The sequence below is a fragment of the Pseudomonas grimontii genome, from assembly GCF_007858185.1.
GTDB lineage: Bacteria > Pseudomonadota > Gammaproteobacteria > Pseudomonadales > Pseudomonadaceae > Aquipseudomonas > Aquipseudomonas grimontii.
Genome location: NZ_VFES01000029.1, coordinates 1 through 55,100, shown reverse-complemented (window position 1 = coordinate 55,100; position 55,100 = coordinate 1). Strand labels below are relative to the sequence as shown.

Below are 55,100 nucleotides of genomic sequence, written 5' to 3'. Positions count from 1 at the left end.
AGAAGGTATCGCCGTAGCTGGCGTCGCCCAGGCCGATCACTGCGCCGGGCAGGCCGCGCCAGGCGGCGGGCAGTTGGTCGCGAATGGTTGAATACAGGGGTTGCAGGTTGTCGGGCAATTCGCCCATGCCGGTGGTGGAGGTCACCGCCAGAAAGGCTTGCGGACTGAAGGCTTGTACATCCGCCAACGTCGCACAGGGATTGTGCCAGGCCTCGAAGCCGGCCTTGTTGAGGAGGTCGGCGGCGTGGCGGGCAACTTCTTCAGCCGTGCCGTACACCGAGCCGGAAAGGATGGCGACTTTCATCAATCTGATCCTGTAGTTGAGCGAAAGCCTGGGATATTAGCAGCTGGCGCAAATATTTCGGCGCCCGCCGTGCAAGATTCAAGGCATGTCTTAAACTGCCAGCTCCAACCAAACGCCATGGACCGCTCAATGATTAACGCCAAGCTGATGCAAATGGTGATCAACGCTTCCAACGACGGTATCGTCGTCGCTGAAAGAGAAGGCAAGGACAAGCCGCTGATCTACGTGAACCCTGCATTCGAACGGCTGACCGGCTACACCCTCGACGAAATCCTCTATCAGGATTGCCGCTTCCTGCAGTCAGGCGACCGCGACCAGCCGGCCCTGATCGCTATCCGTGAAGCGTTGGAGAACGACGGCGCCTGCCGGGAAATCCTGCGTAATTACCGCAAGGACGGCAGCCACTTCTGGAACGAACTGTCGCTTTCAACGGTTTATAACGCGGCGGACAAGCAGACGTATTTCGTCGGTGTACAAAAGGACGTCACGCTCCAGGTCAAGGCCCAGCAGCGTGTGGCGCAATTGGAGGGCGAACTGGCGCAGGTCAAGGCCGAGCTGGCAGCGCTCAAAGCGACAAGCGGATTAAACAAAATTTAGAAAGTGCGGCCATAAGAGCGGATAATGGCACTTTAACACCCCCTCTATTGAGCACGTACGATGCAACGCAATGCGCTTCTGACCCAGGATGAGCTGGATTTCATTCAGAGCATGCAGCACAACCCGCAACTCAACCTGCGGGATGCTTCGTCGAGCCTGACCGTCAACGGCGGTGCACAGATTCGCGACTTGCTCACCCGCCTGGCCGCCCATGACCATCTCACCATCCAGGCGCAGTTCGACAACCAGCAACTGACCTTCCCCCTGCATCTGGTGGAGGATGAGTTCAATGCCGTGCATCTGCGTTTGGGCGTGCCAAGTATTTTCGAAGACGGCCCGATGATACGCCCGTGGCGCCTGGCGCTTGAAACGCCGGTGGCCCTGGAGAACATCCGGGGCGCTGCCGGCGCCCTGTGGGTGCATGAAGTGTCATTCAAGGGCGTGCTGGTGGAGATTCGAGGCCGGATCAAGCCGCCAAAAACCTTTTCCCTGTGGTTCAGCCCTTCCGGTTATGAGCGCATTGCGCTGCGCGGTGTGTTCGAGCGGGAAACCGCGCGGGGTTTGTTTGCCTATCGCATCAGCCAGAATGGTGCGGATGAAACCGAGCGCCTGCGCCAGTTCATCCTGCATCAACACCGCTTGGTACACCCGCAGATGCACGCCTGAAATCAGGTATCCAGGTTGCCGCTGAGAAACTGCTGCAAGCGGCGTTGCATCTGGCGCCCTTCGCTGCCCAAGCAACCGATGGAGGAACCTGCCAACGCGTCCTGCGCCAGGTCCGACGCGGCACCGGCAAGAAATAATGGGCAATCCAGGGTCAACGCCAACCGATTGAGGCGTCCAGCCAGATCAAGGTTATGGGCGTGGTTGGAGAAAATGATCAACGCCTGGGGGCGGGTCTTTTCACACACCAACGTCAACTCATCGAACGGCTGGCCCATGCCCAGCACCTTCACAGCCAGGTCATCTCGACTTATCAACAGCGCCGCCACCAGCAACTCCAGCTTGCGGCACTCGCCGGGCATGGCCGCCAGCAATACCCGAGGCGCAGGTGACAGCGTCGCAGCTTGCAGGCGCTGAAAGGTATGGATGCGCAGGAAGGCGTCGAAAAACAGCCATTCACTGGCCTGGCCGAAACGCCCCTGGTGGCGCAACAGCTCGTTCCAAAGAGGCATCAGGATGTCCTGGAACGCCACGTTAAGGGGGTAGGTGGCGAAAATCTGGCCATACAGGCTTTCCAGTTGACGATCATCAAAGGCGTTGACCACCTGCAACAGCCGCGCCCGCCATTGTGACCATTCACCCTCTTCAACGGTGTCCCGCTCATCGCGAATCGCTTCAGCCTGCTGAGCATCGTGCGCAAGAATCTTGCCCACTTTGCTGACCGCCACCCCACGCTCGATCCAGTCGAGGATACGGTTGACGGTCTCGATATCGGCTTTGGAGTAGAGGCGATGCCCACTTTCGGTGCGGGTTGGTTGGATCAGGCCGTAACGACGCTCCCAGGCGCGCAAGGTGACCGGGTTCACGCCTGTCAATCTCGAGACTTCACGAATCGGAAACAACTCATCGGAATCAGTCGAATCAAGATGCGGCACACTATCAAGCGGAGCAGTAATCACAGGCATTTTGACCAAAAAACCAACGGTAACCGGGAGGCCATTTAACGCCTTTACACCTGTCCTTTTCAAGTTCCCGGCTTTTCGGACCAATGTCGCTGGCGTATTTCAGCAAAACAGGAATAATCCTTGCCTGTTTTTTACACGTCGCTGCAACACCCCGCAGCTTCGTCTGTGCGCCACCTACCCGGTTCAGCGCACCCGTACATTTGGAGATACACAATGTCTACCTCTCCCGTCACCTTGATGGTTGCGCGCCGCGTCGCCAAAGGGCGCTACGAAGAACTGATGGCCTGGCTGCGCGAAGGCGAGCAATTGGCCACCGACTTCCCCGGCTACCTGGGCTCGGGCGTGCTGGCCCCACCGCCCAATGACGATGAATTCCAGATCATTTTCCGCTTTGCCGATGAGAAAACCCTGCACGCCTGGGAATTTTCCGCCTCACGCGGCGCGTGGTTGAGCCGCGGCAGCGATCTGTTCGCCGACCCGTCCGAGCACCGTGTACGGGGCATCGATGGCTGGTTTGGCGCAGCGGGCGCCCGTCCGCCACGCTGGAAGCAGGCGGTGGCGATCTGGCTGGCGTTTTTCCCGGTGTCGCTGCTGTTCAACTTCGTCCTGGGACCGCTGCTCAGTGAACTCGAGTTGGGGCCACGCGTATTGGTCAGCACACTGGCACTCACGCCCTTGATGGTGTACTGGTTTATTCCACTGTCGACCCACCTGTTGGCCAACTGGCTGCATCCAGCCCCTGCCCCCCGCAAGGCCTCCGAAGCGGCGGCGTGAGTACAGGGGCGGCCCGTCGCTGGTATGATTTGCGCCTGCCAGCGACGCGAGCCTCCCATGACTGCAACGAACGCCCCGATCCTGATCACCGGCGCCGGCCAGCGTGTCGGCCTGCATTGCGCCGAGCGCCTGCTGGACGAAGGCCAGCCGGTGATTTTCAGCTACCGCAGCGAACGCCCCGGCGTGCAGGCCCTGCGCGAGCGTGGCGCGGTCGGCGTGTTTGCCGACTTCTCCACTGAAGCCGGGATTCTCGCGTTTATCGCTGAACTGAACACCCACACCCAAAGCCTGCGCGCAATCATTCACAACGCTTCGGCGTGGGTCGCAGAAACCCCGGGTGACGAGAGCCGTGCCTTTACCGACATGTTCAGCGTGCACATGCTTGCGCCGTACCTGATCAACCTGCATTGTTCACCGTTGTTGCAACGCTCGACACCTGCCGACATCGTGCATATCAGCGATGACGTAGTGCGCAAGGGCAGCCGCCAGCACATCGCCTACTGCGCCACCAAGGCCGGGCTCGACAGCCTGACGCTGTCGTTTGCCGCGCAGTTCGCACCGCTGATCAAGGTCAACGGCATCGCCCCGGCGATGGTGATGTTCAATGAAGGCGACGACGCGGCCTATCGCACCAAGGTGCTGGCCAAGTCGGCCCTGGGTATCGAGCCTGGCCCCGAGGTGATCTACCAGAGTGTGCGTTACCTGCTGGACAACCCCTATGTCACCGGTACCACCCTGACCGTCAACGGCGGGCGGCATATCAAGTAAGCCGTTTGTGAGGATGTTGTATGACCTTATCCCTGCCCCACCATTACCGCGAGATCCTCAAGAGCCTGGGCGAAGACCCGGAACGCGAAGGCTTGCTCGACACGCCCAAGCGAGCCGCCAAGGCCATGCAGTACCTGTGTCATGGCTATGAGCAGAACCTGGAAACCATCGTCAACGGTGCGCTGTTCGCCTCCGACAATGACGAGATGGTGATCCTCAAGGACATCGAGCTGTACTCGCTGTGTGAGCATCACCTGCTGCCCTTTATCGGCAAGGCCCATGTGGCCTATATTCCGACCGGCAAGGTGCTGGGCCTGTCCAAGCTGGCGCGCATCGTCGACATGTTCGCCCGGCGCCTGCAGATCCAGGAAAACCTCACCCGGCAAATCGCCGACGCCATCCAGGAAGTGACCCAGGCCGCCGGTGTGGCCGTGGTGATCGAAGCCAAGCACATGTGCATGATGATGCGCGGCGTGGAAAAACAGAATTCAACCATGAACACCTCGGTGATGCTCGGCGCGTTCCGCGAGTCGAACACCACGCGCATGGAGTTCCTGCAACTGATTGGACGGAGCAAGTAGCAATGCCACAACTTCAACCAGGCATGGCGCGCATCCGGGTCAAGGACCTGTGCCTGCGCACCTTCATCGGTATCAATGAGGATGAAATCCTCAACAAGCAGGATGTGCTGATCAACCTGACCATCCTGTATGCCGCCCAGGAAGCCGTGCGCGACAACGACATCGACCACGCGCTGAACTACCGCACCATCACCAAGGCCATCATCGCCCACGTGGAAGGCAACCGCTTTGCCTTGCTGGAGCGCCTGACCCAGGAACTGCTGGACCTGGTGATGAGCAACGAATCGGTGCTGTACGCCGAAGTCGAAGTGGACAAGCCCCACGCGCTGCGCTTTGCCGAGTCGGTGTCGATAACGTTAGCTGCAAGCCGCTAGCTACAAGCTGCAAGCTAAAGGCCAACCCCATTCCAACTTGCAGCTTGAAGCTCACCCGCTTGAAGCTGTCTCGAAGAGCCCCCCTATGACCGATCAACAACGCCTGGAACTCGAAGCCGCCGCCTTCCGCCGACTGGTGGCGCACCTGGACAGCCGCAAGGATGTGCAGAACATCGACCTGATGAACCTCGCCGGTTTCTGCCGTAATTGCCTGTCCAAGTGGTACAAGGCCGAGGCCGACGAGCGCCATATCGACCTGAGCCTCGATGACGCCCGTGAAGTGGTGTACGGCATGCCGTACGCCGAGTGGAAAGCCCAATACCAGCAAGAAGCCAGCGCCGAGCAACAGGCGGCGTTTGCCAAAGGAAAAACCCATGACTGATTTGAATACCCTGCGCGCCAGCCTCAACAGCGGCGCACACGTTTTTGCCGACACCCTGGCGTTTGTCGCCGCCGGTTACGATTACCAGCCGCAAGCCTTCACCAATGGCGATGTGGAAAACGCTGCCGGTCAGAACGAAGGTTCGTGCAAGACCTTGGGTTTGGCGCTGCTGGAAGGCTTGAGCGACCAGGAGGCGCTACTGGCGTTTGGTGAGCATTACCGCTCGGTGGTGGCGACACCTGAGGGCAGTGACCATGGCAATATTCGGGCGTTGATTGCCCATGGGTTGGCAGGTGTGAAGTTCGCCGCTCAGCCACTGACCCGCAAATCCTGAGTCAGCCCCTTCCCAGATTTAAAGTGCTCCCACAAAAAAACCGGCCTCGCAGCCGGTTTTTTTATTTCAACAATTTAGAAGGAAGCGTCCTTCAAACCGTCGAGGTAACGCTCGGCGTCCAAGGCCGCCATGCAACCGGCGCCGGCCGAGGTGATGGCCTGACGGTACACGTGGTCGGCCACGTCGCCGGCAGCGAAGATGCCTTCGATGTTGGTCGCGGTAGCGTTGCCTTCACGGCCGCCTTGTACCACCAGGTAACCGTCTTTGGCTTCCAGCACGCCTTCGAACAACGACGTGTTCGGGGTGTGGCCGATGGCGATAAACACACCGTCGACTTTCAGCTCGTCGAAGCTGCCGTCGTTGTTTTTCAGGCGAGCACCGGTCACACCCATGTTGTCGCCCAGGACTTCGTCCAGGGTCGCGTTGAGCTTGAGGATGATCTTGCCTTCGGCGACACGGGCGTGGAGCTTGTCGATCAGGATCTTCTCGGCGCGGAAAGTCTCGCGACGGTGAACCAGGGTCACGGTGCTGGCGATGTTGGCCAGGTACAGTGCCTCTTCCACGGCAGTGTTGCCGCCACCGACCACGGCGACCGGCTTGTTGCGGTAGAAGAAACCATCACAGGTCGCACAAGCGGAAACGCCTTTGCCCATGAACGCTTCTTCCGATGGCAGGCCCAGGTAACGAGCGCTGGCGCCGGTGGCGATGATCAGTGCGTCGCAGGTGTAGACGCCGCTGTCACCGGTCAGGCTGTAAGGCTTCTTGGAGAAGTCGACCTTGTTGATGTGATCAAACACGATCTCGGTCTCAAAGCGCTCAGCGTGCTCTTTCATACGCTCCATCAGCACCGGGCCGGTCAGGCCGTGGACATCGCCCGGCCAGTTATCGACTTCCGTGGTGGTGGTCAACTGACCGCCCGCCTGCATGCCGGTGATCAGCAGCGGCTTGAGGTTGGCCCGGGCAGCGTAGACAGCAGCGCTGTAACCGGCAGGGCCGGAACCGAGAATAATCACTCGCGAATGACGGGTATCAGACATGAATCACTCCTATCGACCGCCCGGACTACAAGACGGCTGGAATAAAAAAGGGACCACGAAGCACTTGGGGAAGGCTTGAACTCGCAGGCCCTGAAAAATAATGGGTGCAGCGTATCGAGGGGGGCAAGATTAAGGAAATACGGAATAACAATCCAGCTCATAGGTGGTCTCTATGCAGTCAGGCCGATTAATCGACGCCTTTGTTACCGTTGATGTCGTCACGCCGACCATGCTTTCGCCTTGAATGCAAAGCCGGTAAGGTCGGCGCGTTCGTCACCCTGCTCGGAGTTCTCCATGCCTGCCCCTGTTCTTTCCGGCCCGCAATACCTGCGTGAAGGCCTCAAACTGGTGCTGAGCCCCGGCCTGCGCCTGTTTGTGCTGCTGCCGCTGGCGATCAACCTGGTGCTGTTCGTCGGGCTGATCTACTTTGCCGGCCATCAGTTCAGCCTGTGGGTCGACCACCTGATGCCGACCCTGCCCGGCTGGCTGAGCTTTCTGAATTACCTGCTATGGCCGCTGTTTGTGGTACTGGTCGTGCTGATGGTGTTTTTCACCTTCACCATGCTGGCCAACATCATCGCGGCACCGTTCAACGGCTTTCTCTCCGAGAAAGTGGAAGTGGTGGTCCGTGGCACCGATGACTTCCCGGCATTCAGCTGGGGCGAGCTGATTGAAATGGTCCCGCGTACCCTGGCCCGGGAAATGCGCAAGCTGGGCTACTTCCTGCCACGGGCGATCGGCTTGTTTATCCTGTCGTTCATTCCGGTGGTCAACCTGATCGCCGCGCCGCTGTGGCTGCTGTTCGGCGTGTGGATGATGGCGATCCAATACATCGACTACCCGGCCGACAACCACAAACTCGGCTGGAACGAAATGCTCGCCTGGCTGCGCCAGAAACGCTGGCAGAGCATGAGCTTCGGCGGCATCGTCTACCTGGTGTTGCTGGTGCCGGTGGTCAACCTGCTGATGATGCCGGCAGCGGTGGCCGGGGCCACGTTGTTCTGGGTGCGCGAACAGGGCGCCGAGGCCATGGCGACGTCGAAAGTGGTCAAGTCATAAATCCATCATCTGCATGACACAATGGCGACATGGCCCACGGCGACACTGTGGGTCATGACGACAGCTTCGCTCCACATCACTCTCATCACCGAAACCTTCCCGCCAGAGATCAACGGGGTGGCCAATACCCTTGGCCGCCTGTGCGAAGGTTTGCGCGCGCGCGGCCATCAAGTCGAGCTGGTGCGCCCGCGCCAGGGCGCCGACGCTAGCCGGCCCAGCGATGATGGCTTGTTGCTCTGTCGTGGCTGGCCGCTGCCGGGGTACCCAGGGCTGCAATGGGGCCAGTCGTCGATGCACAAGTTGCTGCGCCGCTGGACACGCCAGCGCCCCGATGTGCTCTACATCGCCACCGAAGGCCCATTGGGGCTGTCGGCGCTGCGGGCGGCGCGACGCCTGGGAATCAGTGTGGTCAGCGGTTTTCACACCAATTTCCAGCAGTACTCCAACCAGTACGGCTTGAGCCTGTTAAGCCGCATGGTCACGCACTACCTGCGTTGGTTTCATAACCGTTCGACCTTGACTCTGGTGCCCAGCGCCAGCCAACGCCTGGAACTGGAGCGACGGCATTTCGAGCGCCTGGGGATGCTGGCGCGCGGGGTAGACAGCAAACTATTCCACCCGGCCAAGCGCAACAATGCGTTACGCGAAAGCTGGGGCCTGGAAAACGAGGATATAGCCGTGCTGCACGTGGGGCGCCTGGCCCAGGAGAAAAACCTCGGGCTGCTCAAGCGATGCTTTGATGCGCTGCAGGCGACGTATCCACAGCGGCGGCTGAAGCTGATCATCGTCGGCGATGGCCCGCAACGCCCGATGCTCGAGCGCGACCTGCCCGATGCGGCGTTCTGCGGCACCCAGCGCGGCGAAGAACTGGCGCGGCATTACGCGTCCGGGGATTTGTTCCTGTTCCCCAGCCTGACCGAAACCTTCGGCAATGTGGTGCTGGAAGCGATGGCGTCCGGCCTGGGAGTCGTAGCGTACGACCAGGCCGCCGCCACCCAGCATATTCGCCATGGCTACAACGGCGTGCTGGCGATGCCGGGAGATGAAAACGCATTTTGCGATGCGGCCATCTGGCTGCTGGAAGAACGCGAGACCTTGCGCAGGGCCCGGCTGAATGCCCGCCAACATGCCAGTCGCCAGGGCTGGCCGGCGATTATCGAGCAGTTCGAACGCCAGTTGCGCGGTGTGTGCGAGGACGGGCACCCGGTGCCCGTCCTGCCGCCGCTTATGCCAAAGTCGTCAACGCCTCACGACTGAACGGCAGGATGTCGGCCTCACGACCTTCACGTACCTTCACCGCCCAATCCGGATCTACCAGCAGCGCACGGCCCACGGCAACCAGGTCGAACTCGTCGTTGTTCAAGCGCTCCAGCAGTTTTTCCAGGCTGGCCGGTTGCGCAACCTTGTCGGTGTTGACCATGAACTGCAGGAATTCGCCATCCAGGCCGACGCTGCCGACGGTGATGGTCGGCTTGCCGGTGAGTTGGCGGGTCCAACCGGCGAGGTTGAGGGCGGAGCCTTCGAACTCCGGCTCCCAGAAACGACGGGTAGAGCAGTGGAAAATATCCACACCGGCGTCAGACAACGGTTTGAGGAACTCACCCAATGCCTCGGGGGTTTGCACCAGGCGTGCGGTGTAGTCCTGCTGCTTCCACTGGGAGAAACGCAAGATGATCGGGAAGTCCGGGCCGACGGCAGCGCGGGTGGCCTGGATCAGCTCGATGGCAAAGCGCGAACGGTTGGCCAGGCTGCCGCCGTAGTCGTCGGTGCGCTGGTTGCTACCTTCCCAGAAGAACTGGTCGACCAGATAACCGTGGGCGCCATGGATTTCCACGCCGTCCATACCGATGCTCTGGGCATCCTTGGCGGCTTGGGCGAACGCGGCGATCACCGCCTTGATGTCCTGAGTGGTCATGCCGTGGACGACCACGTTGCCATCCTTGAGTTTTTCCATCGGGCCGTAGGCCGGCACACTGGCGTCAGGCTCAGTGCCGATGCGGCGCACACTGCCCACGTGCCACAGCTGCGGGACAATCTTGCCACCTTCGGCGTGCACGGCATCGACGACCTTCTTCCAACCCGCCAACGCCGCCTCGCCGTAGAAATGCGGGACATTCGGGTAGCCGTTGGAGGCCGGGTGACCGACCACGGTGCCTTCGGTAATGATCAGGCCCACGCCGGCTGCGGCACGACGGCGGTAGTACTCGATGACCTTGGAATTAGGCACGCCACCCGGGGAAAACGAACGGGTCATCGGCGCCATGACCACACGGGTCGACAGCGTCAGTGCACCGAGCTGGAACGGTTTGAACAAGGCTTGGACAGGCATGGGAGCACTCCACGGAAGACGAGGTTTATGATGTGGATAATATGGGCCGTGCGCAGTGCCGGGTAGCACTATTGATTTGGGTGATTAAGGGGTATGAAAGCAGCGGCCAGCTGCAAGCTTAAAGCTGCAAGAGCCGCGCATGTGCTTCTACTTGCAGCTTCAAGCTTACAACTTGAAGCTGCACCGGCAGGTGTTCAACTCAGGGCTTTTTCGATGGCCTGCACGACCGTCGGATCATCCGGTGCGGTACGTGGCGAGAAGCGCGCGAGGACCCGGCCGTCTTTCCCCAGCAGGAATTTCTCGAAATTCCAGGTGATATCCCCAGGAAACTCGGCGCCCTCACCCGCCAGCAAGCGGTACAACTGGTGACGCTCAGGACCGTTCACATCGAGTTTGCTGCCCAAGGGGAAGGTCACGCCGTAGTTCAGGCTGCAGAACTCGCGGATTTCTTCCTCGGTGCCCGGTTCCTGCCCTGCAAACTGGTTGCACGGCAGGCCAAGCACGGTAAACCCCTGGCCCTTGTACTGCTGATAGAGGTTTTCCAACGCCGCGTATTGCGGGGTCAAGCCACATTTGGAGGCTACGTTGACCACCAGCACAACGTGCCCCTTGAAGGGCGCCAGCGGCAGCTCTTGTCCGTCCAAAGCTTTGAGTTTCAGGTCGTGGAAAGCACTCATGACGAACTCCAGATTTCCCATGTTCTTAGCAAAGCGACGCTTCGAGATTACAACCCGCAAGCCTGCAATCATAGACGCCGATTACAAAACTCGCCTGCGGATTACTGAGCGGTCGGCCACGGCAGAATAGGAATCGCCGTCACCGCGTTCTGCGGGCTGCCTTCGATCAAACGGTCGCTGTAGACCAGGTACACCAGGGTATTGCGCTTCTTGTCGAGGAAGCGCACCACCTGCATGGTCTTGAACACCAATGAGGTGCGCTCCTTGAACACTTCGTCGCCGTCCTTGAGCTCGCCCTTGAAGCGGATCGGGCCGACCTGACGGCAGGCGATCGATGCTTCGGCACGGTCTTCGGCCAGGCCGAGGCCGCCTTTCACGCCGCCGGTCTTGGCGCGCGACAAATAGCAGGTCACGCCGTCGACCTTGGGGTCATCAAACGCTTCGACCACGATCCGGTCGTTGGGGCCGACAAACTTGAACACCGTCGACACCTGGCCAATCTCTTCGGCCGAGGCCAGCAGTGGCATGGCCAGCAGCAGGCCGAGCAATCCCTTCATCACGCGCATCGTGTATTCCCTTTGTTTAGACCAGGATCAGGTTATCGCGGTGAACCAGTTCCGGTTCCGCCATGTATCCCAATAGTCCGACAATCGCTTCAGACGATTGTCCAATGATTTTCTGCGCTTCCAAGGCGCTGTAGTTGGCCAGGCCGCGGGCGATCTCACGACCGTCGGGCGCCACGCATACCACCATCTCGCCACGGCGGAAGCTGCCCTGCACCAGCTTGACGCCCACCGGCAGCAGGCTTTTGTTGCCTTGGGACAACGCCGACACTGCGCCATCGTCGAGCACCAGGGTGCCACGGGTTTGCAGGTGACCGGCCAGCCACTGCTTGCGCGCCGCCAGCATGCCGCGCTCGGGCGACAGCAACGTACCGATGCGCTCGCCCGCCTTGAGGCGATCCAGCACACGCTCGAGGCGCCCACCGACAATGATGGTGTGAGCCCCGGAACGCGCGGCCAAACGTGCCGCGCGCAGCTTGGTCTGCATGCCGCCACGGCCCAGGGCACCACCGACGCTGCCGGCCACGGCGTCAAGCGCCGGGTCATCGGCGCGCGCTTCGTAGATCAGTTGGGCATCGGGGTTGTTGCGTGGGTCGGCGTCGAACATGCCGTCGCGGTCGGTGAGGATCACCAGCAGGTCAGCCTCCACCAGGTTGGCCACCAGCGCGGCCAGGGTGTCGTTGTCGCCGAAACGAATCTCGTCGGTGACCACGGTGTCGTTCTCGTTGATCACCGGGATGACCTTGAGCTCCACCAGTGCACGCAAGGTGCTGCGGGCGTTGAGGTAGCGCTTGCGGTCGGACAGGTCGTCGTGGGTCAGCAGGATCTGCGCCGTATGGCGGCCGTGCTCGGCAAAGCTGGATTCCCAGGCTTGCACCAGGCCCATCTGGCCGATGGCGGCGGCGGCTTGCAGTTCGTGCATCGCGCTGGGTCGCGCGGTCCAGCCGAGGCGGCTCATCCCGGCAGCAACCGCCCCGGACGACACCAGCACCAACTCGACACCTGCTTCATGCAAGGCCACCATCTGCTCGACCCAGACGCTCATGGCTGCGCGATCCAGACCTTTGCCATCTGCTGTCAGCAGCGCACTTCCGATCTTTACGACCCAGCGCTGCGCACCTGTCACTTTGCTCCGCATCATCTTCAACCTTAGATTGAGGGCCGCGCGACCCAGCGCCGCCCATAACGTTATACCCGGATACCAAAACGCCGCTCCAGGGAGCGGCGTTCAAGTTTATCGCAACGGATCAGTCGCGCACGTAAATGATTTCCGGACCGTCTTCATCATCCACGTCTTCTTCGTCCCAATCATCGTCGCCGATGTCATGGACCGACTTCACGCCGCTGCGGCGCAGGGCACGCTGGTCGTCCAGGGCTTGCAGCTGGGCACGCGCCTCGTCTTCGATCTGCTGATCGAGTTCGGCGAGTTCGGCCTTGAACACCGGGTCGGCCGCCAGGCGGTCGGCGCGGTCTTCCAGGTAGCGCATGATGTCGCGGGTCAGGCGCTCGGTGCCTTCTTTGGCGATAGCCGAGATCACGTAGACCGGACCTGTCCATTCCAGGCGATCGACGATTTCCTTGACGCGCTCCTCGTGCTCTTCCTCGAGGATCTGGTCGCACTTGTTCAGCACCAACCAGCGATCACGCTCGGCCAAGGCCGGGCTGAACTTGGTCAGCTCGCTGACGATCACTTCGGCGGCATCCGGTGCACTGGTGTCATCCAATGGCGCCATGTCGACGAGGTGCAGCAGCAAACGGGTGCGGGACAAATGCTTGAGGAAACGAATCCCCAGGCCTGCGCCGTCGGAGGCGCCTTCGATCAGGCCAGGAATATCGGCGATCACGAAGCTTTTCCAGCGGTCGACGCTGACCACGCCCAGGTTTGGCACCAGGGTGGTGAACGGGTAGTCGGCGACTTTCGGCTTGGCGGCCGATACCGAGCGGATGAAGGTACTTTTGCCGGCGTTCGGCAGGCCCAGCAGGCCCACATCCGCCAGTACCTTCATTTCCAGCTTCAGGTCGCGCTGCTCGCCCGGCTTGCCCGGCGTGGTCTGGCGCGGTGCACGGTTGGTACTGGACTTGAATCGGGTGTTACCCAGACCGTGCCAGCCGCCCTGCACCACCATCAGCTTCTGGCCGGCCTTGGTCAGGTCGCCAATCACTTCCTGGGTGGCGGAGTCGATGATCGTGGTGCCGACCGGCACACGCAGTACCAGGTCTTCGCCTTTTTTACCGGTGCAGTCGGTGCTGCCGCCGTTGGAGCCACGCTCGGCATCGAAGTGCCGGGTGTAACGGTAGTCGACCAGGGTGTTGAGGTTTTCGTCGGCCATCATGTAGATGGAACCGCCGTCACCGCCATCACCGCCGTTAGGGCCACCGTTTTCGATGAATTTTTCGCGACGGAAACTCATGCAACCGTTACCGCCGTCGCCTGCTTTTACTCGGATGGAAACTTCATCAACGAACTTCATAACAAAACGCCTCTCGCCGCATGGACGAGCTTAAGAAACCAAGACATAAGACTCTTGCAAAAATGAGCGCAGGGACCTCAATCAACAGCCGCAAATCCAGCTGCTTGAGCCCATTACAAACAGCTTTGCAAGAGACTCACTCCACAAACGAAAAAGCCCCGTCGCAAGACAGGGCTTTTCCAGCGATCGCGCAATTAAGCGGCGACAACGCTCACGTAACGGCGGTTGAACGCGCCTTTTACTTCAAACTTGATCACGCCTTCGATTTTCGCGAAGAGGGTGTGATCTTTACCCATGCCAACACCGTAACCGGCGTGGAATTGGGTGCCGCGCTGACGCACGATGATGTTGCCCGGAATGATTTTCTGGCCGCCATACATCTTAACGCCAAGGCGTTTGGCTTCTGAGTCGCGACCGTTACGGGTACTACCACCAGCTTTTTTGTGTGCCATGAGTCAATTCTCCTAGTGAGGAATTAGGCTGAAATTAAGCCTGAATACCGGTGATTTTGATCTCGGTGTACCACTGGCGGTGGCCCATACGCTTCATGTGGTGCTTACGACGACGGAACTTGATGATGCGGACTTTATCGTGACGACCTTGGGAGATCACTTCAGCCACAACGGTAGCGCCAGCAACAACTGGAGCGCCGATGTTCACGTCATCGCCATTGGCGACCAACAGAACGCGATCAAAGGTAACGGATTCGCCGGTAGCGATTTCCAGTTTTTCGATCTTCAGGTATTCACCTGGGGCGACCTTGTATTGCTTGCCACCAGTAACAATTACTGCGTACGACATGGTATTTCTCCGATAATCCTGCTCACCCAGCGCTTTATAAGAAGAGGTATTGGCTGGCATGGCTGCATGGGATGGACGTCCCGAATGCAATTGCGTAAGGCAGGTGCTGCCCAGGAAGTTCAGGGTGCGCGATTGTACGCAAGGTAAATGGGTGTTGCAAGAGGCCGCCAGTCGCCGTGAAAGCGTAGCGAGCGAAGGGAAGACAAGGAAAAAACAGGCGAGGAAGCGGAGTTTACTGGTTGTAAATGAGCATTCCGAGCCTGTTTTTGACGCAGGATTACCGAGCGCAGTAGCTTTCACGGTGACTGGCCGCGCCTTGACACTACGGGGTCAGGGTCCTAGCATGCCGCGCAACCCTTCTGGAGCGACTGTCGCTGATGCAACCCCAAGCTTTCTACCGCGCGGTCGCGGACGATTTTAGCGCCGTCGACGGCATCATCAAGCAGCAGCTGACGTCTAAAGTGCCGCTGGTCTCCAAAATTGGCGACTACATTACGTCGGCGGGCGGTAAACGCCTGCGTCCTTTATTAGTGTTGCTGTGTGGCAAGGCCCTGGGCCGCGAAGGCGATGACCTGCGCCTGCTGGCCGCCACCATCGAATTCCTGCACACCGCGACCCTGCTGCATGACGATGTGGTCGACATGTCCGGCATGCGCCGTGGCCGCGAGACCGCCAATGCGATGTGGGGCAATGCCCCGAGCGTGCTGGTGGGTGACTTCCTGTACTCGCGCTCGTTCGAAATGATGGTCGAGCTGGGCTCGATGCCGGTGATGAAGATTCTTTCCCAGGCCACGCGCATCATTGCTGAAGGCGAAGTGTTGCAGCTGTCCAAGGTCCGCGACGCCAGCACCACCGAAGAAACCTATATGGAAGTGATTCGCGGCAAGACCGCGATGCTCTTCGAAGCCTCCACACACAGTGCCGCCGCGCTCTGTGGCGCGACCGCCGAACAGGCCGAAGCCCTGCGTACCTTCGGTGACCATCTGGGCGTAGCGTTCCAACTGGTGGACGACCTGCTCGACTACCGCGGCGATGCCGAAACCCTGGGCAAGAACGTTGGTGACGACCTGGCTGAAGGTAAACCGACCTTGCCGCTGATCTACACCATGCGCGAAGGCACGCCGGAACAGGCGGCGCTGGTGCGCAAGGCGATCCAGAAAGGCGGGATCGAAGACCTGGAAAGCATCCGTGAGGCTGTGGAAGCCTCTGGCTCCCTGGACTACACCGCACAACTGGCTCGTGACTACGTCGCGCGTGCGATCAAGTGCCTGGAAGCCCTTCCAGCCAGCGAATACCGGGATGCCCTGGTTGAGCTGAGCGAGTTTGCGGTCGCACGTACGCACTAAAATACTTGCAGTCGCGGACTAATGTGGGAGGGGACAATCCCCCTCCCACATTTAGTTTGTATTACCCATCCAAGACCGCGCCCTGCCTTGGTCCAATTCCCTATATAATGTGCGACTTTTAGCCATCCTGACCGTTAAGGAGCTTTAGTGAGCACGTTGCCACCCTGCCCAAAATGCAATTCCGAATACACCTACGAAGACGGCGCACAGCTGATCTGCCCGGAATGCGCCCATGAGTGGTCCGCCAACGGCGAGGCCGAAGTGGCCGGCGATGAAACCGTGAAGAAAGACTCTGTGGGCAATGTCCTGCAGGACGGCGACACCATCACCGTGATCAAAGACCTCAAGGTCAAGGGCACGTCCCTGGTCGTGAAGGTCGGCACCAAGGTCAAGAACATCCGCCTGTGCGACGGCGACCACGATATCGATTGCAAGATCGACGGTATCGGCCCGATGAAACTCAAGTCCGAGTTCGTGCGCAAAGTCTGAACCTGCTGCATCCATCCCGCGCCCGCGCGGGATGGCGTTTTGCCCTGCCCGTTGACCCCTCTCAATATCCACACAGAAAAACCAGGAAACTGCCAATAGGCACTTGCTATTCTACGAATAAGAATTATTCTCATTGAACCCCATCAAGGAGATGTAACCATGACTTATTTGATAGATGCCTGGCTCGACCGCCCACATCCTTACCTGCGCATCCTCCATCGGGAAACCGGCGAAGTCTGTGCTGTGCTGGAAGAAGAAGCGCTGAATGAATTGCAGGATCAGGGCGATCTGGACGTCAACGGCCTGAGTTCGAGTGAACCTGGAGTACTGAAGGAAGTGGTGCGCAATCTGTTTCTATTCTGCTATGCCCGAGCGTTGCGCCCGGCGACGGAGCTCAATGGCAAATTCCATCCATGAGCACCCCGGCAAAACACTGTGGGAACGAACGGACGCGCTCCCACAGGTAACCAGCAGGTCTTACAGAACGTCGAGCAGTTCGACGTCGAATACCAGAACGCTGTGCGGCGGAATGCTGCCAACGCCTTGAGCGCCGTAAGCCAATTCGCTCGGCACGTACAGGCGCCATTTGCTGCCGGCATTCATCAGTTGCAGGGCTTCGGTCCAGCCGGCAATCACGCCGCCGACCGGGAATTCTGCCGGCTGGCCACGCTCGTAGGAACTGTCGAACACAGTGCCGTCGATCAGGGTGCCGTGGTAGTGGGTGCGCACCTGGTCTTCACGGGTCGGCTTGGCGCCGTCACCGGCGGTCAGCACTTCAAATTGCAGGCCGGAAGCCAGGGTGGTGATGCCATCACGCTTGGCGTTTTCAGCCAGGAAAGCCAGGCCAGCGCCTGCGGCCGCTTCAGCCTTGGCAGCCGCTTCGGCTTGCATGATTTCGCGGATGACCTTGAAGCTGGCAGCCATTTGCTCTTGGTCAACACGGCTTGGTTTGCCGGCGAATGCGTCGGTCAAGCCAGCCAGGATCGCGTCCAGGCTCACACCCGGCGGTGGGTTGTCGCGCAGTTGGTCGCCCAACTGACGGCCGATACCGTAGCTGACGCGGGTTTCGTCGGTGGACAGATTAACTTCGGACATGAAGAGGCTCCGCTGTAGGGCAGCACTGGAAACAGTGTTTGGCGCGCCGCCCTGAACTAAAAGGGCCAGCAGACTAGCACACAAGACCTGCTCATGATGAGCCCTCCACGGTAGCGCGGCACCGGGATCGCGACCCTTCGTCGCACGCGCAATAAAAGCACTTCAGATTCACCCCTCGTCGCCGATACAGCGCTACACACTTTGGCTGGCTCCAATAACAACACCGTCCAGCAGACAGATATCACCTTTGCGGAGCATTAGATGAACAGCTGGTTCGGTAACATCAGCGTCAACCTCAAACTGGGCCTGGGCTTCGGCCTGGTACTGGTCCTCACCTCGATCCTGGCCCTCACCGGCTGGACCAGCCTGGGCGGCCTGATCGACCGCAGCAACTGGATGAGCGACATCACCCAGCTCAACGCATCACTGACCAAACTGCGCATCGTGCGTCTGCAATACATGTTGGCCAACGGCGATGAAGCCGTGGCGCAGAACGTGCAGACCAGCCTGGATGCCTTCACTGCCCAGCAACAGAAACTCCTGGATAGCTTCAAGAGCCCGGAAAACGTCAAGCTGCTCAACGAGCAGAAAGCCATCATCACGGCTTATCAGCAATCCCTGAACAAAATGCGTGAGGCTTACCGTAACGGTAATGCCTCTCGCCAGGTGATGGGCGACAAGGCCGACATCGCCAACGCCCAAATCGACGCACTGGAAACCAGCGTGAAGCAAATGCCTGACAGCTCGGAGCACCTTGCCCAGTTCCAGGCCGTGGCCGACGCCAAGATGCAGTTCCAGTTGGCCCGCTACGAAGTGCGCGGCTACACCGGCAACGTCAACCCGGATACCGAAGCCCGCGCTGCCGCACAAATCGAAAAAGCTATCAGCGGCTTGAAAGGCCTCAGCGCCGCCTTCGGCGCCAGCCAGCAAAGCGCCCTGAGCTCGTTGGAAACCGCCCTTGGCGCCTATCGCAGCGCCGTACAGAACTACAAGGCCGCCAACGCCAACATCGTGGCTGCCCGTGCCGAAATGACCACCCAAGGTGCCGACATTGTCACGATCAGTGACAAGCTGTACGACATCCAGCTGAACCGTCGCGACGCCGAAAGCGCCCAGGCCCGCAGCCTGCAGTTAATCAGCACGTTGCTGGCACTGCTGGTCGGTATCGTCGCGGCACTGGTGATCACCCGCCAGATCACGCGTCCACTGCAGGAAACCCTGGCCGTGGTTGAACGCATCGCTTCCGGCGACCTGAGCCACAACATCCAGGTCACCCGTCGCGATGAGCTGGGCGTACTGCAACAAGGTATTCAGCGCATGGGCACGACCCTGCGTGAATTGATCAGCGGTATTCGCGACGGCGTGACCCAGATCGCCAGCGCCGCCGAAGAGTTGTCGGCCGTCACCGAGCAGACCAGCGCCGGTGTGAACAGCCAGAAGATCGAGACCGATCAGGTCGCCACGGCGATGCACGAAATGACCGCCACCGTGCAGGAAGTCGCCCGCAACGCCGAGCAAGCCTCCCTGGCCGCCGCCGATGCCGATGGCCAAGCCCGTGCAGGCGACAAAGTGGTAGCCGAGGCCATCGCCCAGATCGAACGCCTGGCCGCCGAAGTGGCGCGTTCCACCGACGCCATGGCGCACCTGCAACAAGAGAGCAACAAGATCGGCAGCGTGATGGACGTGATCAAGGCTGTGGCCGAGCAAACCAACTTGCTGGCCCTCAACGCGGCGATTGAAGCGGCGCGTGCCGGTGAAGCCGGTCGTGGGTTTGCCGTAGTCGCCGACGAAGTGCGTGGCCTGGCCCAGCGCACGCAGAAATCCACCGAGGAAATCGAAGGCCTGGTCGCCGGTTTGCAGAATGGTACCCAGCAAGTTGCCAACGTGATGAACAACAGCCGCAGCCTCACCGACAGCAGTGTCGAACTGACGCGCAAGGCCGGTGTGTCACTGGAAAACATCACCCGCACGGTGTCGAACATCCAGTCGATGAACCAGCAGATCGCCGCCGCCGCCGAACAACAAAGCGCCGTGGCCGAAGAGATCAGCCGCAGTATCGTGAATGTGCGTGATGTGTCCGAGCAGACCGCCACCGCGAGCGATGAAACGGCGAAATCGAGCGTGGAACTGGCGCGCTTGGGTAGCCAGTTGCAGCAGATGGTCAGCCACTTCCGGGTTTAAGACACCGCTCTCACTGTGGCGAGGACGCTTGCTCCCTCGCCCAGCAACCCCAGCCGCAAACTGGGATTGCAAAAAACCGCCTGACAAGGCGGTTTTTTATTGCCTGCGATTTGCCTCTCAGCCCTCGCCTTCCTCAACAAACACCACACGATTCCCAAACGGATCCTTGATGCTCATCTCCCGCGATCCCCAAGGCGTTTCCTCAACCCCAGGCTTGGCGTAACGGTAATCCTTGCCCAGCAATTGCTGCTGGTACGCGTCCACCCCTTGCGCCTGGATCCGCACCGCCGCGCCCGGCGAAGCATCGCCATGGTGCTCGCTCAAATGCAGTACACACTCTCCCAACGACACCTGCAGGTACAGCGGGAAATTCGCCTCGAAGCGATGCTGCCAATCGACCTTGAAACCCAGGAAGTCGACGTAGAATTCCAGCGCCTTGGCCTCATCGAAAATCCGCAGGATGGGGGTGACTTTTCCTAAGTTCATATGACTCTCCACGGGCGAAGCACTCGCTGTTGGCAAGCGATCACCCTAGCCCAATAAGTATCCAAAGTGAACACCATCAACCGTGGGAAATTCGGGTGATCATTGCGCTCGACAGTCGATCATTATCCACATGCACTTCATCGAACTTGTAGGCATTGTCCGCAAACTCCGCCAGGCGTCCCTCGTTGCGCAGACGCTCAATGGTACCTGGCGCCACACACTGACGAGCTTCCACAAACTGCGGGTTTGCCTCGATGTTTTCATTAAACGAGACGACCGGAATACCTTTACTCTCGATTTCGTAAAGGTGGTATTGGCCATTAAATTCGGTGTCGCCAAATTGCATTGCCGCCGCCTTGGAGCGGGAGGCCACCACGACATTGCCATCCATCATCTTTTCGGGACCGGAAAAGAAATTCGAGTCCCGAAAACCATAATTCTGCGGATCGCCTCGACGCTCTACGCGGTCGGCCTTTTCGACGCGATACAACTTCGCTACATCGGTGCGTTCGATCATGCCACGACCGTTGAAATACCCACCGACAGGCAGGTTGACATTGGCCTTGAACGGGTTGGTCTTGAGGACGCTGTCATCGTCATACGGCTCATAATTCCCGGATGACGTGGCATCCGATGCAACGGAAGAGGGCGAACCCTCATCTGCCGACTGCTCACTTTCCGGCGCGTCAACTCTTGGCCTTTTGGGCGTGGGCGGTGGCGCCTCCACGACCTCGTAGCGTAACTGTTCCAGCGGACGCTTGGCTCCCGGCCGCAGGTATATTTCCATGGACGAATCCCATAGAGGGTTCACCGCCCCCTCCGGCGCTTCGGGTAATCGAGTTGGTTGAGTCGGACTCATCAGCACGCCGATCTTCCCGTTCACCCGTCGATAATTGAAAAAGGGTTTACCGGCGGCGTCGCCCGCGGTCGACTGCGCGGCCGTTTCGGCGGCGGGGTCGCCGGTGGAGGGGCCGGCCTTGCCCAGCGCATGGAAAAACGCCATGGTCGCTACGTCCATCGCGGCGGCATGCAAGCCGCTTTCGCGCTCAGCCTGGGTGTCGCCTTCAACGGCCTGGTCAATTTCCATCCCCACCTGCGCCCCGTATGAGGTAGCGCCTACGGCGATACCGATCGGCCCAAGCAATGCCATGGGGATGGAGAATATTGCGTTTCCGGCTTGCAACAAACCCAGTGCATCAGCTTTGTACACCTCGGCATTGGACTTCATTTCGGTGTCGGCATCGTTGTTGATGCGCTGGCGTGTCTGGCTGGCCATGAAGGAAAACACGTCTGCGCCGATAGGGAAATCCAGGGTATTGATATGGCTCGCATTGGCCACCATGACGCCGGCACCGATTTTTTTCAGGGTACCGTCCACACCATTGACACTCAGGGCACCAAATACACCCTGTTGGCGATCGCGAAGTGCGAAATGCTCCGCCAATGCCGTGGCCTTGGCAGGCTCCTTGCTCTGTTCAAGCACCCATTGTTCCACCGCAGCACGGTTCTTGAACGTCAGCAGGGCGGGTTTTCCACCGGGGACATACAAGGTTTCAGTGTCGTCTTTGGACACGAACCGCAATATATCGTTGGATTTATAGCCATTTATGTCGAAGCAAAACACTTTGGTATCCGGATCCGGCGTCGCCTCTGCCTGCAATTGTGTCTTCGATACCGGCCCCTCAAGTGGCACATTGGGTACCGCCGCCCTCATCAGATGGGTATAGGCTTGCAGGCTCAGGCCCTGGTCGGGGTCCTTTTGGTTGAGGGCCCGCGCGGCGCGCGCCTCCAGCACAAATTGGTTTTTCGCCAGCATCCGCCACTCGCTGCCGTGCTGTGTCCAGAAATCGTCCAGCTTGGCGATCACCTTTTTCTGCAAATCACCCTCACGCACAAGGCTCAGCAGTTCACTGGGTTTCATACGCAGTTGGTTGTCTGCGTCATATGTCCCCTTGCGCGGGCCGTCCAGATAAAGGCCATAGACTGAATCCAGATCACGCCATGTCTCCTTGGCGCTAGGCACGTCATCATGAATCTTCGAATAGAGGTAGCCAGGCCCCGTTCGATCAAGAATTAATCGGCCCAGCCGGCCGAAAAAGTCCGGAACGCTTTCGCTGTGAAACAACGAAAACGGGCTGGTGTTCGAAGACAGGAAATGCGCCACCGCCTGAGCCTTGCCGGCAGTACCGTAGCGTTCCGCCGAGAAAAAATCACTGGCGACAGCTTCGGTGAGCGTCATGGATGACAGAGGTGCCCCGTGATGTTCCCACCCCGTCACAGCGCTGCCGGCATGGGTACTGTCAGCGGGCGAGAATTGATGCAGGTAAACCTTGTCGGGGTCGATCCATTGATTGGTCAAGTTCCAGACTTTTTCCTGGATCCAGCCTTTGATCGTGTCACGGGGAAAAGGAAACGCCGCGACAGCATTGATGCTTGGAACAACGCTTGCGCTACGAGTGACGCCGGCGAGTGGAGTGAGAAGACTGCCAACATGACTGGAACCAGCAGATTGAGTGGTCATACGGACTCTCCAGTAAACGGGGGGCCCATCTTAGAGAGCGACTACACAATCTCAATTCGCTTTTTGTAAGCGCTAATTGGCCATATTCTGAAACGCTATTCGACTTGGCAGCACCCCGTCAGGTGCCCGACTCCCACTTGAAACCCTGCCGCAAATCGCCACTGCGCGCCAGGAAACGCCCTGCTCGCTGAGTGTTCGCCTGCCCATTGCTGTAGCTCTGCACGCCATTGACCCACACGCTCTCAATCCCTTCTGCCGCACATTGCGGCGCCTTGAAATCCGCCACATCACGCACCCGCAACGGGTCGAACAACACTAGGTCGGCCCAATGCCCTTCACGAATTTCACCACGCTCGGATAACCCAAAACGCGCCGCCGACAAACCGGTCATCTTGTGCACCCCCGTATGCAGCGGGAACAACCCGACATCCCGGCTGAAATGTCCCAACACCCGTGGGAACGCGCCCCACAAACGTGGGTGTGGAAACGGATCCTCAGGCAAGCCATCCGACCCCACCATCGACAGCGGATGCGCGAGGATGCGTCGCACATCCGCCTCATCCATCCCGTAGTACACCGCCCCCGCAGGCTGCAGACGACGGGCGGCGTCCATCAGGGAGACGTCCCATTCGCCGGCAATGTCCTGCAAGTCGCGCCCACCCACTTCCGGGTGCGGCGTCGACCAGGTAATCGTGATGCGAAACGCGTCGGTCACCTGCTTCAGATCAAGGGTCGAAGAACTGGCCGCGTAGGGGTAACAATCACACCCCACCGGGTGGGTTTTCGCCGCCGATTCCAACGCTGCCAACAGCTGCGGACTACGCCCCCAGTTCCCCGCTCCCGCACATTTGAGGTGGGAAATGATCACCGGTACCTGTGCGTGCCGACCGATCAGAAAAGCCTCGTCCATCGCCTCCAGCACCGGTTCGAATTCGCTGCGCAAATGCGTGGTGTACACCGCACCGAAGGCCGTCAGCTCTTCACTCAGTTGCAGCACCTCATCGGTCTCGGCATTAAACGCGCTGGCGTAGGCCAGGCCTGTGGATAAACCGAGGGCGCCGGCCTCAAGGCTCTCGTGCAACTGCACGCGCATGGCGGCGATTTCAGCCGCAGTGGCGGTGCGATGCAGGTCGTCCATATGGTTACTGCGCAGCGCCGTGTGGCCGATCAATGCCGCGACGTTGACCGCTGGATGAGCGCTTTCAACGGCGCTGCGATAGTCGCTGAAACGGGGATAAACAAACGCCGCAGCGCTGCCTAACAAGTTCATCGGGTCCGGCGGATCGCTGCGCAAGCTCACCGGTGAGGCGCTGATGCCACAGTTGCCGACAATCACCGTGGTCACGCCCTGGCTGAGCTTGGGCAGCATCTGCGGCTGGCGGATGACCACCGTGTCGTCGTGGGTGTGTACGTCGATAAAGCCTGGCGCCAGCACACGGCCAGTCGCATCGATTTCATGCACGGCCGCCGCCGTCGACAAGTCGCCGATCGTCTCGATGCGCCCGTCACGCAGCCCCACATCGGCGACATAACCCTCGGTGTTGCTGCCATCGATGATCAGCGCTTGGCGAATCAGCGTGTCGTACGTCATATCAATCTCCAAGCGGCAGGCTGTCAGGACCGCCGCGATAATCGTCGAGGGCCAGCTTGATCCGGCGCAGGCGCTCCTGGTTGTCGTCGGGCAGGGCCAGCGCCAGCTCGGTGGCGAGCAGGTCGATGGCCAGCAGCATGCCGTAGCGCGCCGCCGTGGGTTTGTAGATAAAGCTGGTTTCGGCCGGTTGCAGTGGCAGCAGCACATCCGCCAACTGCGCCAAGGGTGAGTCGGCCAGGGTGATGGCGACGATGCGCGCGTCGTAGTTGCGGGCCAGGGCGACCACATCGAGCAATTCGGGAGTGAGGCCGGTGAGCGAGCAGACGATCAGCGCATGTTCCGGCCCCAGGGTTGCAGCCGTGACGCGCATCATCACTGGGTCGTGGCTGGCGGCAATTGGATAGCCCAGGCGTACCAGGCGCACCTGCAATTCATCGCTGCACAGGCTCGACGGCCCGCCCATGCCGAACGCGTGGATCATTCGCGCCTTGCCCAGCAGGTTCACCGCATCGACAAAACTCGCCTGGCTGAAACCCGACAAGTGCTGGCGCAACGTCGCCTCGATATCGCCGAGAATCTGCCGGTGAAACGCCGACTGTTCAGGCAACCCCGCCGGGTCCAGGAAGCGGCTGCCGACGCCGCTGGCCTGGGCCAGTTGCAGGCGCAGGTCGCGCAAATCCCGGCAACCGACACTGCGGGCAAAACGCGACAAGGTCGCGGTACTGACCTCGGCCCGTTGGGACAGCTCTTCCAGGCTGGCCGAGGCGGCAAAGCCCACATCCTCCAGCATCAGCCTGGCGATACGCCCTTCGCCGGCGCTGAAGGAATCCTGGCGGGCGCGGATCTGGTAAAGGATGTCCATGGGGTCTCCGGTTTACAGGATGCAGGACAGACCATAAGTGAGACCGAAGGCGACCACCGAAATCAAAGTCTCCAGCACGGTCCAGGTCTTGAAAGTCTGGATTACCGTCATATTGAAGTATTCCTTGATCAGCCAGAAGCCGCCGTCGTTAACGTGGGAAAAGATCACCGAACCCGCGCCAGTGGCCAACACCAGCAATTCCGGGTGTGGATAACCCAGGCCTAGGGCGACCGGGGCTACGACGCCGGAAGCCGTGGTCATGGCCACCGTGGCTGAGCCCGTCGCAATCCGCATCAACGCAGCAAACAACCAGCCCATCACCAGCGGCGACAGGTGGAAGGCATGCGCCAGGCCTAGAATTTCGTTGGTAACGCCAGCGTCCACCAATATCCGGTTCAAACCGCCACCCGCGCCCACCAGCAAGGTGATGCTCGCGGTCGGCGCCAGGCATTCATTGGTGAACCTGAGGATCGACTCGCGGTTGAAGCCCTGCGCCAGGCCCAGGGTCCAGAAACTCACCAGGGTCGCCACCAGCAGCGCGATCACCGAGTTGCCGATAAACAGCAGGAACTGATTGAAGCCGGTGCCCGGGGTGGAAATCACGTTGGCCCAGCCACCGATCATCATCAGTACCACCGGCAACAGGATAGTGCCCATGGTCAGTGCAAAGCTCGGCAAACGCTCGCGAGGTTCACGCTCGATAAACTGGCGTTCCAGCGGGTTTTGCGCCGGCAGGTGAATGTGCGGCACGATGAATTTGGCGTACAGCGGGCCGGCAATGATCGCCGTCGGGATACCGATGAGGATCGCATAGAGCACGGTCTGCCCCACCGACGCGTTATACGCCAGCACGGCCATCATCGCCGCCGGGTGTGGCGGCACCAACGCATGCACCACCGACAGGCCGGCGACCATCGGCAGGCCGACCATCAGGATCGACACCCCCACGCGCCGCGCCACGGTAAAGGCGATTGGCACCAGCAGCACAAAGCCCACTTCGAAAAACAGCGGCAGCCCCACCAGGAACGCGATGCACACCATGGCCCAATGGGCATTACGTTCGCCGAAACGGTTGATCAGCGTGCGCGCCACCTGCTCGGCGCCACCGGACTCGGCCATCATCTTGCCGAGCATCGTGCCCAGCGCCACGACCAGGGCGATATGCCCCAGGGTTTTGCCGACGCCCGCCTCGTAGGAACCCATGATGGTGTCTGCCGGCATCCCGGCCATCAGCGCCAGGCCAATGGACACCAGGGTAATGACGATAAACGGGTTGAGCCGGTAACGTGCGATCAGCACGATCAACGCAATGATGGCGATGGCAGCGTATGCCAACAGCCCGAAGCCCGGTGATGCGGCCATGCGGTACTCCTCGGAAAGGGTCACGTCGAGTTGGTTGTGAAACTCATAAATCATTACCGAGGCGTATTTTCAAACGTTATGAAAGTAACTTTCGCCCACGGATAAGCGCTGTCGCGTTGGGGTATGCCCAAGGGCCGCGCATGAAAATTCGGGGGGTGTTCTTACATGAAGATCAGAGAAGGCTGGAAACTCAACGAACACGCTTGAGTCATAGAATGCACATCCACTGATGCCAGGAAAATCGAGCATGATTCGCACCACTCTCGCCGCCGGCGCCCTGCTTCTCACCGTGTGCGGTACTGCTGCCGCCGACAACGCGGCGCTGAAGAAATGCATGGACGGCGCCAACACTACCGCCGACATGGTCGGTTGCAACGTCAAGGAAACCAAGGTGCAGGACGCGCGCCTGAACCGGGCCTACAAGACCGCCCTCGCCGCCCAGGAAGGCACACGTAAACAGCAACTGCAGGACCTGCAGCGCCTGTGGATCAAATACCGTGATGCCAATTGCGCCTTCGCCGGCTCCGCCACCGGTGGCACCATCGACCAGGTCAACGGCACCGGCTGCGTGTTGGGCATGACCCAGACCCGCGCCCAGGAATTGGAAGACCTAGTCGGGCCATGAAAAATCAGTCGTGATGCACCCGTGCCCGCTTGAGCAACTTCTTGCAGCGCTCAGACAAATGCAGCACGCGCAGATGCTTGCCGGCTTTGCTGTAGCGCTCGCGCAGGGTCATCAGCGCGGCAATCGCCGAGTAGTCGACAAAGCTCAGGTGACGGCAATCCAGGGTCACGTGGGCCGGGTCGTTGGCTGGGTCGAACTGGTTCAGGAAAGGCGTAGTCGAGGCAAAGAACAACGTGCCATGCAGGCGATAAAGCTTGCTGCCGTCCGCCTCCAGATGCTCATCGGCATACAGTTCACGGGCCTGTTGCCAGGCAAAGTTCAGCGCCGCGATCACGATGCCGCACAGTACGGCGGTGGCCAGGTCGGTGAACACCGTGATCACCGTCACCGCGATAATCACCAACACATCATTGAGCGGCACCTTGTTGATCACCCGCAGGGAGGCCCAGGCGAAGGTCTGCTGGGACACCACAAACATCACCCCCACCAGCGCCGCCAGCGGAATCCGCTCGATCAGCGGTGACAGAAACAAAATAAACAGCAGGATCATCACCCCGGCGAACACCCCGGAGAAACGCCCGCGCCCGCCGGAGCTGAGGTTGATCACGGTTTGCCCGATCATTGCGCAACCGCCCATGCCGCCGAACAGGCCCGAGAGCATATTCGCCGCGCCCAAGGCCACGCTTTCGCGGTCGGGGTAGCCACGGGTCTCGGTGATTTCGTCGGTGAGGTTCAGGGTCAGCAGGGTTTCCAGCAGGCCGACCATGGCCATCAGGAACGCATAAGGGGCGATGATGCCGAGGGTTTCCAGGGTCCAGGGGATCTGCGGCAGCGCAAAGGTCGGCAGGCCGCCGGCGATGTGGGCCATGTCACCGAGGGTACGGGTCGGCAGGCCGAGCAGGTACACGGCCAGGCCCACGCCAAGGATCGCCACCAGGGCCGGCGGCACCGCGCGGGTGATGCGTGGCAGCAGGTAGACGATGGCCATGGTCACCAGCACCAGGCCCGTCATCACGTACAACGGCATACCGCTGAGCCAGCTTTCACCGTTCTTGAAATGTTCCAACTGGGCCAGGGCAATGATGATCGCCAGGCCGTTGACGAACCCCAGCATCACCGGGTGCGGCACCATGCGCACCAGCTTGCCCAGGCGTAACAGGCCGAACGCGACCATGATCAGCCCGCCCAGCAGCACCGTGGCCAGCAGGTATTCCACGCCGTGCTGCACCACCAGCGCGACGATCACCACCGCCATCGAGCCTGCCGCCCCGGACACCATGCCGGGCCGGCCGCCGAACAAGGCGGTCAGGGTGCAAATGATAAAGGCGCCGTAGAGCCCCATCAGCGGGTTGAGGTGAGCCACCAGGGCAAAGGCGATGCATTCGGGCAGCAGCGCAAAGGACGTGGTGAGGCCGGCCAGGGCATCGGCGCGCAGACGGGTGAGGTTCATGAGGTACCAGGGCATTGCGGGGGATAAGGCGGGGAATGGTACGGAATTGAGCCCGGTGGGGCCAGATTTTTAAGGCCAGCCCGCTCGCCACAGGGACAGTGTTGCTCCTTGACTGACCGGCATTGGGGCTTGCCACACGTAAAAGACAGAAAACTTAGACCATCTCGTCGCGAATCCACTCCACCACCGACGTGCGCTTCGGCGCCCAGCCCAGCAACTCGCGGGCATGCTTGCCGCGCACGCGGCTGTTGGAGCCCAGGCCATAGTTGGCCATTTCATAGCCCCACTCGGCTTCAGCCTCGGCCAGTGGCCAATCCTGTGGCTGGCCCAGGTCCAGGGCGTGGGCGATAGCCGTGGTCATGTCGATAAATGAGGCCTCGCCGCTTTCCACAAAGTAGAACGTCCCCGGCACGTTCCTGGTCAGTGCCAGCAGGTACAGCGCCACCACGTCTTCAATGTGCACGTTGGACCAGATGTTCTGCCCGGTACCGACATGGCGCACCACACCGCTCTTGCGTGCCTGCTTGAGCAAGCGCGGCAGTTGCACGCTGTCGCGCTTCACGCCCAGGCTGTGGCCGTAGATCAGGGTGTTGCAGATCACCGCTGAGTTCACGCCGTCTTTTGCCGCCGCCAGAATCAGCTGGTCGATGGCCACGCGCGCGGCCTTGTCGACGGTCGGTTCCGGCAGGCTGTCTTCGAAGTAGATGACATCACTGGCCTTACCGCCCGACGCATCGCCGACGATGCTCGAACCGCTGGTGTGCAGGAATGGCTTGTTCGAGCCTTTCAGCGCGGCCAGCAGGGTTTCCACCGCGGCACGATGGTCGCTGCTCGCGGCATTGATCACTGCATCGGTTTTCTGCGCTTGCTCGGTCAACACAGCAGCATCGTCGAGGGTGCCGATCACCGGGTTGATGCCCAGGGCGGTCATTTCAGCGGCTTGCTCGGCGTTGCGTACCAGGCCGGTAACGCTGTGACCGGCCTTGACCAGGCCAGTGGCGATGGAACCGCCGATAAAGCCGGCTGCGCCGGTAATGAATACGTGCATGGAGAGTGCTCCTGACGGGGTAAGTGATGGGTCCATTGTTACGGACTCATCCCTGACGAATAAGCCCGCACCGCCCAATTCACTCTTGCGCGACGGTCACGAATCAGCAGGCATACCGCGCCAGCTTGGCCTGGATAAAGTCCAGGAAGCACTGGATGCGCAGCGCCAATTGCGAGTTGCGGTAGAACACCGCGTGGATCGGTTGGCGATACCCACTGTTGAACACCTCCAGCACCGGCACCAGGCGTCCGGCATTGATGTCTTCGGAGGTCATGAAGTTCGACAGACAGCAAATGCCCTGCCCTTCCAACGCCAACTGGCGCAGGGTTTCACCACTGGACGCGGCCACGCTGGGCTGGATCAGCCAGCGGTCACCCTCCACATGGCGCAGCGGCCAGTGGTTGAGGGTTTCGGTCTGGGTAAAGCCCAGCAAGGTGTGATCGGCCAACTCGGCGACCGTCGTCGGCGTGCCGTACTGCTTGAGGTAGTCGGGGCTGGCGAGGATATGCAGCGGCGTACAACCCAGGGATCGCGCATGCAGGGTGGAGTCGGCCAGGGCACCGATGCGAATCGCAATATCGGTGCTCTGTTCCAGCAGGTCGATGATCAGGTCATCGCTGTTCAACTCCAGCTGGATCTCTGGATACAAACGCCGGAATTCGGCGATGTAGGGCACGATCCCATGCAGCATGAAGGGCACGGCGGCATTGATGCGCAGGCGCCCGGCGGGGTTTTTCTGGCGTGACGACAGGCGCTCTTCCAGCTCGTCCATCTGCGCCAGGATCAGCTTGGCCTGCTCGAAGAAGTACTTGCCCTCCTCGGTCAGGTCCATGCGCCGCGTGGTGCGGTTGATCAGCGTGGTCTCAAGCTTGGCTTCCAGGCGCGACAGCGTGCGGCTGACCGCCGACGGCGTCTGCCCGACCTGCTCCGCCGCCGCGGAAATCGAGCCGCACTCAATCACGCTGACGAAGATCTGCAGCTCATCGGATCGGGCTTTCACAGGCGGTCCTCGTTATCGGTTCACAGCAGCTTACACCGAGAGGTTGAACACCTGCGCCAGATGCTGCTCGTAGCGCGCCACATCGGCTTCGATGGCCGGGCGCTTCATCACGTCCACGCACAGGAAGGTCGGCAGGCCGGTCATGCCGAGGAACTCATTGGCTTTGTGGAACGGAAAGTACACCGCGTCCACGCCCTTGGCTTCGAAGAAGTCAGTCGGGTCGTCGAAGGCTTGCTGCGGCGCATTCCAGGTCAGCGACAGCATGTATTGCTTGCCCTGGACCAGGCCGCCGCTGCCGTATTTCTGCGAGGCGTCGGAACGGGTGCGGCCATCGCTGGCGTACAGGCTGCCGTGGCCTTCGGTGAAGACTTCGTCGATGTACTTCTTGACGATCCATGGCGCGCCCATCCACCAGCCGGGCATCTGGTAGATGATCACGTCGGCCCAGAGGAATTTGGCGACCTCTTCGGCCACGTCGTAGCCTTCGTCGATATGGGTGACTTTGACGTCGATACCGCCTCGGTCCAATACCGCCAAGGCGGTGTCATGCAGGGTGGTGTTGTAGCGGCCATCGGAGTGGGCGAACTTTTTGCCGCCGTTGAGCAGGAGTACTTTTTTCATGGGAGGCATCCAGAAGGTTGAAAATATCTGGACGCAGACTATCGACCTCGGCCCTTCGGAATAAGCGGCCACCGGGCAAAATACCTTTGACCCAAAAGCACGAATACATCGGGAATTGTTAACCAGCGATCAGCAGATGCCCACCCAGCAGTGCCATACCGATAAAAAACACCCGTTTGAACAACACTGCACTGATGCGTCGGCGCACCATCTGGCCCAGCCACATGCCCAGCAGCGCCGGCACCAGCGCCAGCAACGATGCATTGATTTCACCGCCGCCCAACGCACCGCGCCAGGCTAAACCGGCGGCCAGCGCCAGGGTCGATACCGTGAACGACAGACCCAACGCCTGCACCAGTTGATCGCGATTTAAACCCAGCGCCTGCAGGTACGGCACGGCCGGAATCACAAACACACCGGTGGCCGAGGTGATGATGCCGGTGATCAACCCACACAACGGGCCCAGCCAGCGCTCGGTTTTGGCGTTGACCTTGAACGTGGGCAGGAACAGTCCGCTCAGTGCATACGCCAGCAACGCCGCCCCCAGCGCGCGCACCACCCATTGCCCGCCGCCCATCCCCAGCCACAACGTGCCCAGTCCGGTGCCGAGGAAAATCAGCAGCAACATCGGCCACAGGCGCTTGAGCAAAGCACTCAGGTGCCCGCCGAATGCCAATTGCCACAGGTTGGTAACCGTCGACGGAATGATCAGCAACGCCGCAGCCTGCGCCGGCAAAATAGCCAGGCCGAGCATGCCCATGGCTACGGTAGGCAGGCCGAGGCCGATGACGCCCTTGACGGTACCGGCCAGCAGGAAGGTGCCGATCACCAGCAAAGTAAGAGCGGGGCCGAGGTTTTGGTAGAACGCGAGGAAGGTATTCATGGGCAAAGTGTGCGACTTTTCGATGCGCTCGGAAATTCGCCATATACTGAGACAGCCTCTTGTTTTGCGTGAGGCTGATGTCGCCAGTCCAGTCCCCCGAGCAATCCGCCATGCACTTTGACCTGATCGACCTGCGCCTCTACCTGCACACCCTCGACACCGGCAATATCACCGCCGGCGCGGCCCGCAGTCATTTATCCCTGGCCGCCGCCAGTGCACGCATCCGGGCGATGGAGGCCTCATTGGGCATCGAGTTTCTCGACCGTGGGCGTCGCGGCGTCACCCCCACACCGGCGGGAAAGGCCTTGGCCCGTCACGCCCGGCTGCTGTTGCAACAGGCCGAGCACCTGCAACAGGACCTCGCGGAATACGCCAACGGCGTCAAAGGCCAGGTGCGCCTGCTGTGCAACACCACCGCGCTCAGCGAATACCTGCCGGAACTGCTTGCGGACTTTCTGCGCGAACACCCCAACCTCGATATCGACCTGCAGGAATTGCCCAGCCTGCGCATTACCCAGGCCTTGCGCCAGGGCACGGCGGAGCTGGGGATCATCTCCGATGCGGTGGACACCCACGGCTTGCAGACCTTGCCGTTTCGCGACGACCCACTGGTGCTGATCATGCCGCGCGACCATCCCCTGGCAAACGGCAAGGTGAGCTTTGTCGACAGTCTGCAATACGATTACGTGGGCCTGGGCGCCGCCAGCGCACTCTCGGTGTACCTGGAAGAACAGGCACTGCATGCAGGCTTTCGTGTGCAGACGCGCATCCGCGCCGAGGGTTTTGACGGGCTGATTCGCATGGTCGCCCGCGGCGCCGGCCTGGGCATCGTGCCCCAGGCGGCGTTGGCGCGCTGGCCAGCGCCACACCCCTTCACTGCCCAACCGTTGCAGGAAGAGTGGGCTCGCCGAACGCTGCTGTTATGCGCGCGCTCGTTCGAACAACTGCCGGGTTACGCCAGGGCCTTGTTCGACGCCTTGGCCCTGCCCTTGCGGAAAAACCCGTAATACACCGCCGACAGGATCAGCAGGAACGGCACGCCAAACACCCGGGTCATCTTGAACGCCTCGGTGAAGTACGTGGTGATCATCACCGCCCCCATCAGCACCAGGCCCAGTTCGCGGGGGGGTGATCTCGGCAAAGCCGTTGTCTGGCATGGTCACGTGGTGTGCCCCTTTATTATTGGGGTTGCACTGTCTAACTGTTGTCACAGATCCCCTCCCACATTTTCTCCGACGTTTATTCAGGTAACGCTATGGCGGACCTTGAATTGGGGTTGGTCCCAAGTGTTGTTATCGAGAATCTCACCGAGGATTTCCACGGCGTCCCACACCTCGCTGAAGCTGGTGTACAGCGGCGTAAACCCAAAGCGCATGATGCGCGGCTCGCGGTAATCACCGATCACGCCGCGGGCGATCAAGGCTTGGATCACCGCATAGCCTTCAGGGTGTTCGAAGCTCACATGACTGCCACGCCGGGCGTGTTCACGCGGAGTAATCAACACGAGGTCATGGGCGGCGCAGCGGCTTTCGACCAGCTCGATAAACAGGTCGGTCAATGCCAGGGATTTGCTGCGCAGGCTGCCCATGTCGGTCTGTTCAAAAATCTCCAGCCCGCATTCCACCATCGCCAGCGAAGTGATCGGCTGGGTACCGCACAGGTAGCGGGCGATGCCGGCGCTCGGCGCGTAGCTGGATTCCATGGCGAACTGCCGGGTATGCCCGAACCAGCCCGACAGCGGTTGGTGCACCAGGTCCACCAACGCTGGGCTGACCCACACGAACGCCTGGGAGCCTGGGCCGCCGTTGAGGTATTTGTAGGTGCAGCCAATCGCATAGTCAGCACCGGCCCCGTGCAGGTCGATCGGCACCGCGCCTGCCGAATGCGCCAGGTCCCAGATGCTCAGCGCGCCGCATTCATGGCTTAAGGCGGTGAGCGTCGGCATGTCGTACATGTAGCCGGTCTTGTAGTTGACGTGGGTAAGCATCACGACCGCCACATCCCCGTCGATGGCCTCGGGCAGCTCATCCGGGCTGTTGACCAGACGCAGGGAATAGCCCTGCTGCAGCAACTCGGCGAGGCCCTGGGCGATGTACAAATCGGTGGGGAAGTTGCTCGCTTCGCTGACGATCACCTTGCGCGCAGGCGCGCGTTGGCGCTGCACGCTCAAGGCGGCGCTGAGCACCTTGAACAGGTTGATCGAGGTGGTATCGGTGATCACCACCTCACCGTCGCGCGCACCGATCAGCGGTGCCAGGCGGTTGCCCAGGCGCTGGGACAAGTCAGCCCAACCGGCGCTGTTCCAACTGCGGATCAAGCCATTGCCCCATTCCTCGGCAATCACCTGTTGTGCCCTTGCCAGTGATGCCACCGGACGCGCGCCGAGGGAATTGCCGTCGAGATAGATCACGCCCGCAGGCAATGCGAACTGATGGCGCAGGGGCGCCAGCGGGTCTCTGGCGTCGAGGGTTTGGCAGCGGCTTCGGGAGGTCATGGGCGGTCCTGATTTTTATCGTGAAGACGGACCAAATAATGAACGAAGATTTGGAGAATTTTCGTGCAAAGTGGTGGGTAACAGGCTAATTAAGCTGTAGGAAATTCGAATTTAACCCCTGAACACACGGATTTATTCTAATCATGATCCTTGACGCCACCGACCTGCGCCTCCTGCATTTCCTGCAACAGGATGGCCGTATCAGCAACCAGGAACTGGCGGAAAAAGTCGCGTTGTCGCCCTCTGCCTGCCTGCGCCGTTTACGCCTGCTGGAAAGCGAAGGGATTATCAGCGGCTACCGCGCGGTGTTGAATGCCGAGCAGTTGGGGATTGAACTGGAGGCTATCGTCCACCTGTCATTGCGCCAGGATGTGGAGGATTGGCATGAGACGTTTATCAAGAAGGTGCAAGGCTGGCCGGAAGTGGCCAGCGCCTACGTGATCACCGGCGCCAGCAACTATGTGCTGCGCGTGCAGGCGCGCAACCTCAAGCACTTTTCCGACTTCATCGTGAACCACCTGAACCGCACGGCGGGGGTGATGGATATCCGTTCGGAGATTGTGTTGCAGAAGATCAAGGATCGGGATGAGGTGCTTGATCTGGTCGTTCGCAAATAGGAGCAGCACCATCGGTCAAATGTGGGAGAGGGCGTGGACCCGCTGCATGCGTTTTTGCTCTACCGGCGCGTCAGTCACCTGCAACTCAACGTCAAAATCAATCTGCGCAAACCGCCCTTCCACGCCAAACTCCCGCGCCATTTGCTGATCGTCGCTGAAGCGAATCTCGGCGATCAATTCGTCCCGCGTCGCGTAGGCAAAATCATCATGCAGGTACGGGTCATCCGACAGGTTGATCTGCGTGGTCAGGTGCCGATCCCCCGGTGCCGAGATGAAGAAGTGGATATGTACGTGTGCGGCCCCCCGCCGAGGGTCGAATCCATCCAACAATGGCTGGCGGATCAGGCACTTGATGGCGTTCAGCTGTATTACGAAAAGTTTACGCAGAGTAATATCTGACTCCTCAGCACTTCTGAGGGGCGGATGCGGCGTGCAATCAACCCCGAGAAAAACAAGTAGAAGGGAACGTTAATGGCGGATGACATGGTTAACCCGGTAGGCCTCAAGCGTGGCCTGAAGAACCGGCATATTCAGTTGATCGCCTTGGGAGGGGCGATTGGCACGGGGCTGTTCCTCGGTTCGGCCGGGGTACTCAAGTCGGCAGGGCCGTCGATGATCCTGGGCTACGCGATCGCTGGTTTCATCGCGTTCCTGATCATGCGCCAACTCGGCGAGATGATCGTCGAAGAACCGGTGGCCGGCTCGTTCAGCCATTTCGCGCACAAATACTGGGGCGGTTACGCGGGCTTCCTGGCCGGCTGGAACTACTGGGTACTCTACGTGCTGGTGGGCATGGCCGAGCTGACCGCGGTGGGCAAGTACATCCAGTTCTGGTGGCCGGAGATCCCGACCTGGGTCAGCGCACTGGTGTTCTTTGTCGCGGTGAACCTGATCAACACCCTGAACGTTAAGTTCTTCGGTGAGGCCGAGTTCTGGTTTGCGATCATCAAGGTGGTGGCGATTGTCGGCATGATCGTGCTCGGTTGCTACCTGCTGTTCAGCGGCACCGGCGGCCCGCAAGCCTCCATCAGTAACCTGTGGAGCCACGGCGGGTTCTTCCCGAATGGCGGCATGGGGCTGTTGATGTCCATGGCCTTCATCATGTTCTCGTTCGGCGGCCTGGAGCTGGTGGGTATCACCGCCGCCGAGGCCAGCGAGCCACGCAAGGTGATCCCGAAAGCGATCAACCAGGTGGTGTACCGGATCCTGATTTTCTACGTCGGTGCATTGGCCGTGCTGCTGTCGCTGTACCCCTGGGACCAACTGCTGCAAACCCTCGGCGCGTCGGGCGATGCCTACAGCGGCAGCCCGTTTGTGCAGATCTTCTCGCTGATCGGCAACGACACCGCCGCCCATATCCTCAACTTCGTGGTGCTGACCGCGGCGCTGTCGGTGTACAACAGCGGCGTGTACTGCAACAGCCGCATGCTGTTCGGCCTGGCCGAGCAAGGTGATGCGCCAAAAGCGCTGATGAAGCTCAACAAGCAAGGCGTGCCGCTGCGGGCCCTGGCGATCTCGGCGTTGGTGACGATGCTGTGCGTGGTGGTCAACTACGTGGCGCCGAAGAGTGCGCTGGAGTTGCTGTTTGCGCTGGTGGTTGCCTCGCTGATGATCAACTGGGCGCTGATCAGCATCACCCATATCAAGTTCCGCAAAGCCATGGGCGAGCAAGGCGTGACGCCGTCGTTCAAGACCTTCTGGTTCCCGTTCAGCAACTACCTGTGCCTGGCGTTCATGCTGATGATCATCAGCGTGATGCTGGCGATCCCGGGTATTCGCGAGTCGGTGTATGCGATGCCGGTTTGGGTGGGGATTATCTATGTGGCCTACCGGTTGCGAGTGAGTAAGACGAAAGCGGTAGCCGCTGCGCAGTAATATCCATGTGGGAGAGGGCTTGCCCCCTCCCACATTTGATTGCGTTTACAGCGTGGAACGCACTCGCCACAGCTCGGGGAACAGCACCGTGTCGAGCATCTTGCGCAGGTAACCCACGCCCTCGGTGCCGCCGGTGCCGGGCTGGAAGCCGATAATCCGCTCCACCGTGGTCACATGCCGGAAGCGCCATTGGCGGAAAGAATCTTCCAGGTCGATAAACTTCTCGGCCAACTGATACAAGTCCCAATACCGGCTCGGGTCGCGATACACCTCGCGCCACGCCGCCTCCACCGACTCATCGTGAACCGTCGCCGCCGTCGGGTCGCGTTCGGCACGTTTCGGATCAATCGCCAGGCCGGCCTTGATCATCAGGTTGATCGCCTCGTCATACAGCGACGGTGTGGCAATCGCTACCTGCAACTCTTGCAACAACTCAGGCCGATGGGCATGGGGCCGCAGCAACGCCGGGCTCTTGTTGCCGAGGATAAATTCGATCTCGCGGTACTGGAACGACTGGAACCCGGACGACTGCCCAAGGAACGGGCGAATCGCCTTGTATTCCGATGGCGTCATGGTCGCCAGCACAGCCCAGGCGTGCACCAGTTGATCGAAGATCCGCGACACCCGCGCCAGCATCTTGAACGCCGGCGGCAACTCGCCCAGGCGCACGTGTTCGCGGGCGGCCTTGAGTTCGTGGAGCATCAGTTTCATCCACAGCTCGGAGGTCTGGTGCTGGATGATGAAGAGCATTTCGTTGTGGTCCGGCGACAGCGGGTGCTGGGCACTGAGCACTTTGCCCAGGTCCAGGTAGTCGCCATAGCTCATGGACTCGGAAAAATTCAGTTCGGCGTTATGCCATTCTTCCGGTGGCTGGTAGTCGGCAGAGAAAGGACATTGGCTCATCGCGTGGGCTCCTTGGGCGGTCGGAGAATGGCACGGACGGGGCTCGCGTCCAGGTTGGCGAAACGCAGCGGCAGGGCGATCAGTTCGTAGTCGCCCTCCGGTACGTCATCGAGCACGATGCCTTCGAGAATCGCCATGCCATGCCGCGCCACGGTGTTGTGGGCATCCATGGTCTTGGACTGTTGCGGGTCCAGCGAGGGCGTGTCGATACCAATCAGGCGCACACCGAGGCTGGCCAGCAGCTCAATGGTTTGTGGGGCGATGGCGGTGAAGTTCGAATCCCATTCGGTCAGCGGTGCTTGTGGATAAGTACGCAACAGCACGCGCTCCGGCAGGTTATCCACACGCCCTTCCAATTGATGCGGCTGTACCAGCGCGCCGCTGTCCAGGCAATGCAGTACCCGGCACGGGCCCATGTAGACATCCAGCGACACCTCGCCAATCGGCGCACCGTCCGCGCTGTAATGCAGCGGCGCATCCACATGGGCGCCGGTGTGCGGCGACAAGGTAATGCGCCCGACATTCACCGGGCACTCCGGGCCGAACTGCCACACACGCTCTTCCTGGAACGGCGTATCGCCCGGCCAGGTCGGGGTCGCCGTGCTCAAGGGCGGGCTGATGTCCCACCACGTTTTTATTGGGTTCATTTAAAGGCTCTCGGCGGTTACTGGGATGAATGATACGAGGGCCAGCTGCGAATTTTCTTGCGAATTCCTGCGCCAAGCGGGAAATCTTTCGCACTTACTGCGAGGAAATGCTGGATTTACGCTCAGAAGTGTCGCCAGGCCACAGTGGAGCTGCCACATTGACTGCACATGGCCTGAGGAGTCGCATTCACCTGCGCTTCTGGGCATCCCGATGTCGAGTTCAGACCACTGGCGCAACGCCCAAGGCCTTAGGGTGCATCTTTCCATTCCCTGCCTCGGAGTCATCATGTCCAAGCCCATCACCGTACTGCGCGACACTCACCCCCTGCCGGTCCTGGATGCCTGCAAATGGGAAAAGCTCGAAGGCGACCCGCACACCGTCAACCTCAACGCCTACACCAGCGAAGACGGCAGCAAAATCATGGGTACCTGGATCTGTACCCCGGGCAAGTGGTACGTGGAATACGTGAAGTGGGAATACTGCCATTTCCAGGAAGGCTACTGCGTGATCACGCCTGAGGGGATGGAACCGATCCATCTGCGCGCTGGGGATATTTTCGTGGTGGAGCCGGGGATGAAGGGGACGTGGGAAGTGGTCGAGACGGTGCGTAAGTATTTTGTGTTTGCTTGAGCCACTTCCAAAGCGGGCAACTTTGACGTTGTTGTGGCGAGCGGGCTTGCCCCGCGTTGGGCTGCGCAGCAGCCCTGATCCAGGCGCTGCGATCTTCCAGGAAGATCGCGGCGTTTTCCTTTAGGGCTGCTTCGCAGCCCAACGCGGGGCAAGCCCGCTCGCCACAGTAGGTCCCCTTACAAGATTATTCGGGTTTGCGGTAGCTGTTGATAATCGCCGAGAAGTCCTTGCCCCCTTCCCCACGCTGACTCATCGATTGGTACAACTGCTGGGCCACGGCGCCGAGGATCACCGGTTGCTTGGCCTGGCGAGCGGCTTCGGTGGCCAGGCCCAGGTCCTTGAGCATCAAATCGGCGCCGAACCCGCCGGTATAACCTCGGGAGGACGGCGCGGTTTCGATCACGCCCGGCCATGGGTTGTAGGTGTCAGAACTCCAGCAGCGCCCGGTGGAGCTGTTGATGATCCCGGCCAGCACCTGGGTGTCGATGCCCAACGCGTCGCCCAAGGCCATGGCTTCACTGACGCCGACCATGCTGATGCCCAACAGCAGGTTGTTGCAGATCTTGGCGATTTGGCCGGTGCCCACATCGCCGCAATGCACGATGTTGCGGCCCATCTGCGCCAGCACCGGTTGCAGGGTGGCGAACAGTTCCGGGGTGGCGCCGACCATAAAGGTCAGGGTGCCTGCCTGGGCGCCGCCCGTGCCGCCGGAGACCGGTGCATCGGCCATCACCACGCCGTGCTTGGCGGCAGCAGCAGCGGCGACATCGCGCGCGGTTTGCGGGTCGATGGTGCTGCAATCCACCGCAGGTACACCGTTGCCGATCCCGGCTAAAACACCGTCCTCATTCAGCCAGACACTGCGCACATGGGCGGCGGCGGGCAGCATGGTAATCACCAGCTCGGCGCCTTGGGCGGCGTCACGCGGCGAGTCGCTGATGCTGCCGCCCAGTTCGGCGAGTTCCTTGAGTACCGTCTGGTTCAGGTCGAACAGGTTCAGCGCATGGCCGGCCTTGATCAGGTTGCGGGCCATGGGCGCGCCCATGTTGCCCAAGCCGATAAATGCAATCTTCATGGTCGTCTCCCGAATCAGCGCAGGTTGATGGTGGTGTTGACGCCATCGTTGACCGTGTCGTCATCGAACCAGCGGCTGGTGACGGTTTTGGTCTGAGTGTAGAACTGCACCACTTGCTTGCCGTACGGGCCGAGGTCGCCGAGCTTGGAGCCACGGGAACCGGTGAAGCTGAAGAACGGCACCGGCACCGGGATCGGGATGTTGATGCCGACCTGGCCCACATCGATTTCGCTCTGGAATTTACGCGCCGCCGCACCGCTCTGGGTGAACAGGCCGGTGCCATTGCCGAAGGGGTTGGCGTTGACCAGCGCAATGGCCTGGTCGAGGGTGTCGACTTCCAGCACCACCAGCACCGGGCCGAAGATTTCCTGGGTGTAGATCTGCATATCGGTAGTCACGCCCGAGAACAGGGTCGGGCCGACGAAGTTGCCTTGCTCGAAACCCGGCACCTTGATATCGCGGCCGTCCAGCTCGAGCTTGGCGCCTTCTTTCACGCCGCTTTCGATCAGCTCCAGGATGCGGGCCTTGGCGCGCTTGGAGATCACCGGGCCGACATCCGTGCCCGCTTCGCTACCGGCGTTGACCTTGAGCTTTTGCGCCAGCGCTTTCAGGTCCGGTAGCCATTGCTTGGCCGCGCCCACCAGCACCACCACCGAGGTGGCCATGCAGCGCTGGCCCGCCGCGCCGAAACCGGCGCCGACCAGGGCATTGAGGGTGTGTTCACGGTTGGCATCCGGCAGCACCACGGCGTGGTTCTTGGCGCCCATCATCGACTGCACGCGCTTGCCGTGTTTGCCCGCGAGGTCGTAGACGTGAGTGCCGACAGCGGTCGAGCCGACAAAGGACACGGCCTTGATGTCTTTGTGAGTGCACAGCGCATCCACCACATCCTTGCCGCCATGCACCACGTTGAGCACACCCGCCGGCACGCCAGCCTCCAGCGCCAGCTCCACCAGCAGCATGGTCGACAGCGGATCCTGTTCGGACGGTTTGAGGACGAAGGTGTTACCGCAGGCGATGGCCACCGGGAACATCCACAGCGGAATCATCGCCGGGAAGTTGAACGGAGTAATGCCGGCACATACGCCGATGGGTTGGCGCAGGGTGTAGGTGTCGACACCACCGGCGACGTTCTCGGCGAACTCGCCCATTTGCAGGGTGCCGATGGAACAGGCGTGCTCCACCACTTCCAGGCCACGGAAAATATCGCCCTCGGCATCGGCAATGGTCTTGCCCTGCTCAGCGCTGAGGACCACGGCGATGCGCTTGGAGTGCTCGCGGATCAAGGCTTGCAGCTTGAGCATGATGCGCATGCGAGCGCCGATCGGCGTCAGCTTCCAAGTCTGGAAGGCTTGATGAGCGGCGTCGATGGCGGCATTGACTTCATCGGCGGTGGCGAACGGGACTTTGGCCAGCACTTGCTGGGTGGCCGGGTTGACGATGTCTTGCCAATGGGTGGTCTTGGACTCGACCCACTCACCCTTGATCAGCAACTTGACCTGTTGCACGGAAATATCGGCAGATGCGTTCATGTGGTCTCCAACTTTTATATTTATACAGAGACAAGGCGCGTAAACCGCCTTGGGAAATGAGGCGTTCGGACTGTTTTTGGAGTATAGATGTGCAAATCTCTAATAAGAACGCACATAAAAGCCGGTCCAATATGCAAAAAAACATCACATCACTGGGCTCCCTGAACTGGGATGACCTGAAGTTTTTCCTCGAAGTGGCCCGCACCCGCAAGGCCAGCGTCGCTGCCAAGCGCCTGGCGGTGGACTACACCACCGTGTCGCGGCGCATCAGCTCATTGGAAGTGTCGCTCGGTACCCTGCTGTTCGAAAAATCCCGGACCAACGGCTTCGTCCTCACCCCCGAAGGCCAGCGTTTACTGGGGTATGCCGAGTCCATCGAAAGCACCCTGCACATGGCCTGCGAGCAGGTATCCGGCTCCGGCGTGGCGCTGTCCGGCCATGTGCGCATGGGCTGCACCGAAGGCTTCGGCAGCTTCTTCGTCACCCCGCAATTGAGCCACTTCGTCGACACCTACCCGGCCATATCGGTCGACATCCTGCCGCTGCCCCACTTCATCAGCCTGTCCAAGCGCGAAGCCGACATCGTCATCGCCCTGGAACGCCCGGAACACGGGCCCTACGTGTGCTGCAAACTGTGTGACTACAAACTGCAGCTGTACGCGACCCAGGAATACCTCGACCAACACCCGCCCATCCAACGCCCGGCCGATTTGGCCGAGCATCCGTTTATCAGCTATGTGGATGATTTGGCGTTCAGTTCGGAGTTGCTGTACCTGGCCAACGTAGTGCCCGGCGCCAGCGCGAGTTTGCGCAGTACCAGCGTGATTGCGCAGTACGTGGCCGCGCAGCAAGGGCGGTCGATGGCGATCTTGCCGTGCTTTCTGGCGGCTCAGGATCCACGGTTGCTGCCGGTGCTAGGCGAGCAGATTTCAATCACTCGCCAGTTTTGGATGTACTGCCGTGAGGATCTGCGCAAACTCAAGCGGATCACCCTGTTGTGGGATTACATCAGGGAAGTGACGGAGCAGAACCAGGGGTTGTTGATGGGGGAGACAAGGGAGATTCGGTTTGCGGATTAAAGGGCTGGGCTGCGCGGTGTCTCTGTGAGACGGGCAAAGCGGTGGTGGATGACTTGACGCAGGCGATGACGCCGGGCAGTTAAATGTGGGAGGGGGCTTGCTCCCGATAGCGGAGTGCCAGAACCGAATGGACTGGCTGACACACTGCTATCGGGGGCAAGCCCCCTCCCACATTTTGATTGGATTTCAGATTGAAATCGGACTGCCGGCTCAGTCCGCGATCACCACAATCGCCACCCGCCGATTCTCGGTGCGCCCTTCCGCTGTGTCGTTGGTGGCCACCGGTTTACTGCTGCCCAGCCCACGCAGCTGGATGTTTTCTTCTTTCATGCCCACGCCTTGCAGCACCGTCGCCACGCTTTTGGCACGGCGCAGGGACAGTTGCTGGTTGTAGGTTTCCTTGCCCGATGCGTCGGTGTGGCCGTCGATGCGTACGCGTTCGATGCCTACGCCCAGCAGGGCTTTGCCGATGCGTTGGACGATGTCGGTGCTGGGTTGGTTAAGGGCTTCGACATCACTGCCAAACAGCACTTTACCGGACAGGCCGAACGCCCAGCCGTCATCGGTAAGCTCGAAGCCTTGTTGCTGGAGCACGGCGACTTGCGCCGGGGTGAGGCCTTTGTGGGGCGCTGTTTGGCAGCCGCCAAGGGCGAGCAGTGCCACCAGCAGGGTGATAAACATAAAACGCGCGGTCGAGAACAAGGGATCAACTCCTGTGTTGAACGTTGACGACGGGGCTCTCCGACTCCGCCGTTTGCTGGCCACCCGAGGACAATCGCTTGGCCTGGTACATCGCCGCATCGGCGGCATTGAGCAAGGTGCCGGGTGTGACGCCGTGCTCGGGGTAGATGGCGATACCAATACTGAGGGAGGTCAACACCTGGGTGTCGCCAGGCACAACAATCGGCATGTCCATGCTGGCGATGATTTTGTCGGCGATGCGCTGGGCGTCTTCCACCTTGTACAGCGGTGCCAGCAGGATGGCGAACTCATCGCCGCCCAGGCGCGCCACCAGGTCATCTTCACGCAATTGCGCACGCACGCGCTCGGCGACGGCCACAAGCACGGCATCGCCTGCGGCATGGCCGAAGCTGTCATTGATCTCTTTGAAACGGTCGCTGTCGAGGTACAGCACAGCCACCTGTTCCTTGGCTTTGGCGGCGCTGCGCAGCGCACGAATCAGGCGGCCTTCAAAAAATGCGCGGTTGGGCAAGCCGGTGAGGCTGTCGTGGTTGGCCTTGTGCGCAAGGGTCTCGTTTTCACTTTGCAGGTGGTTTTGCCAGGCTTCCATCTCGCCCAGCAGGGCATTGAAGTCGCTGCCCAGGCTGTCCAGTTCGGCGATGCGGGCCGGCGGCACGCGACGGTCGAAGTCGCGCTCGCTGCGGGCGGCGTGGGCCACGGCAGCGAGGCTTTGCAGCGGCTCCGTAATACCGCGCAACAGACGCCGCGCCAAGTACAGGGCGACCCAGGCGCTGAGGGCGGTGCAGATCAGGATTCCCGCCAGGCCGCTCAGCAGAAAACGCAGCAGGCTGCCGCCGTGGCCGGTCAAATGAATGCTGCCGATGGTTCGCCCCTGATGGAGGATCGGCTGGATGATGGGTTGTTCGAGCAAGGCGTGCGCCAGTTCCAGTTCGACCCGCGACAGCATCCCGGTTTCCGGGCGCGTCCAATACGCCAACAGCTTGCCATTGGCATCGAATACTTCGGCCTCGGCGACTTCCTCGGTTGAGGCGATAAGGCTGAGGGCTTCGGTGGCTGCGGCGCGGTCATTGAACACCACCGCCGCTTCCACGGTGTAGTTGATGGAGCGAGCGATCAGGTGCAGGTTATGTTCGGCATAGACCCGTAGCGCCAATACGCCGAGCAGGGTCAGGGACACACTGGCCAGGGTCACCGCCATCAGCGCGAGGATCAGGTGCCCTCGGCCGATGACCGAACGCAGGGTCGGTCGCACTTTCATGGCGCAGGTGCCCGTCGACGGGACAATTGCAACACGCTGGGATGAATGCGCACGCCGCTGCGCGCCACCGAGTCGAGGTTGACCTCAAACGACACTTGCTCATCGCCTACCCGCAGGCAGAACAGGCTGCCCACGGTGCACTGGTCGCCGCCTTCGCTGATGCTGAGCACCGGGTGGCCGATCAACGAGGCAAACAGACGGCTGCGTTCGTCACTGCTGAGTTTGCCGATGTACACGGCATCGCAGGCGTTGACGACATCGGGGTGGTCGACCAGCAGGCGCTGCACCACCACCGGACGGCCGGTGGCCTGGGTGGTGCCTTTGATCAGGTCGTCGGTGTATTGGGTCGGGCCGACGATGCACAGGCGCAGTTGCTCAGGCTCTACTGGCCAGCGAGCATAGCTGAGGATACCGAGTACGACTTGGGTGACCGCCTGGGCGCGCTGGTCAGCCGGGCCCGGAGCCTCGGCAAATACGCGGGGCGCCAGCAGGCATAGAACCGCCATCAGCAGCAGGCGTCTCCAGCTCAAACCAAGCTCTGTAGGCGAGACGGCCACGTTCATGCAGCGATACTCTCAGGTGTTTTCGGGGTGATGCCGCAACGATAGCACAGCATCAGATATTTCTGGCTCCTGACCCAACTCCAGCATCAACCCACTCAAGCGTTTGACCTTGCGTCGCACGGCCTCTTCAAACACGCCGCCACGGGGTTCGATCAGGCTGAACCAGCGCTTGGCGCGGGTAATACCGGTGTAGATCAACTCTTTGGTGAGTACCGGGTTCAGCGCGTCCGGCAGGATCAGCGCGGTGTGGGTGAATTCCGAGCCCTGGGATTTGTGCACGGTCATGGCGTACACAGTTTCCACATCATTGAGACGGCTGGGAAGTACAAATCGCACGCCGCCCTGGCCATCGTTACGTGGGAAAGCAACGCGCAGCACCTGGGGCCCGCCATCGCTTTCAGGCAGTTTGAGGGCGATGCCTATATCGCCGTTCATCAAGCCCAGGCCGTAATCGTTGCGGGTCATCAGCACCGGGCGGCCTTCGTACCATTGCTCATCACCCTCGATCAGCCGCACTTTGCGCAAGGCGGCCGTGATGCGCAGGTTCAGCCCCTCCACTCCCCAAGGGCCCTTGCGTACGGCGCAGAGCAGTTGGAACGCATCAAAGGCTTGCAGCAGCTGTTGTGCCCATTGGGTCCAGGCGAGGTCGTCACGCGGGGTGTCGACGGCGGGCCGCGCGCTGTGCAGCAGGTTGAGGTAATGGCGATAACCCTCGGCGCCGTCGCCCTGCCCGTCCAGCACCAGGCGCTCCAGGGCGTGGTCGTGCTCGCCTTTGAGGCTGACGCAGAACAGGTCGCGGTGGCTGCCCGCGGCCAGCAGCTTGCGGGCCTCTTCGGCATTTTGCTGGTTGACCCAGCGTGCCAGTTGGCCGATGCCACTGCCTTCGCCGAAACGGCGCGAGTAGCGCAGCATCACCACTTGCTGCGCCAGGGGATGGCTGCCATCAAGGTCTTCGTGCAGGCCACTGGCGCTGAGGTCTTCGCCACTGACGGTTTGCAGCCATTGGCGGGTGTGGGGGCTGTACCAGCCAGCTTCGGCGTCGCGGCACAAATCACCGAGCACGGCGCCGGCCTCTACCGAGGCGAGTTGGTCCTTGTCGCCCAGCAACACCAGGCGGGCATGGGGCGGTAACGCGTCCAGCAGGTTAGCCATCATTTCCAGGTCGATCATCGAGGCTTCGTCCACCACCAGCACATCCAGGGGCAACGGGTTGCCAAGGTGATGGCGGAAGTGCCGAGTGCCCGGACGGCTGCCCAGCAAGCGGTGCACCGTGGTGACCTGGGTCGGGATCTTTTCCTTCACGCTTTGCGGCACTTTCAACGACAGCACTTGCTGGCTGATGGATTCGGTCAAGCGCGCGGCGGCTTTACCGGTAGGCGCGGCCAAGCGGATGCGCAACGGGCTGCCGGACTCCACGGCCGGCGCCTGCAAGAACGCGAGCAGGCGCACCACGGTGGTGGTCTTGCCGGTGCCGGGCCCGCCGGTGACGATGCTGAATGCACCGCGGGTGGCCAGGGCGCAGGCGAGTTTCTGCCAGTCGATCACGCCATCGGGCGCCGGCTGGTCAAACAAGCCATTCAAGCGCTGGGGCAAATCGGCGGCGACGCTTTCCTGGGTGGCGAGACGCAGGCGCAAGGCGGTGTCGATGCGTCGCTCGTAGGTCCAGTAGCGGCGCAGGTACAGACGTTTTCCCGACAGTACCAGGGGACGGCTGTGTGCCGATTCGCTGCCGTCCATCGCCAGGGCGACCAACGGGCTGACGGCCAGTGCATGGCACCAGTGGGCGCCGTCGAGGCCGTCGAGCAACTGCGACGGCAGTAGCATGGCGCCGGTTTGCAGGTCGCCTTCGGGCGGCAAGGACAGGGCAAAATCCGGCGCTTTGAGGGTTTCGAACAGGTCCAGGCACACATGGCCGTGGCCCAGTTGATGGCTGGTCAGCGCCGCCGCCAGTAGCACCAAGGGGTCGGCGTGTGGATCGAGTTCGTGCAGGAAGCCCACGAAGGCCTTGTCCAACGCCCGCAGCCAACCCCGCTCAACCCAACGCTCCAGCAGGTGCACCAGGTCGGCGGCGCGGCTCAAGGGCGCTAACGCCTCAAGCGGTAACGGCGACAGGCTCATAACAACACTCCTTGTTCCCAGGCGGGCTCAACCTTGGGCGGGATGGGCTTACCCTGGAACAGCAGGTCCAGGCTTTCGATCAGTTCCCGTGGCGGCCGGGTGAAAAACGCCCCTCGGCTGACAGCCTGAGTGCCGCGCAGGAACAGGTACAACGCGCCGCCGACATGACGGTCGTAGTCGTAGTCCGGCAGGCGTGCCTTGAGTTGACGATGCAGCGCGAGCAGGTAAAGCACGTATTGCAGGTCGTACCGATGCTCGAGGATCGACTGTTCCATGGCGTCCTGGGTGTAGGCCGAATCGTCGGGGCCGAGCCAGTTCGATTTGTAGTCAGCCACGTAATAGCGGCCATCGTGTTCGAAAGTCAGGTCGATAAAACCCTTGAACATGCCGTTGAGCAGCACCGGTTCGGCTGAGACACGGGAGACGCCATCGTGGGTGTACTGGCACACCAGCTTGTCGAGGGCAAGCACGTCGACTTTATGGCTGGCGAACCAGAACTCCATTTCGATCTGGTAGTGCTGCAGGTTGCTCAGCGCGACCTGGTCGTTATCCACCGGCAGCGGCGTTTGCAGCAGATGGCCCAGCCAGTGGCTGAGGGTGACGATCCAGCCTTCCCAGTTGCGGCGATTGCAGCGCGCGCCTACGGCGTGTTCGATGGCTTGCGGCGTCACATTGAAGCCTTCTTCCCCGGCCCACTCCAGCAGACCGTGAAGGAAGGTGCCGGGGTTCGGACCGCGTGGGAAACGGTGAATGTCTGCGCCGGACGCCGCCACTTCACGCGGTGCGTCGGGATCGAGGCGTTCGTCATCGAACAGCTTTTGCGCCTGTGGGCTTTCGGGCGCCTCGAGGTGGGCGACACTCATGCTGTCGCCAATGCGCAAGGCACTGTAGGACGCGATCCACCAGTTCTCGGCGGCCTTGCGCTTAGGCAACAAGGGAGCGAGCAAGTTGGCGGTGTTGCGCGGCGGGTGGAACAGGATGTCTTGGGCGTCGGGCACAGCGGCGTAGTGGATGGCCGGGCAGCCGTCCTGAAGATCCAGCAGCCAACGCGCGAGGCCGGCGGATTCGCTCAACGACGCACCGGCACCGAGCAAGTAACCCAACGCTGACAGGTGCAATACCGAGCTGTTGCTGTTGCCACGCTTGAGGTCGGCGACGCCGAGCCAGCAGGCATGTTTGGCGCGGGTCAGGGCCACGTAGAACAAACGCAGGTCTTCGGCCAGGCGCTCATCGTCGGCCTGGGCGATCAACTCGGCGGTCGGGCGCAGGCTGACGTGGGATTTGCCGTGTTCATCGTGGTAATGCAGCGGTAGGCGACTACCGTCGACCGGCTTGACCGAGCAGATGAAAGGCAGGAAGACCAGGTCGTATTCCAGGCCCTTGGATTTGTGAATGGTCACGACCTTGACCAGTTGCTCATCACTTTCCAGGCGCAGGATTTGCTCTTCACCGGCTTGGCCGGACAACGCGAGGTGTTCGGCCAAGTGACGGATCAACGCCTGTTCACCGTCCAGTTCCGACGCGGCTTGTTGCAACAACTCGCTGAGGTGCAAGAGGTTGGTCAGCACACGTTCACCGTCACTACGGGCAATCAGGGTTTGCGGCAGCTTGAAGTCGTGCAGCAGGCGACGCAGCATCGGCAGCACGCCTTGGGTACGCCAGATCGCGCGGTAGCCACGGAACTGCATCACGCGGCTTTCCCACGCCAGTTCGTCCTGGTTCAGACGCTCCAGTTCCGGCAGTGACAGGTTCAAGGTGACGCAAGCCAGGGCTGCCCGCAGCGGCCGCTCGACGTCCGGCTCGGCACAGGCCTTGAGCCAGGCGAGCAGATCGTGGGCTTCCTGGGCGGCGAAGACCGAGTCCTTATCCGACAGGTACACGCTGCGCACGCCACGGGCGGCCAACTCGGCGCGCACGGCTTGGGCTTCCTTGCCGTCGCGCACGAGGATGGCGATGTCCGACGGCAGTACGCCTTTGAAGCTGTCGTCCGCTTGCAGGAAACCCGCCGTACCTTGCTGCCCGCCGTTGAGCAACTCGACAATGTGCGTTGCACAGGCGCCGGCCAGTTGTTGGCGGTATACAGCGTTGGAAACCGGCTGGTCGGTGGGCAGGTGCCAAAGGTTCATCGCCGGCAACGTTTGGCCGTCGACCTGCAACTTCTCCTTGCGGTCTTGGGATAACACCGGGTGGAACGGCACCGGGTTGTCGCCATTCGACTCCCGGAACAGGAACGCGCCCCGGCCCGTTTCCGCCCGCTGGAACACATGGTTCACCGCCTCGACCATCGCATGGCTGGAACGGAAGTTGGTGCCCAGGGTGTGATGACGGCCGATCGTGGATTTACGCGCGCGCAGGTAGGTGTAGATATCGGCGCCGCGGAAGGCGTAGATCGCTTGCTTGGGGTCGCCAATCAGGAACAGGCCGCTGTCGAGGTGGTTCTCTTCGATACGGTAGATGCTGTCGAAGATGCTGTATTGCACCGGGTCGGTGTCCTGGAATTCATCGATCAGGGCCACCGGGAACTGCTCGCGGATCACACTGGCCAGGCGCTCGCCGCCATCGGCTTGCAGGGCGGCGTTGAGGCGGATCAGCATGTCGTCAAAGCCCATTTCGGCACGACGGCGTTTTTCTTCTTCGAAGCGTTTACCGACCCAACCGGCTGCGTGTTGCAACACGGCGGCGTCGGGGGTTGGCAGCGCGTCGAGGGCGGCCTTGAGGCTGGCCATGGCGTCGATGCCGGGGTGTTGCGGCGGGTCGCCCTTCCAGGCTTCGGCCATGCCGTCGGGGGTGAGGCGGGTGAAGCCGGTGCCGATGTCCAGTTGCTCGAGGGTTTCGTCAGCGGCCCAGGCGCTGATCTTTTCGAACCAGGGCTCGAAGTAACGCGCTTGCATCTTGCGGCCGTCGACGGCTTTGGCGGCCACGGCTTGCAGGCAGATTTCGCGCAACTCGGCAGCCCATTGCTGCCAAGGGGCTTTGAGTGCGACCAGCGCTTCGCGGCGCTCTTGCAGGCAGGCGTTGATCAGCTCGGCGGGCTCGCGGGGCTCGTCGGTCGGCCGCTCACTGCCGAACAGTGCGCGTACGCGTGGCATCAACGCGGCCGGGCCGCCCCAGTTGCTGCGTACCCAATTGAGCGCGTCGTCGTGCATCGGGTAGCAAAACAGCCGCCAATAATCGCGCAGCACTTCGCCGAGCAGGTCGCTGTGATCGGTTTCCAAGGTCTGGGTGAACAGGCTGCCGCTGTCGAACGCGTGTTCGCGCAGCATGCGCTGGCACCAACTGTGAATCGTGGAAACCGCCGCTTCATCCATCCACTGGGCAGCGATGTCCAGGCGGTTGGCGCAGGCGGGCCATTGCTCGGGGAGGTATTGCGCACGCAGGTCGGCGATCAACGTGTCGGGCTGTTCAATCTCCTTGCGAAAGAAACGCGCGGCTTCGGCCAAACGAATGCGGATGCGCTCACGCAGCTCTTTGGTGGCGGCATCGGTAAAGGTCACCACGAGGATTTGCGGCGGTAACAGTTCACGACCGAAACCGGACTCATCACCACCGTGGCCAAGGACCAGGCGCAGGTACAAGGCGGAGATGGTGAAGGTCTTGCCGGTGCCGGCGCTGGCTTCAATCAGCTGGCTGCCATGCAACGGGAAGGCCAGGGCCAAGGGTTTGCTGCTCATGCGCCGGCCTCCTCGCCTGTGAGTGATCGCCATGGGGCGTTGATGAGCGGTCGATACAAGGTTTCGCACCAGCCTTCGAATTCTTCGCTGGCGACCAGGGCGGCGTAATCGGGAAACTGTCGGGTGAGCGCCGGGGTTTCGCGGCGCTCACCGTCGGTGGTCAGGCCGTCGCCTTCATAGGCTTTGCTCGCGGCGGCGTGGGCTTTGGCCGGATCGGTTTGGCTGAGCCAGGCGAAGGCTGTCTTGACGGCGACCGGGAGCGGTTCGCTCATGCCGTTGTGCCAGGCCAACAGCAGGTTGCCGAGGATTTCCCGGGCGATGGGCTGATCCAGCGGGGCCAGTAGCAACGTATCGTCACTGGCCACCAACCCCGTGCTCAACGACAGGCCGCAGGCGCAGGCCACCACATGATTGACCCAGGGACGGATCAGGCGATGCCATTTGCGTGTTTTGATCGACCCGATGCTATTGGGGATGGTGGTCACACTTAACAATCCGCCATCACTGCGTCGATGCAGCCCGCTGATCCAGCCTTCCAGCGCTATACCTTGATGCTCGAAACTGATCGGTTCTGCAGCGGTGTGTGGCGTTGGCCAGAGAGCCAGCAAGTGCTGGTAGCGTTGCAACAAGTCGGGCAAGGGCTCAATAAGTTCGTTGCGCAGGCACTCGCCGAAGCCGACCATCGGCAACAAGCCACTGCCTTGCAACCGCAGGGCCTGGGCGTTGAGGGCCTGGTCGAGGTGCTCGGGCTGGGACAGCGCAGCGTTCAATAGGCTATCGCTCAGGCTGTAGCGTTGCAGCGCGTCAAGCACGAAGGGCTCTTCATCGGCCAACGGTACTTCGGCGGCTTCGAAGAACACTTTCAGACGCTGGCTGAAGAAGTGTTTGACCGGGTTGCGCAGGAAATCCTGTAACTGGCCGAGGCTCAGGGGTTCTTCTTGTTGGTGCTGCGCCAGTGGGTCTTCTTTTGACACGGTATCCGCTGCTTCGTGGAGTAACTGCCATTCGCGGGCGTAGCTGAACAGCGGATCACCGTCGTGGAAGTAGCGGGCGCTGAAGGGTTGAAGCGGGTGTTCCTGAGTCATCGCGTCCAGTAGCGGCGTTTCTTGTGCGTTGTGCCAGCCACTGGCGATATGGTCCCGCAATTGGCCAATGAGTACAGAGGCCGGGCGCTCGCTGTTATCGCGGATGCTCCGGCCGACCCAGCTGATATAAAGCTGATCGCGGGCGGACAGCAGGGCTTCGAGTAGCAGGTAACGGTCGTCTTCGCGGCGCGAACGGTCGCCGGGACGGTAGTCGCTGCCCATCAGGTCAAAATCCAGCGGTGGCTGGGCGCGTGGGTAGTCGCCGTCGTTCATGCCGAGCAGGCACACCAGCTTGAATGGAATCGCGCGCATGGGCATCAAGGTGCAGAAATTGACAGCTCCGGCGAGGAAGCGCTGGGACAGACGGCCTTGGTCCAGGCCGGCCAGCCAGGCTTCGCGGACTACGGTAAGCGGTAACTCATCCTGCAGGCCGACGGACTCGCAGGTTTCCAACCAGGTTTCTCTAAGGTGCTCAAGCTGACCCAACAGGTAGTCGTCGTGCTCGCTGCTGGGTAGAAAGAATAGTTGCATCAGGCGTTGCAGACGTTCGCCCCATTCGTGGGGCGCTGCGGGTTGTGACAGCGCTTGATGGGCATCGCTGAGCGCATCGAGTAAAGCGACCAGCGGGCCGATCAAGGCCGCATCAAGCCCGCCGATTTCGTCGTAAGGCTCAATGCCTTCGCAGGCCGCACCGGTGCCGACGGCATAGCCTAGAAGCATACGGCGAAGGCCAAATCGCCAGCTGTTTTGTTCCAGCTCACTCGGCAGACCGAGACCCGCGCGTTGCTCGGCGTTGAGCCCCCAACGGATACCGGCGCCTTCAATCCAGCGGTGCAGCGTAGGCAGATCGCGCTCCTTGATAGCGAAGCGTTCGCGCAAGGCCGGGACGTCCAACAGGTCGAGAATCTCGCTGACGGGAAAGCGGCTATCGGGGAGTTTGAGCAGGTGTTCGACGGCGATCAGCAGGGGATCGCGGCCGCGCTGGCCTTGATCGGTCAGGGTGAAGGGGATGAAGCGGGGATCGATTCTGTCCAGTTGACCGAATACCGCGCGAATATGCGGCGCATAGCTGTCGACGTCGGGGACCATGACGATGATGTCCCTTGGGCGAAGCATGGGGTCGGCGCTGAAGCGTTGGAGCAATTGGTCGTGGAGAATCTCCACTTCGCGTTGGGCGCTGTGGGCAATGTGGAAGCGGATGGATGTATCACGCACTAAATCGACAGCGGGCCATAGCTCACGAGTCTCATTGAGTGGGCGTAGTTCGAGGATGTCGTCCTGAAGCTGGTTGAGCAGTGTGGTGGGCTCGCTGTCGCTGAACAGGTCGATTCGACCATCGCGAAAAGCCGCGCGGTAGCTGTTGGGATCGTCGTAACTGTCCAGCAGGCTGATGTAGTCGCGACCTTGTTTGCCCCAGGCGGCCAGCAGCGGATGGGCATGCTGGTGCAGGGTTTGTGGGTCGATGGTAACGGGCATTCCGGCTTTGCGCGCCTGGCGTTTATATTCGTTACGCAGCAGGTCTTTGTCGGCCACGATGTCGGACCAATGGTGGCGACACGGATTGTGCACACACAGCAGGACTTGACTGAAACGGGCCAGACCGGCCAGCGCTTCGAGCGCTTGGGCGGGTAAGGACGAGATCCCGAAGACAATCACCCGAGAAGGCAGTCCCTTCGGTGCCTCCTCAAGTGTATTGATACGTTCGATGAAGCGCTGATGCACGCCGGCGCGGCTTTCAGCCATGCCCTCTTCACCTACGTCCAACAACAGCGCACGCCATAACTCGGCCTGCCAGCAGTTGGCAGGGTTAAGTGGCTTTGATTCGCCTCGACCGTTACGCAATTGATGACGGCCAGCGGCCCAGTCCTCCAGCCAGTCGGCACGGTAGACCTGGTATTGGTCGAACAGGTCCGCCAGTCGTTCCGCCAGTTGGTAGCGTTTGCGCAGATCAGAGTCGTGGGTCAAGAAGCGCTGCAACGGCTCGAAGTGCTGTTGATTGATGAGTTCCGGGAGCAGGCGCATCAGGCGCCAAGTGAGCGGGGCTTTATCGAGCAGGGATTTTGGAGGGATTTCGTCACGTCCCAGTACCATGCGGTAAAGCTGCCACATGAAGCTGCCAGGGAGCTGTACATCGATGGCTGCGGCGATTCCGCAGCCCCCCATATCGTCATCTTCCGGATCTTCAGCCAAGGCCAGTTTGAGCCACTGGGCAATGCCGTTGCTTTGTACCAGGGCGATTTCGTTTTCCAGGGGCGCCAGGGGGTAACGACGCATCCAACTCACCACTAGGCTGCGCAGTTCGTCCAAGCGGTTGCCGTGAACCACCATGAATCCAGCGCTGAGGGACGTCGCATCCGGCATAACGGCTTCCTTGGGAAAAGCAAAATCGAGGGCATGGACTTTAGCACTGAAGGCCACCCCGAGGCGCCTCTTCGCACTTTTCGACCGAGCAAAACAAAACCCCACCTGCTTTCGCAAATGGGGTTCGGAATTTAATCTTGACGATGACCTACTCTCACATGGGGAAACCCCACACTACCATCGGCGATGCATCGTTTCACTACTGAGTTCGGGATGGGATCAGGTGGTTCCAATGCTCTATGGTCGTCAA

Annotated in this window: 52 protein-coding genes, 1 rRNA gene and 5 pseudogenes (1 of these 58 running past the window's edge); 23 read left to right on the top strand and 35 right to left on the bottom strand. The window is 60.9% G+C overall.

All coding sequences use genetic code 11. From position 1 onward, the window contains the following. On the bottom strand, positions 1 to 304 hold the 5' portion of the coding sequence (locus tag FIV39_RS29560; protein WP_090400731.1) for a flavodoxin. The gene continues 152 nt to the left of window position 1, outside the view; 304 of the gene's 456 nt are visible here — the first part of the coding sequence; the start codon lies at positions 302 to 304; the stop codon falls past the left edge of the window. Between the two features lie 129 nt (positions 305 to 433). Here FIV39_RS29560 and FIV39_RS29555 point away from each other — a divergent pair, with 129 nt between their 5' ends. Together FIV39_RS29555 and FIV39_RS29550 are read left to right on the top strand one after the other, a co-directional pair. Further along, positions 434 to 901: a PAS domain-containing protein gene (locus tag FIV39_RS29555; protein WP_090400732.1), complete on the top strand. Its 468-nt coding sequence runs from the start codon at positions 434 to 436 to the stop codon at positions 899 to 901. 60 nt (positions 902 to 961) lie between these two features. Further along, the gene (locus FIV39_RS29550) at positions 962 to 1,567 is read left to right on the top strand and encodes a hypothetical protein (RefSeq protein ID WP_090400733.1); all 606 of its coding nucleotides are present in this window, start codon (positions 962 to 964) and stop codon (positions 1,565 to 1,567) included. A 2-nt stretch (positions 1,568 to 1,569) separates the two neighbouring features. On the opposite strand, the gene FIV39_RS29545 is transcribed toward FIV39_RS29550, so the two are convergent. Next, positions 1,570 to 2,529: a MerR family transcriptional regulator gene (locus tag FIV39_RS29545; protein WP_090409796.1), complete on the bottom strand. Its 960-nt coding sequence runs from the start codon at positions 2,527 to 2,529 to the stop codon at positions 1,570 to 1,572. Positions 2,530 to 2,742: 213 nt separating this feature from the next. Here FIV39_RS29545 and FIV39_RS29540 point away from each other — a divergent pair, with 213 nt between their 5' ends. The 6 genes from FIV39_RS29540 to FIV39_RS29515 all read left to right on the top strand — a co-directional run bounded on the left by FIV39_RS29540 (position 2,743) and on the right by FIV39_RS29515 (position 5,742). Next, entirely contained in the window at positions 2,743 to 3,303 is a 561-nt protein-coding gene (locus tag FIV39_RS29540; protein ID WP_090400734.1) for an antibiotic biosynthesis monooxygenase, read from the top strand. Between the two features lie 57 nt (positions 3,304 to 3,360). Further along, positions 3,361 to 4,071: a dihydromonapterin reductase gene (gene folM / locus FIV39_RS29535; RefSeq protein WP_090400735.1), complete on the top strand. Its 711-nt coding sequence runs from the start codon at positions 3,361 to 3,363 to the stop codon at positions 4,069 to 4,071. A gap of 20 nt (positions 4,072 to 4,091) precedes the next feature. Then, on the top strand, positions 4,092 to 4,652 hold the full coding sequence (folE, locus tag FIV39_RS29530) for a GTP cyclohydrolase I FolE (protein WP_090400736.1): 561 nt from the start codon (positions 4,092 to 4,094) through the stop codon (positions 4,650 to 4,652). Between the two features lie 2 nt (positions 4,653 to 4,654). Further along, positions 4,655 to 5,026, top strand: a complete 372-nt coding sequence (folX, locus tag FIV39_RS29525; RefSeq protein WP_003194073.1) for a dihydroneopterin triphosphate 2'-epimerase — start codon at positions 4,655 to 4,657, stop codon at positions 5,024 to 5,026. An 85-nt stretch (positions 5,027 to 5,111) separates the two neighbouring features. Then, complete coding sequence (locus tag FIV39_RS29520; protein ID WP_090400737.1) at positions 5,112 to 5,408, top strand: DUF1244 domain-containing protein; 297 nt, start codon at positions 5,112 to 5,114, stop codon at positions 5,406 to 5,408. Next, positions 5,401 to 5,742: a HopJ type III effector protein gene (locus tag FIV39_RS29515; RefSeq protein WP_090400738.1), complete on the top strand. Its 342-nt coding sequence runs from the start codon at positions 5,401 to 5,403 to the stop codon at positions 5,740 to 5,742. The genes FIV39_RS29520 and FIV39_RS29515 overlap by 8 nt, the downstream gene beginning before the upstream one ends. A gap of 74 nt (positions 5,743 to 5,816) precedes the next feature. On the opposite strand, the gene trxB is transcribed toward FIV39_RS29515, so the two are convergent. Further along, a complete protein-coding gene (gene trxB / locus FIV39_RS29510) occupies positions 5,817 to 6,779 on the bottom strand; it encodes a thioredoxin-disulfide reductase (protein ID WP_003194076.1) in 963 nt (320 codons plus the stop codon). A gap of 294 nt (positions 6,780 to 7,073) precedes the next feature. On the opposite strand from trxB, the gene cysZ reads away from it, so the two are divergent. After that, positions 7,074 to 7,838, top strand: coding sequence for a sulfate transporter CysZ (gene cysZ / locus FIV39_RS29500; RefSeq protein ID WP_090400740.1), 765 nt, complete (start codon positions 7,074 to 7,076; stop codon positions 7,836 to 7,838). A gap of 54 nt (positions 7,839 to 7,892) precedes the next feature. Further along, the gene (locus FIV39_RS29495; protein WP_090400741.1) at positions 7,893 to 9,095 is read left to right on the top strand and encodes a glycosyltransferase family 4 protein; all 1,203 of its coding nucleotides are present in this window, start codon (positions 7,893 to 7,895) and stop codon (positions 9,093 to 9,095) included. On the opposite strand, the gene FIV39_RS29490 is transcribed toward FIV39_RS29495, so the two are convergent. The 7 genes from FIV39_RS29490 to rplU form a co-directional block, all read right to left on the bottom strand. Next, positions 9,064 to 10,167, bottom strand: coding sequence for an NADH:flavin oxidoreductase (locus FIV39_RS29490; RefSeq protein ID WP_090400742.1), 1,104 nt, complete (start codon positions 10,165 to 10,167; stop codon positions 9,064 to 9,066). The two genes, FIV39_RS29495 and FIV39_RS29490, sit on opposite strands and share 32 nt — an antisense overlap. Positions 10,168 to 10,361: 194 nt before the next feature. Next, positions 10,362 to 10,844, bottom strand: a complete 483-nt coding sequence (locus tag FIV39_RS29485) for a glutathione peroxidase (RefSeq protein ID WP_090400743.1) — start codon at positions 10,842 to 10,844, stop codon at positions 10,362 to 10,364. Positions 10,845 to 10,945: 101 nt separating this feature from the next. Next, the gene (locus FIV39_RS29480) at positions 10,946 to 11,410 is read right to left on the bottom strand and encodes a CreA family protein (RefSeq protein WP_015885841.1); all 465 of its coding nucleotides are present in this window, start codon (positions 11,408 to 11,410) and stop codon (positions 10,946 to 10,948) included. 16 nt (positions 11,411 to 11,426) lie between these two features. Then, complete coding sequence (gene proB, locus FIV39_RS29475; RefSeq protein WP_053132023.1) at positions 11,427 to 12,545, bottom strand: glutamate 5-kinase; 1,119 nt, start codon at positions 12,543 to 12,545, stop codon at positions 11,427 to 11,429. A 109-nt stretch (positions 12,546 to 12,654) separates the two neighbouring features. Further along, on the bottom strand, positions 12,655 to 13,878 hold the full coding sequence (gene cgtA / locus FIV39_RS29470; protein ID WP_015885843.1) for an Obg family GTPase CgtA: 1,224 nt from the start codon (positions 13,876 to 13,878) through the stop codon (positions 12,655 to 12,657). 194 nt (positions 13,879 to 14,072) lie between these two features. Continuing rightward, on the bottom strand, positions 14,073 to 14,330 hold the full coding sequence (rpmA, locus tag FIV39_RS29465) for a 50S ribosomal protein L27 (RefSeq protein WP_003176049.1): 258 nt from the start codon (positions 14,328 to 14,330) through the stop codon (positions 14,073 to 14,075). Between the two features lie 34 nt (positions 14,331 to 14,364). Beyond that, positions 14,365 to 14,679, bottom strand: a complete 315-nt coding sequence (rplU, locus tag FIV39_RS29460; protein ID WP_003176051.1) for a 50S ribosomal protein L21 — start codon at positions 14,677 to 14,679, stop codon at positions 14,365 to 14,367. Positions 14,680 to 15,056: 377 nt separating this feature from the next. Between rplU and FIV39_RS29455 the strand changes: the two genes are divergently transcribed. The 3 genes from FIV39_RS29455 (at position 15,057) to FIV39_RS29445 (ending at position 16,931) form a co-directional block, all read left to right on the top strand. Continuing rightward, positions 15,057 to 16,025, top strand: coding sequence for a polyprenyl synthetase family protein (locus tag FIV39_RS29455; protein ID WP_053132020.1), 969 nt, complete (start codon positions 15,057 to 15,059; stop codon positions 16,023 to 16,025). Positions 16,026 to 16,172: 147 nt separating this feature from the next. Further along, a complete protein-coding gene (locus FIV39_RS29450; protein ID WP_003230858.1) occupies positions 16,173 to 16,514 on the top strand; it encodes a zinc ribbon domain-containing protein YjdM in 342 nt (113 codons plus the stop codon). 159 nt (positions 16,515 to 16,673) lie between these two features. Next, entirely contained in the window at positions 16,674 to 16,931 is a 258-nt protein-coding gene (locus tag FIV39_RS29445; protein WP_003194088.1) for a PA4570 family protein, read from the top strand. 60 nt (positions 16,932 to 16,991) lie between these two features. Here FIV39_RS29445 and FIV39_RS29440 read toward each other — a convergent pair whose 3' ends face one another. Beyond that, positions 16,992 to 17,609, bottom strand: coding sequence for an FKBP-type peptidyl-prolyl cis-trans isomerase (locus tag FIV39_RS29440; protein ID WP_003176055.1), 618 nt, complete (start codon positions 17,607 to 17,609; stop codon positions 16,992 to 16,994). A 261-nt stretch (positions 17,610 to 17,870) separates the two neighbouring features. Here FIV39_RS29440 and FIV39_RS34075 point away from each other — a divergent pair. Then, positions 17,871 to 18,935: pseudogene (locus FIV39_RS34075) on the top strand (methyl-accepting chemotaxis protein); the annotation flags it as partial. Next, complete coding sequence (locus FIV39_RS34070; RefSeq protein WP_370879637.1) at positions 18,927 to 19,790, top strand: methyl-accepting chemotaxis protein; 864 nt, start codon at positions 18,927 to 18,929, stop codon at positions 19,788 to 19,790. The pseudogene FIV39_RS34075 and the gene FIV39_RS34070, both read left to right, overlap by 9 nt. 117 nt (positions 19,791 to 19,907) lie before the next feature. On the opposite strand, the gene FIV39_RS29430 is transcribed toward FIV39_RS34070, so the two are convergent. The 5 genes from FIV39_RS29430 to FIV39_RS29410 all read right to left on the bottom strand — a co-directional run bounded on the left by FIV39_RS29430 (position 19,908) and on the right by FIV39_RS29410 (position 26,612). Beyond that, the gene (locus FIV39_RS29430; protein WP_090400745.1) at positions 19,908 to 20,276 is read right to left on the bottom strand and encodes a glyoxalase superfamily protein; all 369 of its coding nucleotides are present in this window, start codon (positions 20,274 to 20,276) and stop codon (positions 19,908 to 19,910) included. 76 nt (positions 20,277 to 20,352) lie between these two features. Next, positions 20,353 to 22,797 carry a dermonecrotic toxin domain-containing protein gene (locus FIV39_RS29425; RefSeq protein ID WP_143513831.1) on the bottom strand — a complete coding sequence of 815 codons (2,445 nt, stop codon included), beginning with the start codon at positions 22,795 to 22,797 and terminating at the stop codon, positions 20,353 to 20,355. Between the two features lie 118 nt (positions 22,798 to 22,915). After that, on the bottom strand, positions 22,916 to 24,388 hold the full coding sequence (locus FIV39_RS29420) for an N-acyl-D-amino-acid deacylase family protein (RefSeq protein WP_090400747.1): 1,473 nt from the start codon (positions 24,386 to 24,388) through the stop codon (positions 22,916 to 22,918). 1 nt (position 24,389) lies between these two features. Beyond that, on the bottom strand, positions 24,390 to 25,250 hold the full coding sequence (locus tag FIV39_RS29415; protein ID WP_090400748.1) for a MurR/RpiR family transcriptional regulator: 861 nt from the start codon (positions 25,248 to 25,250) through the stop codon (positions 24,390 to 24,392). Positions 25,251 to 25,262: 12 nt separating this feature from the next. Continuing rightward, positions 25,263 to 26,612 carry a GntT/GntP/DsdX family permease gene (locus FIV39_RS29410; protein ID WP_244176224.1) on the bottom strand — a complete coding sequence of 450 codons (1,350 nt, stop codon included), beginning with the start codon at positions 26,610 to 26,612 and terminating at the stop codon, positions 25,263 to 25,265. A 247-nt stretch (positions 26,613 to 26,859) separates the two neighbouring features. On the opposite strand from FIV39_RS29410, the gene FIV39_RS29405 reads away from it, so the two are divergent. Beyond that, positions 26,860 to 27,237 (top strand): lysozyme inhibitor LprI family protein, encoded by a 378-nt coding sequence (locus tag FIV39_RS29405; protein WP_090400750.1) that lies wholly within the window; start codon positions 26,860 to 26,862, stop codon positions 27,235 to 27,237. Between the two features lie 4 nt (positions 27,238 to 27,241). Here FIV39_RS29405 and FIV39_RS29400 read toward each other — a convergent pair whose 3' ends face one another. The 5 genes from FIV39_RS29400 to FIV39_RS29380 all read right to left on the bottom strand — a co-directional run bounded on the left by FIV39_RS29400 (position 27,242) and on the right by FIV39_RS29380 (position 32,239). Further along, a complete protein-coding gene (locus FIV39_RS29400) occupies positions 27,242 to 28,687 on the bottom strand; it encodes a SulP family inorganic anion transporter (protein WP_090400751.1) in 1,446 nt (481 codons plus the stop codon). 154 nt (positions 28,688 to 28,841) lie between these two features. Beyond that, a complete protein-coding gene (locus FIV39_RS29395; RefSeq protein WP_090400752.1) occupies positions 28,842 to 29,735 on the bottom strand; it encodes an NAD-dependent epimerase/dehydratase family protein in 894 nt (297 codons plus the stop codon). A 103-nt stretch (positions 29,736 to 29,838) separates the two neighbouring features. Further along, positions 29,839 to 30,735, bottom strand: coding sequence for a LysR family transcriptional regulator (locus tag FIV39_RS29390; protein WP_090400753.1), 897 nt, complete (start codon positions 30,733 to 30,735; stop codon positions 29,839 to 29,841). A 30-nt stretch (positions 30,736 to 30,765) separates the two neighbouring features. Further along, a complete protein-coding gene (locus FIV39_RS29385; RefSeq protein ID WP_090400754.1) occupies positions 30,766 to 31,356 on the bottom strand; it encodes an NAD(P)H-dependent oxidoreductase in 591 nt (196 codons plus the stop codon). A 118-nt stretch (positions 31,357 to 31,474) separates the two neighbouring features. Then, positions 31,475 to 32,239, bottom strand: a complete 765-nt coding sequence (locus FIV39_RS29380; protein WP_090400755.1) for a sulfite exporter TauE/SafE family protein — start codon at positions 32,237 to 32,239, stop codon at positions 31,475 to 31,477. 110 nt (positions 32,240 to 32,349) lie between these two features. Between FIV39_RS29380 and FIV39_RS29375 the strand changes: the two genes are divergently transcribed. Continuing rightward, positions 32,350 to 33,246 carry a LysR substrate-binding domain-containing protein gene (locus tag FIV39_RS29375; protein WP_090400756.1) on the top strand — a complete coding sequence of 299 codons (897 nt, stop codon included), beginning with the start codon at positions 32,350 to 32,352 and terminating at the stop codon, positions 33,244 to 33,246. Here FIV39_RS29375 and FIV39_RS29370 read toward each other — a convergent pair. Beyond that, positions 33,192 to 33,356, bottom strand: a pseudogene (locus FIV39_RS29370) (amino acid permease); the annotation flags it as partial. The gene FIV39_RS29375 and the pseudogene FIV39_RS29370 sit on opposite strands and share 55 nt — an antisense overlap. Positions 33,357 to 33,482: 126 nt before the next feature. After that, complete coding sequence (kynU, locus tag FIV39_RS29365) at positions 33,483 to 34,733, bottom strand: kynureninase (protein WP_090400758.1); 1,251 nt, start codon at positions 34,731 to 34,733, stop codon at positions 33,483 to 33,485. A gap of 143 nt (positions 34,734 to 34,876) precedes the next feature. Between kynU and FIV39_RS29360 the strand changes: the two genes are divergently transcribed. Continuing rightward, a complete protein-coding gene (locus FIV39_RS29360; protein WP_003176072.1) occupies positions 34,877 to 35,350 on the top strand; it encodes an Lrp/AsnC family transcriptional regulator in 474 nt (157 codons plus the stop codon). 15 nt (positions 35,351 to 35,365) lie between these two features. On the opposite strand, the pseudogene FIV39_RS29355 reads toward FIV39_RS29360, so the two are convergent. Continuing rightward, a pseudogene (locus FIV39_RS29355) lies at positions 35,366 to 35,644 on the bottom strand (dioxygenase family protein); the annotation flags it as partial. Here FIV39_RS29355 and antC point away from each other — a divergent pair. Further along, positions 35,618 to 35,749: pseudogene (gene antC / locus FIV39_RS29350) on the top strand (anthranilate 1,2-dioxygenase electron transfer component AntC); the annotation flags it as partial. The pseudogenes FIV39_RS29355 and antC sit on opposite strands and share 27 nt — an antisense overlap. A gap of 72 nt (positions 35,750 to 35,821) precedes the next feature. After that, the gene (locus FIV39_RS29345; RefSeq protein WP_090400759.1) at positions 35,822 to 37,225 is read left to right on the top strand and encodes an amino acid permease; all 1,404 of its coding nucleotides are present in this window, start codon (positions 35,822 to 35,824) and stop codon (positions 37,223 to 37,225) included. A gap of 45 nt (positions 37,226 to 37,270) precedes the next feature. On the opposite strand, the gene kynA is transcribed toward FIV39_RS29345, so the two are convergent. Beyond that, positions 37,271 to 38,128 (bottom strand): tryptophan 2,3-dioxygenase, encoded by an 858-nt coding sequence (gene kynA / locus FIV39_RS29340; RefSeq protein ID WP_090400760.1) that lies wholly within the window; start codon positions 38,126 to 38,128, stop codon positions 37,271 to 37,273. Further along, on the bottom strand, positions 38,125 to 38,775 hold the full coding sequence (kynB, locus tag FIV39_RS29335; protein ID WP_090400761.1) for an arylformamidase: 651 nt from the start codon (positions 38,773 to 38,775) through the stop codon (positions 38,125 to 38,127). The genes kynA and kynB overlap by 4 nt, the downstream gene beginning before the upstream one ends. 286 nt (positions 38,776 to 39,061) lie before the next feature. Between kynB and FIV39_RS29330 the strand changes: the two genes are divergently transcribed. After that, positions 39,062 to 39,406: a cupin domain-containing protein gene (locus FIV39_RS29330; RefSeq protein WP_003230905.1), complete on the top strand. Its 345-nt coding sequence runs from the start codon at positions 39,062 to 39,064 to the stop codon at positions 39,404 to 39,406. 184 nt (positions 39,407 to 39,590) lie between these two features. Here FIV39_RS29330 and mmsB read toward each other — a convergent pair whose 3' ends face one another. Both mmsB and FIV39_RS29315 read right to left on the bottom strand, forming a co-directional pair. Then, positions 39,591 to 40,481 carry a 3-hydroxyisobutyrate dehydrogenase gene (gene mmsB / locus FIV39_RS29320; protein WP_090400762.1) on the bottom strand — a complete coding sequence of 297 codons (891 nt, stop codon included), beginning with the start codon at positions 40,479 to 40,481 and terminating at the stop codon, positions 39,591 to 39,593. A 14-nt stretch (positions 40,482 to 40,495) separates the two neighbouring features. Beyond that, positions 40,496 to 42,013 (bottom strand): CoA-acylating methylmalonate-semialdehyde dehydrogenase, encoded by a 1,518-nt coding sequence (locus FIV39_RS29315; RefSeq protein ID WP_090400763.1) that lies wholly within the window; start codon positions 42,011 to 42,013, stop codon positions 40,496 to 40,498. A gap of 131 nt (positions 42,014 to 42,144) precedes the next feature. Between FIV39_RS29315 and FIV39_RS29310 the strand changes: the two genes are divergently transcribed. Beyond that, the gene (locus FIV39_RS29310) at positions 42,145 to 43,092 is read left to right on the top strand and encodes a LysR family transcriptional regulator (RefSeq protein WP_053134031.1); all 948 of its coding nucleotides are present in this window, start codon (positions 42,145 to 42,147) and stop codon (positions 43,090 to 43,092) included. Between the two features lie 5 nt (positions 43,093 to 43,097). Continuing rightward, positions 43,098 to 43,175: pseudogene (locus tag FIV39_RS34155) on the top strand (DUF3077 domain-containing protein); the annotation flags it as partial. Between the two features lie 127 nt (positions 43,176 to 43,302). Here the strand turns inward: FIV39_RS34155 and FIV39_RS29305 are convergent. The 7 genes from FIV39_RS29305 to rrf all read right to left on the bottom strand — a co-directional run bounded on the left by FIV39_RS29305 (position 43,303) and on the right by rrf (position 55,100). Continuing rightward, positions 43,303 to 43,794, bottom strand: coding sequence for an OmpA family protein (locus tag FIV39_RS29305; protein WP_090400764.1), 492 nt, complete (start codon positions 43,792 to 43,794; stop codon positions 43,303 to 43,305). Between the two features lie 4 nt (positions 43,795 to 43,798). Further along, positions 43,799 to 45,052, bottom strand: a complete 1,254-nt coding sequence (locus FIV39_RS29300) for a diguanylate cyclase domain-containing protein (protein ID WP_090400765.1) — start codon at positions 45,050 to 45,052, stop codon at positions 43,799 to 43,801. Next, entirely contained in the window at positions 45,049 to 45,615 is a 567-nt protein-coding gene (locus tag FIV39_RS29295) for a YfiR family protein (protein ID WP_090400766.1), read from the bottom strand. The genes FIV39_RS29300 and FIV39_RS29295 overlap by 4 nt, the downstream gene beginning before the upstream one ends. Positions 45,616 to 45,627: 12 nt before the next feature. Beyond that, a complete protein-coding gene (gene recD / locus FIV39_RS29290; protein WP_090400767.1) occupies positions 45,628 to 47,733 on the bottom strand; it encodes an exodeoxyribonuclease V subunit alpha in 2,106 nt (701 codons plus the stop codon). After that, complete coding sequence (gene recB / locus FIV39_RS29285) at positions 47,730 to 51,404, bottom strand: exodeoxyribonuclease V subunit beta (protein ID WP_090400768.1); 3,675 nt, start codon at positions 51,402 to 51,404, stop codon at positions 47,730 to 47,732. Before recB ends, recD begins: the two co-directional genes overlap by 4 nt. Next, a complete protein-coding gene (recC, locus tag FIV39_RS29280; RefSeq protein WP_090400769.1) occupies positions 51,401 to 54,850 on the bottom strand; it encodes an exodeoxyribonuclease V subunit gamma in 3,450 nt (1,149 codons plus the stop codon). Before recC ends, recB begins: the two co-directional genes overlap by 4 nt. Positions 54,851 to 54,985: 135 nt before the next feature. Further along, positions 54,986 to 55,100: ribosomal RNA gene (gene rrf / locus FIV39_RS29275) — 5S ribosomal RNA — on the bottom strand.

What these genes read in the sequence shown, in the direction of transcription:
- FIV39_RS29555 (WP_090400732.1), top strand. Translation starts at nt 434, where the DNA reads ATGATTAACGCCAAGCTGATGCAAATGGTGATCAACGCTTCCAACGAC.
- FIV39_RS29550 (WP_090400733.1), top strand. Translation starts at nt 962, where the DNA reads ATGCAACGCAATGCGCTTCTGACCCAGGATGAGCTGGATTTCATTCAG.
- FIV39_RS29545 (WP_090409796.1), bottom strand. Translation starts at nt 2,529, where the DNA reads ATGCCTGTGATTACTGCTCCGCTTGATAGTGTGCCGCATCTTGATTCG.
- FIV39_RS29540 (WP_090400734.1), top strand. Translation starts at nt 2,743, where the DNA reads ATGTCTACCTCTCCCGTCACCTTGATGGTTGCGCGCCGCGTCGCCAAA.
- folM (WP_090400735.1), top strand. Translation starts at nt 3,361, where the DNA reads ATGACTGCAACGAACGCCCCGATCCTGATCACCGGCGCCGGCCAGCGT.
- folE (WP_090400736.1), top strand. Translation starts at nt 4,092, where the DNA reads ATGACCTTATCCCTGCCCCACCATTACCGCGAGATCCTCAAGAGCCTG.
- folX (WP_003194073.1), top strand. Translation starts at nt 4,655, where the DNA reads ATGCCACAACTTCAACCAGGCATGGCGCGCATCCGGGTCAAGGACCTG.
- FIV39_RS29520 (WP_090400737.1), top strand. Translation starts at nt 5,112, where the DNA reads ATGACCGATCAACAACGCCTGGAACTCGAAGCCGCCGCCTTCCGCCGA.
- FIV39_RS29515 (WP_090400738.1), top strand. Translation starts at nt 5,401, where the DNA reads ATGACTGATTTGAATACCCTGCGCGCCAGCCTCAACAGCGGCGCACAC.
- trxB (WP_003194076.1), bottom strand. Translation starts at nt 6,779, where the DNA reads ATGTCTGATACCCGTCATTCGCGAGTGATTATTCTCGGTTCCGGCCCT.
- cysZ (WP_090400740.1), top strand. Translation starts at nt 7,074, where the DNA reads ATGCCTGCCCCTGTTCTTTCCGGCCCGCAATACCTGCGTGAAGGCCTC.
- FIV39_RS29495 (WP_090400741.1), top strand. Translation starts at nt 7,893, where the DNA reads ATGACGACAGCTTCGCTCCACATCACTCTCATCACCGAAACCTTCCCG.
- FIV39_RS29490 (WP_090400742.1), bottom strand. Translation starts at nt 10,167, where the DNA reads ATGCCTGTCCAAGCCTTGTTCAAACCGTTCCAGCTCGGTGCACTGACG.
- FIV39_RS29485 (WP_090400743.1), bottom strand. Translation starts at nt 10,844, where the DNA reads ATGAGTGCTTTCCACGACCTGAAACTCAAAGCTTTGGACGGACAAGAG.
- FIV39_RS29480 (WP_015885841.1), bottom strand. Translation starts at nt 11,410, where the DNA reads ATGCGCGTGATGAAGGGATTGCTCGGCCTGCTGCTGGCCATGCCACTG.
- proB (WP_053132023.1), bottom strand. Translation starts at nt 12,545, where the DNA reads ATGCGGAGCAAAGTGACAGGTGCGCAGCGCTGGGTCGTAAAGATCGGA.
- cgtA (WP_015885843.1), bottom strand. Translation starts at nt 13,878, where the DNA reads ATGAAGTTCGTTGATGAAGTTTCCATCCGAGTAAAAGCAGGCGACGGC.
- rpmA (WP_003176049.1), bottom strand. Translation starts at nt 14,330, where the DNA reads ATGGCACACAAAAAAGCTGGTGGTAGTACCCGTAACGGTCGCGACTCA.
- rplU (WP_003176051.1), bottom strand. Translation starts at nt 14,679, where the DNA reads ATGTCGTACGCAGTAATTGTTACTGGTGGCAAGCAATACAAGGTCGCC.
- FIV39_RS29455 (WP_053132020.1), top strand. Translation starts at nt 15,057, where the DNA reads ATGCAACCCCAAGCTTTCTACCGCGCGGTCGCGGACGATTTTAGCGCC.
- FIV39_RS29445 (WP_003194088.1), top strand. Translation starts at nt 16,674, where the DNA reads ATGACTTATTTGATAGATGCCTGGCTCGACCGCCCACATCCTTACCTG.
- FIV39_RS29440 (WP_003176055.1), bottom strand. Translation starts at nt 17,609, where the DNA reads ATGTCCGAAGTTAATCTGTCCACCGACGAAACCCGCGTCAGCTACGGT.
- FIV39_RS34070 (WP_370879637.1), top strand. Translation starts at nt 18,927, where the DNA reads ATGGGCACGACCCTGCGTGAATTGATCAGCGGTATTCGCGACGGCGTG.
- FIV39_RS29430 (WP_090400745.1), bottom strand. Translation starts at nt 20,276, where the DNA reads ATGAACTTAGGAAAAGTCACCCCCATCCTGCGGATTTTCGATGAGGCC.
- FIV39_RS29425 (WP_143513831.1), bottom strand. Translation starts at nt 22,797, where the DNA reads ATGACCACTCAATCTGCTGGTTCCAGTCATGTTGGCAGTCTTCTCACT.
- FIV39_RS29420 (WP_090400747.1), bottom strand. Translation starts at nt 24,388, where the DNA reads ATGACGTACGACACGCTGATTCGCCAAGCGCTGATCATCGATGGCAGC.
- FIV39_RS29415 (WP_090400748.1), bottom strand. Translation starts at nt 25,250, where the DNA reads ATGGACATCCTTTACCAGATCCGCGCCCGCCAGGATTCCTTCAGCGCC.
- FIV39_RS29410 (WP_244176224.1), bottom strand. Translation starts at nt 26,612, where the DNA reads ATGGCCGCATCACCGGGCTTCGGGCTGTTGGCATACGCTGCCATCGCC.
- FIV39_RS29405 (WP_090400750.1), top strand. Translation starts at nt 26,860, where the DNA reads ATGATTCGCACCACTCTCGCCGCCGGCGCCCTGCTTCTCACCGTGTGC.
- FIV39_RS29400 (WP_090400751.1), bottom strand. Translation starts at nt 28,687, where the DNA reads ATGAACCTCACCCGTCTGCGCGCCGATGCCCTGGCCGGCCTCACCACG.
- FIV39_RS29395 (WP_090400752.1), bottom strand. Translation starts at nt 29,735, where the DNA reads ATGCACGTATTCATTACCGGCGCAGCCGGCTTTATCGGCGGTTCCATC.
- FIV39_RS29385 (WP_090400754.1), bottom strand. Translation starts at nt 31,356, where the DNA reads ATGAAAAAAGTACTCCTGCTCAACGGCGGCAAAAAGTTCGCCCACTCC.
- FIV39_RS29380 (WP_090400755.1), bottom strand. Translation starts at nt 32,239, where the DNA reads ATGAATACCTTCCTCGCGTTCTACCAAAACCTCGGCCCCGCTCTTACT.
- FIV39_RS29375 (WP_090400756.1), top strand. Translation starts at nt 32,350, where the DNA reads ATGCACTTTGACCTGATCGACCTGCGCCTCTACCTGCACACCCTCGAC.
- kynU (WP_090400758.1), bottom strand. Translation starts at nt 34,733, where the DNA reads ATGACCTCCCGAAGCCGCTGCCAAACCCTCGACGCCAGAGACCCGCTG.
- FIV39_RS29360 (WP_003176072.1), top strand. Translation starts at nt 34,877, where the DNA reads ATGATCCTTGACGCCACCGACCTGCGCCTCCTGCATTTCCTGCAACAG.
- FIV39_RS29345 (WP_090400759.1), top strand. Translation starts at nt 35,822, where the DNA reads ATGGCGGATGACATGGTTAACCCGGTAGGCCTCAAGCGTGGCCTGAAG.
- kynA (WP_090400760.1), bottom strand. Translation starts at nt 38,128, where the DNA reads ATGAGCCAATGTCCTTTCTCTGCCGACTACCAGCCACCGGAAGAATGG.
- kynB (WP_090400761.1), bottom strand. Translation starts at nt 38,775, where the DNA reads ATGAACCCAATAAAAACGTGGTGGGACATCAGCCCGCCCTTGAGCACG.
- FIV39_RS29330 (WP_003230905.1), top strand. Translation starts at nt 39,062, where the DNA reads ATGTCCAAGCCCATCACCGTACTGCGCGACACTCACCCCCTGCCGGTC.
- mmsB (WP_090400762.1), bottom strand. Translation starts at nt 40,481, where the DNA reads ATGAAGATTGCATTTATCGGCTTGGGCAACATGGGCGCGCCCATGGCC.
- FIV39_RS29315 (WP_090400763.1), bottom strand. Translation starts at nt 42,013, where the DNA reads ATGAACGCATCTGCCGATATTTCCGTGCAACAGGTCAAGTTGCTGATC.
- FIV39_RS29310 (WP_053134031.1), top strand. Translation starts at nt 42,145, where the DNA reads ATGCAAAAAAACATCACATCACTGGGCTCCCTGAACTGGGATGACCTG.
- FIV39_RS29300 (WP_090400765.1), bottom strand. Translation starts at nt 45,052, where the DNA reads ATGAAAGTGCGACCGACCCTGCGTTCGGTCATCGGCCGAGGGCACCTG.
- FIV39_RS29295 (WP_090400766.1), bottom strand. Translation starts at nt 45,615, where the DNA reads ATGAACGTGGCCGTCTCGCCTACAGAGCTTGGTTTGAGCTGGAGACGC.
- recD (WP_090400767.1), bottom strand. Translation starts at nt 47,733, where the DNA reads ATGAGCCTGTCGCCGTTACCGCTTGAGGCGTTAGCGCCCTTGAGCCGC.
- recB (WP_090400768.1), bottom strand. Translation starts at nt 51,404, where the DNA reads ATGAGCAGCAAACCCTTGGCCCTGGCCTTCCCGTTGCATGGCAGCCAG.
- recC (WP_090400769.1), bottom strand. Translation starts at nt 54,850, where the DNA reads ATGCCGGATGCGACGTCCCTCAGCGCTGGATTCATGGTGGTTCACGGC.